Source organism: Actinomadura sp. NPDC047616 (genome assembly GCF_040642915.1).
In the GTDB taxonomy this organism is placed as follows: Bacteria; Actinomycetota; Actinomycetes; order Streptosporangiales; family Streptosporangiaceae; genus Spirillospora; species Spirillospora miaoliensis.
Genome location: NZ_JBEYTB010000015.1, coordinates 57429 through 114819, shown reverse-complemented (window position 1 = coordinate 114819; position 57391 = coordinate 57429). Strand labels below are relative to the sequence as shown.

The following is a 57391-nucleotide window of genomic DNA, read 5'->3' as shown; positions in this document are numbered from 1 at the left end:
CACCGGGGCGTACTCGCCGTCGCCGAGGTAGATCAGGGCCGGCTCCAACGGCATGTCCGCCCGGTGCAGCTTGATCAGCCGCTCCAGGGTGCGCTTGGTGATCCAGTTCCGGCCCTCGTCGTCGATGTCGTTCTTCCACCACTCCAGGACCGTCTCGGCCGTCTCACCGTAGGTCGATATCAGCCACTCGTTGGCCGGGATGTCCTCCGGCTGCACCTCGTAGCTGATGGTGAACCGGCTGGCCTGCGCCACGTTGTTGCTCGCGACCAGCATCTTGCGGCCCAGGTGGTAGGGCGGGTTCTGCAACGCCACCTGCGCCCGCAGGTTCGGCAGCGGGCGTCCGGCGAGCGTCCACTCCTGAGTGATCTCCATCAGCTTGGCGAAGGTCGCCTTGTCCTTCGGCCGGTTGTACTCGTCCCAGATCAGCACCTTCGGCTCCGGGGAGAGCAGCGACCGGGCGAGCATGGCCTCCAGCGCCCCGTCCGGAGTGGGCACCGGCACGCACAGGTCCTCCACATTGGTCACCGGCAGCGAGAAGTAGACCGGTTCGCGGCCGGTCTCCTCCCGCGCGATCTGCTTGGTGATCTCGGTTTTGCCGCACCCCGGCGGCCCCTGCAGCAGGACCGCCCAGCGGTGGGTCATCGCGGCCCGGAGGATGCGGCGGACCGGGTCGGGCACGGTGGCCGGGTTGCTCGCCCCGACCGCCGCGGCGATGCCGTCGAGCACTTCCCTGGTGCGGTCCCGCCCCGGCTCGCCGTTCGTGCCCTGCTCGGTCAGCGCCAGCCGGCTGCCGTTGTGCAACGGCAGCCCCCAGACCAGCGGAAACCCGGCGCGGGCGCAGTCGAGCACGTGCTGCAGGGTGCGCGGCGAGAGCAGCTGGCGCAGATGCGGGCTGAGGGCGGCCCACAACCGGAACACCTCACGCAGATCCCAGTCGGGATACCGCTCGGCCAACGCGAGCCGCCACGCGGTGTCGTTGGCGGTCAGCCGGATGGTGACCATCCGGTCCAGAATCGCCAGGTCGGAGCGGCGCACGCCGGTCTCGGCCAGCGACTCGTTGTCGGTGAGGAACACCCCGACGCAGCCCAGCTCGCGCAGGTCGTGCTCGCCCAGCGTCCAGTCGCAGGCGATCTGCATGAGCTGCGACTGCACCGTGTTGCCGGCCTGCAGCGAGTCGTCGATGAGCAGCACGAACGGCCGGCCCGGGACGAGCTGCCGCATGATGAGCTGGCGGAGTACCAGTTCTCCGCTGCGGTCGTCGCGTACAGGGGCGTTGATCAGCAGGTCGTCCGGGGCGAGGTTGGCCGCGGGCAGGACCACCAGGACCGTGTCGGGAAACCGCTGCGGAATGTACGACACGAACGTGGACGTCTTGCCGATGCCGTGCTCGCCGAAGATCTGCCCGGTCTGGCCTGTGGCGATCATCGCGTCGATGAACTTCTCGAGCTTGGCGGTGGGGCCGTCCTGCGGCGGATCCGGGTAGGTGGCCGTGGCCCTCCACCGCCGCGGCTTCCCGCCTTGGCCGGGCCGGGCGTTCGGCGTGGTCGTTGGATCCACTCGGGACGGTTCCGCAGCGGCCACTACTGGATTCTCCTCGGTCATCGTCCGGACGTGACGCGGTGGCAGGCCATCGGGGGATCATGCCGTTCCGGCCAGTCGTCGCCGCCGTCGGTGATCAGCCATATCCATCGGTCGGGATCGGCGGGGGTGACGTGGGGCGCGTACCCGTCGGTCACCATGATGATCGCGTCGGGTTCCGCCTCGAACCGTTTGCCGTCGACCTCCAGCCGGCCCTCGGCGTAGTCGACGACGTTCTGGAAGTCGGTGCCGCCCCCGCCTGTCACCCGCTCCCCGGGGACGAACGGCCTGACCACGCCGTCGAAGCTGAGCCAGTGGCTCTCCACCCCGTCGGTCCGCCCGACCAGCGTGGTCAGCCAGTCGACCACGGAGTCGGGCATCGACCCCGACGTGTCGAACGCGATGAGCACCACCTTCGTCCGCTCCGGTCCGCGCCGGGCCAGCATCGGGTCATGGCCCAGCGCCAGCATGATCGCGCCGTGCTTCTTCGGGTAGACCAGCCGGTCGCTCTCGGCCAGCTTCGAGGCGAGCACATCGGTCAACCACCGCTGCCACCAGTCGACCCGGCGGGTCTGCGGGGTCGTGCCGCGCAGTTTGTCCAGGCCCAGACCGCCCCACAGCCGGTTCAGCCGTTCCCCGCCGTCGGCCGTGCGGTCGGCCAGATCGAGCAGCTCCTCGCGCGCCGCCGCACCACCGCGCAGCGCGGCCTGCATCACCTCGCGCAGCACCTCGTCGCCCAGCCGCTCCACGGTCTCGGCGTCCAGCGGGACATCCCCGCGACTGGCCTGGCCGGCATCCCGCTCACGGCCGCCGCTCCCGTCACCGTCCCCGCTCGCGTGTATGCAGTACGCCGGTACGGGCTCGTCGAACGCCTTCATCCGGCGCAACTCGCCGTACACGGTGAGGTCTGTGTGGATGAACTCGTCGTACGGCAGCGCGGACAGCCCTTGCCGCCGCAGGTCTTCGCGGTACGCCTGGTAGACCAGCTCTGGATCGACCCCGACCGGCTCTCGCAGCCCCTCGCCCTTTCCGTCGCCGTCGCCGTCGCCGCCGTCGCCGGACCGCGCGCGTGCCGGAATCGTGGGCAGGGTGGACCGTCCCAACCGACGCAGGGCGACGTGGTTGATGACCACCTCGGCGGCCAGCGTGAACGCCGGATCCGTGCGCAGCTCCTCATCCACGTAGAGGTGCCGGTGCATCAGATGCCGGGCCTCGTGGAACAGCACGAACTTGACGCCGTCGAAGTCCAGCTCCACGAAGAAGCAGGGGTTGTAGAGCAGGGCGCAGCTGCCGTCGCCGGTGGCCACCACCGCGGCGGTGGGGATCGCGGTCGTGGGGATGTGGTGATGGCACTTGGCGTACAACCAGGACGCCACCACGCTCTGCCCGACACCGAAGTCCAGCAGCGCGGCCTCCTTGCGCCGCCGGGCCTCCTCCACGACTTCCGGATCGGCCGGCTCCTCCGCCAGCAGCCGACGCAGGTCCGACAGACGGGGCACGGCGGCAGGGCGACGATCGCCCGGGCGGACACGCCCGGCGCCGACCGGATGGTGATCCGCCGCACCGAGGCTCCCGGCGGTGCCATGGCTCATCAGCGCCCTCTCGACCGTGGAGACCGGCTCAGGAAGCGCCCCGGCGAAGCCCGGCGGTATCCGAAGCAAGGCCCCCATGCCTCCAGATTTCCTTTAATCAGGGCGAGTGCGTCGGTCACATCGCTTCCACGCACCTGGTGCGCTTCCGCTGCGACTCACCCCGTTCCACCCGCAGGCAACATAACGAGCCGCTACGACAAATACGCCGCCGGTCGACTCCGGTACCCGCCACGACACTTCACAGCTGCGACAGGCACCCGGCGCGGTGAGGCTACTCGCGAGATCGGCGACTGCGACATCCCGGCCGCCGACCGGCTTTCCCCCAGCCGCGGCGACACACCCGCAGGGCTTCGACGCCCGGCCCCGCTGCTTCGCGGGCGGGGCCGGGGCGGGGAGGCGGTCGGCGAAGAGCCCAGGGCGCCAGCCACCCGTTCGACCACCATCGGGCTGACCTGGTGCCGTCTGGCGCAGGTGCCGCCCCCGGCCTCACCGAAGTCGACCTGCCGCGGCCCTGACCACCGGTCGATACGACCATCGGAACCATCAAGGCGCGGCGACTCCCGAAGCCGCCGCCAGCGTCGCGTTGACGTGCGGGCCAGGTAGCGGGCGAACAAGGCGATCCGGCCAGTGACAGCACCGCCAGTACGCCCCGCTCGTCGCACGGAAGGAAGGGACGCATGCGTGTCGGGCTGGCCCTGGGCTACGGCGGAGAGGGGGTGGCCTTCGCCGTGCCGTTCGCCGCCGTCTCCTTCACCTTGCAGGGCGCGTGCGCGGGCATCGGCGCCACCCGGGTCTCCATGTACACCGCCCTGCTGGTCAACGCCGTCAACCTCCCGCTCGGCCTGCTGCTGATCTTCGGTGCGGACCTCGGCGTCGCCGGCGCCGCGGCCGCCACCCTGACCGCCACCGCCACCGGCACCGCCTACCTGCTCTGGTACGGCCGCTCCAGGCTCCCGCGCCCACCGGACGGCCCCACCCAGACCGTTCAGATCACCCGGGGACTGTGGCGGATCAGCTGGCCCGAGATGATCGCGATGGGCATCGGCTACCTCAACGAGGCCCTGCTGGCCGGATTCGCCGCCCGCATGAGCACCCACGACCTGGCCGCCTACCGCATCGTCGACAACCTCGTCCTGGTGCTGTTCACCGTCCTGACCAGCGCCTCGACCGCCATCACCATCCTGGCCGGCCAAGCGCTCGGCGCCGGCCGCCGCGACCGCGCCGAGGACTGGCGACGCGCCGGGCTACGCCTGCCGGCCGTCCTGCTCCTGGCGCCTTCCGCCGCCGTGCTGCTCACCGGCCGGCCGTTGATCTCCCTGATCACCACCGACGCCACGGTCGCCGACCACGCCTGGTCGGCCACACCCCTGGCCCCGCTCAGCATGGCACCGCTGCTGGCCGCCCTGGCCTACGGCGCCGCGCTGCGCGCCGCCGGAGACACCCGCTCCGTCATGATCGCGTCCGTGACCGGCGACTACGCCGCGCTCATCCCACTCGCCTGGATGCTCGGTGTCCACCTCGACCTCGGTCTGCCCGGCCTCTACCTCGCCTGGACGGCGTTCGGCACGCTCTACTCCGCGCTGTTGCACCGCCGCCACCGCCAGACTCTGCGCACCCAGCACCAAGCCCCCACCAAGCCACAGCGTGCCTGTGGTGGCTCGGACAAAGCCGAGTGGGCCTTCACCCTGATGCGCGACCGCGCACGGACACGTCACACCGCATCCGGAAGGCCCGGCCCGGCGGTGCTCCCAGCGCAACTGGCCCGCATGGACAGCTGACAACCACCCAGGCACCTTGACTACCCGGCATCGCGTCTAGCGGTGGGGTGGGAGGCTGCGGATCTGGATGGTTGCGGGGAGGTGGTCCGTTTCCAGGGCGCTGCGAAGTCGGGCCACTGCGTGCTGGATGCGAAGACGGGCGTCCGTCAGGTCCGTGTCGGTGCGGAGGGTGACGACGAGAGTGAGCTGGGGGGTGGTGGGAGCGCCGGTGAGTGTGGCGTGGGCCCGGTGGATTTGAGGGCTGCTGGTCAGGTCATCTTCGAGTGCGTGGGTGGCGGCTTGGGCGGGCAGGTGGGTGGCGCCGTGGCGGGGGTCGGGCTCCAGGCTCACGTGGCGCACGGTCTGGGTGCGGGTTTGGGCGGCCAACCAGCCCAGCGCCAGTAGTGCGATCACCGCGGCGGCGACCGCCAGAGCGGGCCAGAACCACCAGTGGTCGGCGGCGACGCGGCGGGTCGGTTCACCGAGGACGAGCCCGTGGCCTTCTCCGAGCAGGCGGGGGCTGAGATCCAGGGCGCGGGCGAGCGCGGTTCCGCCGACCGCGGTCAATATGAGGCCGAGCAGGGCCAGGCCGAGGCGGTTGGTGCGGCCGGTGCGGCGGGTCATCAGCCTTCCTCCGTCCCTCTCCGGCCGTGTCAGTCTTCCCGGCGGCGGACGGTGGCGCGGACGCGCAGGGGCCGCAGCGGCGCCAGTTCCTGCAGCCGGGCGGTGACGGCGTCGGTCATCTGGGCGGCGAGCCCGCTGGGGTCGCGCAGCGGGCTGGTGGCGCGGACGCGGATCCGGCGGCGGCCCACCCGTATACGAGCGCGGGCCACGCCGTCGATGCCGGTGGCAGCGGCGGTCAGCTGGCGCCGAAGCGCGGTGCGGGTGATGCCGATCACCGTCTGCCGGTCGGGGGAGTCCAGAGCGATCACGCGGGGACGGCCTGGCTTCACCGCGAGGACGATCGCCGTGACCCCGAGAACGCACAGGATGACGGCCGCGGTGACGGCGAGAGGATCGTCGAAGCGGGTGTCGCGGCCGAGGCGGGCAAGCCACCCCACCGGCAGCACGTTCGCCTGCCGGTCCAGCAGCGCCGCGACCACCTCGATGAAGGTCAGGACGGCGGCGGCGCCCAGCAGGACGGCGGCCACGGTCGCGGGCAGGACCCGGCGGCGCCGGAACGCGCGTGCCGACGCCCGCAGCTGTTCTCGCTGCCCCGCTCGGTCTGCCGCGGGCGGCGGCGGTGACCCCGTGGAATGAGGCCCCGAACCCGTGATGGTTGCATCTGGGGTGCTCACAGCACTCGCCTCGGCTGCTGTTCAGGGCCGGGAAGGCTGGCGATGTCGATGTCGACCTGGCGGACATCAAGACCGGTCAGCTCACCGACACGGGTGGTCACGTGCTCGCGTACTCGGCGGGTCACCTGCCGGATCGGCGCCGGGTAGGGCACCGACAGGGTCACCTTCACGATGGCCAGGTGCCCGTCGACGTGTGCGGTGACCCGCGCGGCGGTGTGGGCGGTGTCGCGTCCCAGCGGTATGCCGAGCAGACGTGGTGCGGCACCGCTCACCTGGGCCGTCTCGGTGACCGCGCGGGCGGCTATCCGTTCCAGAACCCGGTCGGCGATCTGGGTCTGGCCCCGGCTCTCCGGCGGCCCCAGGACCGATGGCGCCGCGGACGACACCGCGACCGTGCCGGCGCCCGGCTCCGCACGGCCACCGCCCGGTGCCGTCGCGGCCCCGTCGGCGCTGCTGCCGGTGCCGGCATGAGGGTTCATTGGCGCCTCCGGGCGCCGAGCAGATCGCCGAGGTGCAGCTCCCCGGTCAGTGCCCGGCCGGCCAGGAACCCGATCGCGCCGAGGACGAGAACGATCAGGAACGCGGTGAAGCCGCCGAATGCCCCGGCGAACCCCAGCGCGGTCCCGAACGCCAGCCCGATCGCCGGCCACCACCGCATCTCATCCATCTCGCTCACCTATCCGCCTGTGTGAGAACGCCTGTGTCAGAGCACGCGCCGGTTCGACCGGCGCCGGCGGCGCCACCACCGCGCGACCTGCCACAGCCCGCCACGGCTGCGGAACACGCCGACCTGGACCTGGTGACCGGGCGGGGACATCGGAGGCGCGATCCGGGCCCTCCAGTGGGCCAGACCCGCAATGAACACCTCCACATCCCCGCCCAGGTCGGGGTGATGGGCACGGACCCACGCGCGGTACGCCGACCGCAGATGCTCATCCCGCTCATTCCACTCATTGCGCACCGACGCGATCACTTTCCGCAGTGCCCCCACCCGAACCGCCACCGGCTGCGGTGTCGGGGGCGTGGTCGTCGTCGATCTGGATGTCGTCGATGTGCACGTCCAGCCGCAACCCGGGTACCAGTGACGCAACCGCAGCCCGCACCTGCGCGGCGACCTCGGACAACGGCGGTCCGTACCGGGCGATCACGGCGATCTGCACGTCGGTGTCGCGGATCGCCACCCCAGCCACTATGCGTCCCGGCAGGTACGTGGCCACTGGCCCGGCCGCCAAGGCGGCCACCGCCGGGCAACCGGCGACCGCGCCGGCGATCCGGTCCGCGAGGAGCCCCACCCGATCCGCATCCCGGCTGCTGAGAGGAGGGCTCATTGAACGCGCGGCTCCTGGGTCGGCTCGGCCTCATCACCGGGCAGATGGATGTCACCGACGATGATGTTCACCTCGGTGACCTCCAAGCCGCACATCTTCTCCACCGCGGCGACCACGTTGCGGCGGACACCCGCGGCCAGATCGGGGATGGAAACCCCGTACTCGGCGATCAGGTCCAGGTCGACCGCGGCCTGCCGTTCGCCCACCTCCACCACGACGCCCTGGGTGACGCCCGGGCCGCTGATTCCAGGCAGGCGCTCACGCATCGTGCCGAACGCCCGGGCCATCCCGGCACCCATGGCGTGCACTCCGGGCACATCACGGGCGGCCATCCCCACGATCTTGGCCACCACCGTGTCCGCTATGGATGTCTTGCCGTGCTCGGTCACCAACTCCGCCCCGCGCGTCGTCGCCGGCCGGGACGTCGGCGGGGTGGCGCCGGACTCCTCGGCCGCGCCCGCTGCATCGGGCCGCGCAGCCGCGACCTTCTCGATCATCTAACACTCACCCCCGTGCTTCCTCTCGACTTCTGGTCGTACCTGCCATCTCGTGCCTTACTGCCAATAGCAGGCACCGGTATTGCCAAAAGTGGACATTACGGCCGGGCAATCTCCACCTGGCCCGTCCACGAAAACCCGCGGTGGCCCACTCTCAGGTGGTCGTTCGGGTCGCGCATCCCGTCCCACTGGCCGAGCAGGACGTCGTGCCCGATCTCCACTTCTCAGCCGAGGCACGCGACGGCACGACTCCGGCGACCGGCGCGATCACAAGCGTGGCCGCCGACGGCAGGGGGCCGTGCAGGCCGAGGAAGGTCCCTGCCCCCTGCCGGCGTACGCAGCGGGGGGGCCGGCCGATACGCAGAACTGGCCGCCGTCACCGAACTCCTCCACGCCACCACACGTGGTGACCACCTCGCACTCGCAAAACCCCTACGCCAGCGCTCCAGCCGTCTGCTGGCACGGCCCATCCCGTTCCGTGTCGCCCCTAACCCTCAAAAGCGATGCGTCTGGAACGGCAGCCGCCCCAGCCGTTGGGCTACGAAGCACGCCACGTACCCGGCGAACAGGTGGTACAGCAGCGGGGAGAGCTCCTCGCGGACCTGCCCGTGCACGGGCAGCACGGCGTGGGCGTGGGCGTGGGCGGCAGCGGCGGTGTCGCCACGGCTGGTGACGGCGATGACCCGGCGACCCAGCTCGTGTGCCCGCGCGATGACTTCGGTGGCCTTGTCATGCGAGCGTCCGGGCGGGGCGATGACGAACAGGGGCATGTCATCGGGGTAGGCGAGCCGTTCGACGTGGCCCCACTCCTCCAGGTCCTGTCCGACGGCGAAGACGCCTGATCCCTCCACCATCTTGGCGGCGGCGAACAGCGCGGTGCCGTAGGAGGGGCCGCTTCCCAGCATCTCCATCACCGGGGCGTCGGCGACCAGGTCCGCCACCCGTCGGCACTCTTGTTTGATCGCCTTGGCGGTGGCGTCCACCTGGTCGGCGAGTACGACCAGTTCCTCGCGCAGAGCGTCGGCCTCCCGGGCCGCATTGCGCGTGATCTCCGGACGAGACGCCCGGCCCACCTGCAGCGCGATCAGCAGCAGGCCCAGCAAACTCGCCTGGTAGGTCCGGATTCCCGGGGACGGCTCGGTGTCGGGCAGGTCGACCAGCAGCGTGTGGTCGGCCACCCGCGTCAGCGGGCTGCCGGGCGTCCCGGTCACCGCCACCGTCAGCGCGCCGTACCGGCGAGCGGCACGCACGGCTTCGACGACACGCTCCGTCCCGCCCGAAGCGGAGATCGCGATCACCAGTACCCGTCCCGGCGCGGCCGGCCGCATCCACTCGGCCCCGTAATGCGCGAACCGCATGGCGCTCAACGGCTCGCAGGCGACCCCGCCGATCGACTCGAAGGCCATCTCGGTGGCACAGGCGGCATGGTAGGAATCCCCGTCCCCGGTCAGATACACCCGTTCGACCTGAGCCCACCCCGCCGGGTCCAGCAGGGTGCGGGCCCGCTCGTCGAACCGGCCGGTCGCCGCGCGTATGTCCCCCGCCAGGGCGTCGACCTGCCGGACCATCACCTCCGCATCCACCCGCACACCTCCCGAATCGGGGCCTTCGTTCCAGGGCTGGCGCTTCAGGACTCCAGGGAACGGACGATGTCCACGTACTCCTTGACCCGCTCGACGTCGATCCGGCCGCCCCAGCCGCCGACCTCCAGACAGGTGCCCACGAACGCCCCGTCGGCGGCCGCCAGCAGGCGCGCGGCGTTGTCGTGGTTGGTGTAACCGGCCAGGATGACCGGCAGGCCCGGTGCCGCCCTGCGGACCGAGGCGACCATCTTCAGGGTGGTGTCCTCGTCGGGGTGGCCGAGCGCCACCGCGTCCGCCCCCGCCTGCATGGCCGCGCGCGCGACCTCGCCGGTGGGTTTGGGTTCGCCGAACCACTTGAAGTGCATCGAGTCCACGTCGGCGATGATTTTGATCTGCTGGGCGTTGATCTTCCGCCGGTACTCCGCCACCGCCAGCGGGTCGGCCTGCACCAGACCGTGCGTGGTCAACGTCGCGCCCACCAGGGCGCCGGCGCGGATGTAGCCGCCGCCCGCCACCTTCGCCACCGCCAGCGACGCCTTCAGTGCGTTGCGCATCAGCTGCACCCCGACCTGGAAGTCCGGCCGCGTGGCGGCCACGATGGCCGAGGTGATCAGCCCGATCGCCGTCGTCCGCGCAGGGTCGGAGTCCTCACCGGCGCTGTAGACGCGGTCCACCGTCTGCACCAGGCACCCGTCCGCCCCGCCCTCGTCCAAGGCCCGCGCCGACTCCACCGCCACATCGAGGATCTCCGGAAGGCTGCCCTCCTCGTACAGCGGCGTTCCGGGCAGCGGCCGCAGATGAACCATCCCCAGCACGACCTTCCGGCTGCCGAGCGTGTCAAAAGCGCGCATCGATCACCCTTCACCGTCGGCGGCCCATCATGATCAACGACCAGTCGGATGGGGAGCGGCATGGGCATCGTAGGTTCGCCCACGGCGCCCGACGCAAGCTCTCACCAGACCGGATCCGGCCTCAAAACCCGCCGAAGCCGTCCCCAGGGATCTTCGTCGGCGCCATCACCGAAGGACTTGGCCCGTCAGGCCGTCGAGCATTGTGACCGCAGCCCGGCCCGCTACCGTGCCGCCGTCGACGCCCTCGCCGATGACAGCGGCCCCACCTCATCGCCGGATGGATCGCCAAGGCCCAAACCCGGCGAGCCGCCGTCGAGGCGCAACCACGCCACGCTCTGAAGAAGGCCCACATACCCCGGGACGACATCGCCGCTCTCATCGACCACGCCCAAGGCGGAGGCGGTGAGGGATCGGGCGGTGGGCTGGCCTGTGTTGTCGTTCTGCCAGATCGCCGCGGTGTGCGCCAGGATGCGAACGCTCACACGGACGATGACGCCAGTGGGGGCGCGGCCGCCGTGGCGTTCCAGGTCGAGCTGCCCATTGAAGGTCTGGTTGATCGATTGGATGGTCGGCCGCAACGGTTTGAACAGTTCGGTGCCGGCCCGTGCGGGTTCGCCCCTGCGGGCCTTGCGGAGCAGCCGCAGACCACTGTCGGTGAGGGCGTGCTCGAACGCGCGGCTAGTGCAGGACGACGCGGCCTGCCTGCAGCGCTTCGACGTGCTCCGCGCCTGTTTGATGCTCAGGCCGGTGTCCCTGCGTGCCTGGACCACCGCTTCTGTGCTCTTGCCGTCGGCGATCAGGCGCAGCACCTGCGGTGTGGGCGGCGTGATGACGGTCTGCCGATCCGCCAGGCCGGCTCGCGCCGAGCCAGCGCCGGACCTTCATTTCCCCCCACAGGAACCGGCCGCGCCAGGTGCGTAGTCTGTGGGATCGCCGTCCTCGTCGACGAACTCCTCGGGAAACTCCGTCACGATGGTGCACTCAGGCGGCTCCGGCCCCAGTCCCAGGTGCCAGCGCAGCTCGTTCACTTCGGCCGCTGAGGTCGTCGGGAAGATCGGCGTTGATGAGCAGTTCATACGCGTCGGCCATGCCGCACATCCTCACACGGCCGTTTTGGAGAAGCATCACGCCGAGCGCCGATTGGCTCGTATGCAATTGGTGCGCCGCACGTGACAGGCGAGGGCCCGCGACGGCCCGGGCAGCGCCCTGGCGCGCGAGCAGACCCTTTCCAAGGGTGGGCGGACAACTCGCGCCGAAGCGTGCCGCAGGTAATCAACGGACTGCCCCGCCCGTGTGCGGAGAAAAAATTCGCGACCTGCGGCTATGAGAAAGAATCGCATGACCGGGTGCGCCAAGCCAAAAGGGATGGCTCAGCGCGCCCGGTCTTTCGGTCGGCCTCGCTTTGCGAGGTGATTGACCGTGTTGGATCAGCGGGCGCCATCCGGGCCGGGAGGAAGGGCGATGCACTCTCCGGTGATGGGGTGCTCAAGCTGGCCGGGAGGGCACTTGGCGGCGGTCTACGCCAGGGGCAAGTGCGAATCTGGCGGCGGCGGGGGTGAATGGCCTTCCGCAGGGGCCACGGTCGGCGGCGGCGGGGGCATGGTCTCGTCAGCGGAGGCTGCGGAAGCCGACAGCCCCAGGATCCCGAGGCCGAGAACGCCGCTCATTGTCGAGACGAGCAGAAATCTTTTCATCCAGATTCCCTTCAGAAATACGGGGGCATCTCATTGCCCTCCGTTATCTGCTCCGCCATACGGCACCGTATGGCAACTTTCGGTTATGCTAGTTGATCTAGGATCTGGAGGCAAGAGTCCTGGCCGGAAAGTTCTCGCTCTGGGCACCGGCCCCGTTCGGCAACCCCAACGGCGTGATGGCGGGGACGCGATGTGCGTCGAGTCTGTGGTCGATGCGAGGCACGCTTCCGGCTGGGCGCTGCGCCGGCGGCGGTCCCGCTCCCCCGGGCCGCTGACGGCCGACTGGTGCTGGCCGTCGTCACCACTGCGCGCTACCACCGCGACGGACGCCTCATTGACTCCGCCCCCGCGCGTCATCCGAGACGCTCGTGCGGCCGGTTTCCGCTAGACCCAGCACGTCATCGCGGTCCGCGTCCCAGTAGAGGGGAACACGCTCGTCGTGCAGGCCGATCCCGGCAGTATCGCCGAGATCCGCGATGTGCGCTCCAGAGCCCTGCCCCCGGCTGCCCGAGTCCACGCCGACGTAGTGTCCGAGGGGCGTGCGGGCCGGAAACCCCAAACGCCATCACCGTGACCGAGACGCTTGCGTTCGCACCCGCCGCCTGACCACCACCGCGCGTCCGCCGACATCGTCTACGTCGCCTGACGATCAGGCGGGGATCGCGTTCACCAGGCCACCGTCGATCACCAGGTCCTGCCCGTTGATGTAGGACGACTCGGGGGAGGCGAGGAAGGCCACCGCTGCGGCGACCTCCTCGGCTCGGCCGAACCGCCCGGTCGCCACTCGACTCGTGACGGCCGCCGCCTCCGTATCGCTCAACGCCGCGGCCGGGTACATCGGCGTGTCGATGTACCCGGGGCTGATGGAGTTGACGCGGACACCGCGCGGTGCGAGTTCCGCCGCCAGTGTGCGGGCCAGGTTGTGCGCGGCGGCCTTGGCGGCCGAGTACAACGTGAGGGTGCCGTTGCCGCGGTGCAGGGTCCAGGAGGCGTTGATGACGATGCAGCCGCCCGCGGCCAGCAGCGGCAGCGCCTTCTGGATCGTGAAGAACACGCCCTTGAAGTTCACGTCCACGGTGTGGTCGAAATCGGTCTCGGTGATGTCGGCGAAAGGCACGAAGGTACCCACCCCGGCATTGGCGAAGACGACGTCCAGCCTGTCGTGCCGGGTCCTGATCGTGTCCATCAGGGCGTCGATCTCGTTCAGGTCGGCCGCGTTCGCCGCCACACCGAGGGCACGCGGGCCCAGCGCGGCGACGGCCTGGTCCACTCGCCGCCGGGTGCGGCCGGTGACGACCACGTGGGCGCCTTCGGCGATGAGGCGGTGCGCGGTGGCCTGCCGCTCGTACCACCGGTGATCAGTGCGGTCCTGCCGGTGAAGCGGGTCATGTGAGTTCTCCGTGAAGCCGGTCGGCGGTGGCCGCCAGCCAGTCGGCACGGGCGTTGCCGAGCAGGTGGTCGCCATGGGGGATGAGCAGGTACTCCCCGCGCGGTGCAAGGCGGGCCAGCGGTTCGCCGTTGGTCACGCCGGGGATGACGTCCTGGCCGCCGTCCACCACCAGCAGCGGGCAGGCGATCTGCGGAGCGAGGGCGGACAGGTCCACCTGGCGGGCGAAGCGGCGGGCCGCCTCCTGTCCGCCGGCACGCTGGACGAGAAGCTCCTGTACGGGGGGTGGCAGGGCGTCCCATTCCAGCCGGAAGGGGCCGCTGACGGTGGCGGCGGCCGCGACGCGCGTGTCGTGGGCAGCGCTCTCCGCGACGTAGTAGCCGCCGAGGCTGAGCCCGACGAGCCCCACGCTTCCGGCCCCCAGCGCGTCGATGACCTGGCCGATGACATGGTGGTAGTCGGCCCGGACGACTGAGGTGGCCGCGAGCACGCCCTGCCCGGGACCGTCCATGGCGAACACCGCCAGGCCCCGGCGTAGAAGGGCCGCGGACATGTCGTGGAACTCCTCCTTACCGGAGTCCAGCCCGGGCACCACGATGACGGTGGCCGCCGCGTCGGCCGCGCCGCGCAGCCAGCCGGCGAAACCCGGCCCCTCGATCCGGCGCGCATCCGGCTCCAGCAGTTCCAGCGCGCGGCCCATGGCGGCGTCCGCCTGGGCCGCGGCGGCCGCCTGCTCACGGTTCGGCCCCAGCGTGGCGAAGTGGAACCAGCGCGCCGCGACTCGGTGGTGCTCGCCCGCCGAGAGCGCGGTGGCCGCCTGCTCGGCGCGGGCCGAGTGCTCGCCCGCGGCACGCATGAAGGCTTGGCCCCATAGGTCCAGGTCGGTCAGTTCGCCGGTGACCCGTTGGTACTCGTGCGGGTCCAGTCCGGCTCCGGTGGCACGTGAGAAGTTGGCGGCGGCGAAGTCGGCGGCGCTCACCGTGACGCTCCGACCGTGAGGACGGCCTTGCCGCGGATGCGGCGTTCCCGCAGGTCGACCAGGATCTCCGCAGTCCGGCTCCAGTCGGCGGTACATCCGATCTCCGGGTGCAGCCGCCCATCGGCCACCAGGCGCACCAGGCAGGCCAGGTCGGGACCGTACGGGGCGCCCAGGTAGTGGAAATGCCGGATCGTGGCGTTCTGCGGACCGGCGACGAAGTCGAAGAAGTCCAGCCGCACCGGAGTACGGCTGGCCTGGCCGAACCAGACCAGTATGCCGTGCGCGGCCAGCCTGGCCAGCGCTGCCGGCAGGGCGGTGCCGCCGGTGGACTCCAGCACCACGTCGAACGGGCCATGCGCGTCGGTGACGTCATGCACGACCGCCACCGCCCCGAGCTCCCGAAGGCGGGCGCCCCGCATCGGCGTGGCGCTCACCGCGGTCACCTCGGCCCCCGCCGCCGCTGCCAGCTCGGTCACGTAGTGCCCCACCCCGCCCGACGCGCCGGTCAACAGCACCCGCCTGCCGGTCAGGGCGCCGACCGTGCGGAGCAACCGCAGCGCGGTGATCCCGGCCAGCGGCAGAGCGGCCGCCTGGACGGTGGTGATCTCGTCGGGCAGGACGGCGAGGGAGTGAGCGGGCACGGCCACGTACTCCGCCCAGCCGCCCATCGGCGGATGGCCCACCACCCGGGTGCCGGCCGGCGGCCCCGATCCGTCGGCGGCGGCCTGCACCACCAGGCCGGCGACGTCCTTGCCGGGCCGCAGGCCGGGATCCGGATCTTCCAGCAGGAACGTTTCTCCTCGGTTCGGCGCGAACGCCTCGACCCTGACCAGCGCCTCGTCCGGGGCGGGTGAGGGCTGGGAGTCCCGGGCGAACTCCACCGGACGCGCAGGATCTCCCGTGGGGATCAGTCTTCGCATGCGGTTAGAGAACCGGCATCCGGGCCGTGCGCTCCAACAACGTACGCGACAGGCCGACAACCATCGGTTGTCACCTAAGGTGACGGGCGTGGATCTCGACCTGGCACAGGTGCGCGCGTTCGTGCTGGCCGCCGAGGAACTGCACTTCGGCCATGCGGCCGAGGAACTGTCGATCTCCCAGCAGGCGCTGTCCAAACGCATCGCCCGCCTGGAGTCCGCGCTCGGCAGACGCCTGTTCGAACGCGGCGGCCAGGGAGTGCGGCTCACCGATGCCGGGCGGCGGTTCCTCGGTCCGGCCCGGCAGGCGCTGGCCGCCGCGGACCGGGCCGTCGCCGCGGTGCTGGACGTGCACCGCCCCCTGCGGATCGACGTGTGGGGTCACCTGTACGCACCCATGCGCACGCTGGTGCAGGTGGCGGCCCACGAGCCACGGCTGCAGATCGGACACGGCCGCGACCTGCCCTCGGTGGTCACCGCACTGCTGCACGGCGACATCGACGCCGCCTTCGGCCGCGTCCACCCGCCACTGCCCAGGGGGCTGACGCATCGCCTGGTACGGCTGGAACCCGTGGACGTCGTCCTCAACACGAATCATCCACTGGCACACGCGCCGGCGATCCGACCCGAGCAGCTACAGGACAGCGTGCTGTGGACCCCGGGACCGCTCCACCGGCTGGACTTCCTGCACCGCTTCACCGAACGCTTCGGCATCCGCGACCACATCGAGGACCCGAACCTGGGATTGGAGCACTGCCTGACCGACCTGGCGGCCGACCCCCGCCGTTTCTGCCTGCTACCGGCGGACGTGCCCCTGCCGCCCCACCCGGCGGTCCGTCCGGTTCCGCTGGTGGACCCGACACCCCTGTACGCCTGGTCGCTGCTTTGGCGAGGCAACGGCGACCATCCGCTGCTGGCAGCCCTGATGAACGCCTTCGACACGGAAGCGCAGCGCAACCGCTGGCTGGAATACGACCCCACCCGCGACTGGCTCCCCGGCCATCACCCCACCGACACGGCCGCACCAGCCCACCCATGACCAGGGCACGTCCACGGGAGGCGCCAAGCGGCCACGGCCCGGCCCGTCAGCCCGCACCACAACCCCGTCCCGGGCGAGAGCGCCGCAGCCGTACCTGTCCCTTCACATACGAAGAAGCAGGACAGGGCGCACCTGTCCTGCTTCTTCACGGTGTGTCCGAGGGGGGACTTGAACCCCCATGCCCCGTAAAGGGCACTAGCACCTCAAGCTAGCGCGTCTGCCTATTCCGCCACCCGGACATGCGCGCGGCGCGTCGCCGCAGCGCGTTCACGATACCAAAGGTCCCGACTCGCGGCGAAGTCGATCGCGCGGCACCATGGTCGGGTACGGGACCCCAGGTGTGAAGGTGATCATTGTGGCTGTTCAGCCGACCGCGGAGGACGAGGTCGTCCGGCTCTGCCAGGAGCTGATCCGGATCGACACGAGCAATCCCGGGGACCACTCGGGGCCCGGGGAGCGGGTGGCGGCGGAGTACGTCGCGGAGAAGCTGGCCGAGGTGGGGTTGGAGCCGCGGCTGCTGGAGTCGCATCCGAAGCGGGCCAGTGTCGTCGTGCGGGTCGAGGGGGAGGAGCCCGGGCGGGAGGCGCTGTTGCTGCACGGGCATCTTGACGTCGTGCCCGCGCAGAAGGACGACTGGACGCGCGACCCGTTCGGCGGGGAGATCGCGGACGGGTGCGTGTGGGGCCGCGGCGCCGTCGACATGAAGGACATGGACGCGATGATCCTCGCGGTCGTCCGGCAGCGGCTCAGGGAGGGGCGCCGGCCGAAGCGGGATCTGGTGCTGGCGTTCACCGCCGACGAGGAGGCGGGCGGGACGTGGGGCGCCCAGTGGCTGGTCAAGGAGCATCCCGAGCTGTTCGAGGGGTGCACCGAGGCGATCGGGGAGGTCGGCGGGTTCAGCCTGACCGTGCCGGGGGAACGGCGGATGTACCTGATCGAGACGGCCGAGAAGGGCATCGCCTGGATGCGGCTGACCGCCAAGGGGACGGCCGGGCACGGGTCGATGGTGCATCCCGACAACGCCGTCACGGCGCTGGCGGCCGCGGTCGGGCGGCTGGGGTCGCACGAGTTCCCGATCCGGCTGACCGACACCGTGCGGGCGTTCCTGGAGCGCGCGTGCCTGGCGTACGGGGTGGAGTTCGACCCGGAGCGGCCGGAGCGGAGCCTGGAGAAGATCGGCCCGCTGGCCCGGATGATCGGGGCGACGCTGCGCAACACGCTGAACCCGACGCGGCTGGACGCCGGTTACAAGACGAATGTGATTCCGCAGAAGGCGACGGCCGAGGTCGACGGTCGTTTCCTGCCCGGGTACGAGGACGAGTTCTTCGCGACCGTGGACGAATTGCTCGGACCGGACGTCGAGCGCGACTTCGTGTACCACGACTGGGCGCTGGAGACCGCCTACGAGGGCGCCCTGGTGACGGCCATGGAGAACGCCCTGACCTCGCAGGACCCCGGTGCGCTGCCCGTCCCGTACTGCCTGAGCGGCGGCACGGACGCCAAGGCGTTCGCCCGGCTGGGCATGCGCTGCTTCGGATTCGCGCCGCTGCGCCTTCCCCCGGATCTGGACTTTTCCGGAATGTTCCACGGCGTGGACGAAAGGGTTCCGGTGGACGGGCTGCGCTTCGGCGTGCGCGTCCTTGACCATTTCCTTGATCACGCCTGAGATTTCTTGGAAAGGTGCTCCGAATTCCGGCGTGAGCGCGCTGCGTGGTGCTAGTGTCACTGCCCGTGAGCTGACGTGCTCTTGACCCCGGTCTGAGGAGGACCAGTGACGTACGACCCGGTGTGGCAGCGGACGGTCGCCGTCCGGCTGCGCCGTGTCGTCCTCAGCCGGGGGATGCGCCGTCTGCTCGTCGTGACGGGGCTGATGGTCGCCGGGTGGCTGCTCGGCGGCCTGGCCTCGCACGCGGCGCACGCCGACACCACCCCGGTGCTGTCCGGCGGTGAGGCGCCGCGGCTGCGCGGCGTCGTCCGCGACGTGGCCGCGGCGGTCTCCGAGCACGCCGGGAAGGCCGGGGACGCGGTCGCCAAACCCCGGCCGCCGGTCGCCGACGAGCCGCCCGTCAGGATCCTGCCGGTCGGTGACACGACGTCCCCGGCCAGGCCCGGCAAGGCGATCGGTGAGACGTCCCGTCCGCTGCCGGAGCCGGCGGGGGCGGGCCGCGCGGAGACGACCGCGCATCCGGCCGCGCCGAAAGTGAAGTGGCAGGCGAGCGTCGTGCGCGGCATGAGAGTCGTGCCGCAGGGCGGCGCGGTGCGGCCGGGCGCCGAGATCCGGCGCTCCACGGTTCCCGTCGAGCCGGCGCCGTCGGCTCCCGTCCACGACCACGAGGTCGGGACGCTGTCCGGCACCGCCGGGCCCGTACTGCCCGGCGGCGGGGCACCCGGCGGTCACCTCGGCCGCTGGTCCTGGCCCGCGCCGCCGTCGGACTGGGCGCCGTTGCGCGCGCCCCGCTCGATCCCCGTTGCCGTCCGCACGGCCGTGGACGAGCCGTTCTTCTCACCTGACTGATCATTCTCAGGCTCCGGTCCGCGTCCGGCCGTCTCGTGCCCCCGTGAGGCAACGAGGCCCGGGCTGGACGGACGGGCCGGAAACGTGCCCCCCCGGTTCATGACGCGGTGCGCGCACAGGAGCGCGGTGCCCGCGGCCGGTAGGCGGAGGCACGTCATCCCCATCGAGATCCGACACGACGCCGGTGTCCGCGCACACGAAGGTGACGGACGTCGTCCGGCGGGCCATTCCCGGGAGGCCACGACGCCGGACGGACGTCACGCGCGACCGGTGCGGCCTCAGCGGCGCCCCAAGGAAGGCGCCCGCGGATCTCGACCCATCCATCAACCCCATGAGTCATCTCCCCGAACGGAGCATCATGCGAACGCTGTCCAAAGGCACCGCCGCCCGGGCCGTGCTGCTCACCGCGGGCTTCGTCGCGCTCGGCGCGGGGCCCGTGCTCCCCAGCGGCGCCCTCGCCGACACCACCAGCGGCGCGTCCAGCGTCCTCGGCGGCAACCAGATCAACGCGCCCGTCTCCGCGCCGATCGACGTCAGCGGCAACGCCGCCGCCGTCGCGGGCACCTCGGCCGCCTCGTCCAAGGGGGGCGCGCGCGTCGGCAACGGCACCGGCTCCGGCCAGGCGACGTCCGGCAGGGCCAGCGTCGGCGGCGGCAACCAGGTCAACGCCCCGATCTCCGCGCCGGTCAACGTCTGCGGCAACGCCGTGGCGATCGTCGGGACCGCGCAGGCGTCCTGCAAGGGCGGTTCCACCGCCGCGGGCGGCAACTCCGGCTCCCGTCAGAACACCTCCGGCAGGTCCAGCGTCCTCGGCGGCAACCAGGTCAACGCGCCCGTCTCGGCGCCGGTCAACGTCTGCGGCAACGCGGTGGCGGTCCTGGGCGTGGCCCAGGCGAGCTGCGAGGGCGGCGCCAAGGCGGCCAACGGGGGCGGCGGCGCCGGGCAGAACACCTCCGGCGTGGGCGGCGTCGGGGCCGGCAACCAGGTCAACGCCCCGATCAGCGTCCCCGTCGACGTCTGCGGCAACGCGGTCGGCAACGCGCTGGCCGGCTGCAAGGGCGGCGCGTCCGTCCGCGACGGCGGTTCCGGGTACGGCGGGCAGGGCACGTCCGGTGCGGCGGCGGTGCTGTCGGGCAACCAGGCCAACGCGCCCGTGGCCGCCCCGGTGAGCGTCTGCGGCAACGCCACGGCGATCGTCGGGCACACCGGCGCGTTCTGCGACGGCGGTGCGCACACGCGCCACGGCGGCGGCGCCGGGCAGAACACCTCCGGTGCGGGCGGCGTCGGCGCCGGAAACCAGGCCAACGCGCCGGTCAACATCCCGGCCAACGTGTGCGGCAACGCCACCGCGCTCGTGGGGGTCGCGGCCGCCGCCTGCGACGGCACCGCCGCCGTCACCGGCCCGCACGGCTCGGGCGGGAACACCTCCGGGCACGGCTCCGCCGGGGGCGGCAACCAGGTCAACACGCCCGCGGAGGTCCCCGCCCAGGTGTGCGGCAACGCGACCGCCGTCCTCGGTCACCCCGAGCCGGTCTGCCAGGACGACCCGTACGGGTACGGCTACGGCCCCCGTGGCGTCGACCGCCTGCCCGTCTCGGCGCCCGGAAACCTCCTGGACGTGCCGCCCGTCGCCGACGGGAAGAAGGTGCTGACCGGCGCCCCCGTCCACACCCTGCCGGCCCCGGCCGACACCGCCCTCCACGCGGTCAACGGCTCGGCGGTTCCGGCGGGCCCGTCCACCCTGCCCCCGATCTCTCTCCTCACGCCGGGGTACGGGACGGCCGGGTACGGGGCCACGTCGGCGCTGCCGGTGGACGCGCCCAAGCTGCCCGTCGGCAGGCTCCTGGCCGCGCAGCCGTCGAACGCGCGGGTCGCGCCGGGCGGAGGCGTCCCGGCGCCGGTGTCGCTCGGGCCGGACTCCCTGCCCGTGGTCAGCAAGGTCCCCGGCCGGCTGCCCGTCGACCCGAAGCGCGCGCCGATCATTCACCACCACGGCCCGTCCGGCGTGAAGAAGCCGTCGAAGGCGGCGCGCCTCGCCGCCCAGCCGGGGCTCCCCCTGGTGGGCTCCCTGGTGCCGGGCCAGAACCTGCCGCGGGTGAACTCCGCGTCCCTGCCCGCCACGTCGGTGGCGCCCGCGGAGTCCCGGCTGCAGCCGCGCGCTGACAAGCCCGCCGGACCGCAGCTCTCCGGAGTGGGCGCCGTCAAGCTGCCCAAGCCGCCGGCGACGGGGAAGATCGACGCCCCCAAGGTGAACGGCGTGACCCACAAGGTCGGCCGCGAGGCGACGGGCGCCAAGAACGCGGTGCTGCAGACCGCGGCGATCAAGCCGATGTCCGCCGAGACGTCCCTGTCCGACGGCTCCGCCAAGGGCTGGCCCTGGGCGGTCGGTGCGGCGGCCGCGCTCACGGCGATGTCCGGCGCGCTGTCGCTGACCCGCCGCTTCCGCACGCACCGCGGCTGACCAGGCCACCGAGCCGACCGGGCCGGGCCGACCGCCGTCCACCCCCATGGACCTGGCGGACCACCCGGCCCGGTCGCCCGCGCGGCGGGTGTGGGCTTGGTGGTGGGGGAAGTGTGGCTGAACGGCTAGGTGGGGGTGGTTTTGGAGGGCCGAAAGGTCAAGGGGGCGTCAAAAGAGTAGAGCCCTGATCATGCGGCGGGGGTGTCGCCGCAGGGGGGTGTGGACGCTTTGCCCGTCTCGGAGGCGCGGTCCAGGGCGGGCAAAGCTCTGTTCGGGGGCGCGTGGGACGGCGCTTGGCCGGATGTGGTTACCCGACGTTAGGGTGCTCGCACGTCGTGCTACCCTCCGGCGGGACAGGGGGCAGGGACGTCAGAACGTACGGGTCTGACGGATGATCTTCCGACGTAGTTGGATTCGGCGGCTTCCGTCGGGGTAGAGGCGCAAACGGTCGAGTTCCCAGCCGCCGTACTCCGCGTGCTCGGTCATGATCTGCCGGGCGACGTCACGTGTGGTGCCGCGCGGCAGCTGCAGAACGAGGTAGGTGTACTCCACCATTGCCACCATTATGACCCGGTGAACGGCGGGAGAACAGCCGTCGGCGCGGACCGCCGCGAAGGGCGTGTGTCCCGGCTCCCGCCGCGACGTGTCATCCTGTCGGAGGTTTGCCACGGCGGGGACCCACGGGCATGAACCTCGGGTCGTGCGACGTTGTAGGTACCCGGGTTAACGAGACCAGACAGCGAGGTTGGAGCGACTGTGCCAGCCAAGAACGGCACTGCGAAGCGTGGTCAGGGCGGGGGGAACGGTACCCGTCTGGTGATCGTCGAGTCGCCGGCGAAGGCGAAGACGATCGCCGGGTACCTGGGCCGTGGCTACGTCGTGGAGTCCAGTATCGGCCACATCCGGGACCTTCCCGGGAGCGCCTCCGAGGTGCCGCCGGAGTACAAGGACAAGCCGTGGGCCAAGCTCGGCGTGGACGTCGAGGGCGACTTCCGACCGCTGTACGTGGTCAACTCCGACAAGAAGCAGCAGGTCGCCAAGCTCAAGAAGCTCCTGAAGGAGGCCGACGAGCTCTTCCTCGCCACCGACGAGGACCGCGAGGGCGAGGCCATCGCCTGGCACCTGCAGGAGGTGCTCAAGCCCAAGGTGCCGGTGCACCGGATGGTCTTCAACGAGATCACCGCGGACGCCATCCGCCGCGCCGCCGCCAACCCGCGCAGCCTCGACCTGCGGCTGGTGGACGCGCAGGAGACCCGGCGCATCCTGGACCGGCTGTACGGCTACGAGGTCAGCCCGGTGCTGTGGGTGAAGGTCAAGCAGGGCCTGTCGGCCGGGCGGGTGCAGTCCGTGGCGACCCGGCTGGTGGTCGAGCGGGAGCGCGAGCGCATCGCGTTCGTCCCGGCCCACTACTGGGACATCACCGGCGAGTTCGACACCGGCAAGGACGACGAGCCGCGCAGATTCAAGGCCGGGATCGTCTCGGTGGACGGCAGGCGGGTGGCGCAGGGCCGTGACTTCGCCGCCGACGGCACCCTGAAGACCCGGGACGTGCTGCACCTGGACGAGGAGGCGGCGCGCGGCCTGGCCGAGCGGCTGGCGGGCCGTCCCTACGAGGTCAAGTCGGTCGAGCAGAAGCCGTACACGCGCAAGCCGTACCCGCCGTTCCGCACCACCACGCTGCAGCAGGAGGCCAGCCGCAAGCTGGGCTTCTCCGCCAAGTACACGATGTCGGTGGCGCAGAAGCTGTACGAGAACGGCTACATCACCTACATGCGGACCGACTCGATCACGCTGTCGGAGACCGCGATCACGGCGGCGCGGCGGCAGGCGGCCACGCTGTTCGGCAACCAGTACGTGCCCGACAAGCCGCGCGTCTACAGCAGCAAGGTCAAGAACGCGCAGGAGGCGCACGAGGCGATCCGGCCGGCGGGGGACGCGTTCCGCACCCCGGGCGAGACCGGCCTGACCGGCGACCAGTTCCGGCTGTACGAGCTGATCTGGAAGCGCACGATCGCGTCCCAGATGAAGGACGCGCAGGGCCAGTCGGTGTCGGTGCGGGTCACGGGCGTGTCCACGGCGGGCGAGACCGCCGAGTTCGGCGCGACCGGCAAGACGATCACGTTCCACGGGTTCCTGAAGGCGTACGTGGAGAGCGCCGACGACCCGACCACCGACCGCGACGACCAGGAGCGGCGGCTGCCGGCGCTGGAGCGGGGCGACGCGCTGTCGGCGCGTTCGGTCACCGCCGAGGGGCACTCGACGCGTCCGCCCGCCCGCTACACCGAGGCCAGCCTGGTCAAGGAGCTGGAGGAGCGGGAGATCGGGCGGCCGTCCACCTACGCCTCGATCCTCGGGACGATCCTGGACCGCGGCTACGTGTTCAAGAAGGGCACGGCGCTGGTGCCGTCGTTCCTGGCGTTCGCCGTGGTCAACCTGCTGGAGCGGCACTTCGGCAACCTGGTCGACTACGACTTCACCGCGCACATGGAGGACGGTCTCGACGAGATCGCCCGCGGTGAGGCCGAGCGGGTGCGCTGGCTGAGCCGCTTCTACAAGGGCGAGAACGGCGACGAGGGCCTCAAGGCGCTGGTGGAGCACATCGGCGACATCGACGCCAAGGGCATCAGCTCGTTCCCGATCAAGGGCAGCGACATCGTGGTGCGGGTCGGCCGGTACGGGCCGTACCTGGACCGCGACGGCGAGCGCGTCAACATCCCCGAGGACGTGGCGCCCGACGAGCTGACCGCCGAGAAGGCCGAGGAGCTGTTCGCCCAGCCCAGCAGCGACCGCGAGCTGGGGGTGGACCCGGAGACGGGGCACACGATCGTCGCCAAGAGCGGGCGGTACGGGCCGTACGTCACCGAGATCCTGCCGGAGGAGCCGGCCCCGGCCGAGGGCGAGAAGAAGAAGCGCACCAAGAAGTCCGACGCGCCCAAGCCGCGCACCGCGTCGCTGTTCCGGTCGATGAGCCTGGACTCGGTCACGCTGGAGGACGCGCTGCGGCTGCTGTCGCTGCCGCGCGTGGTGGGCGAGCTGGACGGTGAGACGGTCACCGCGCAGAACGGCCGGTACGGCCCGTACCTGCGCAAGGGCTCCGAGAGCCGGTCGCTCGGCTCGGAGGACGAGCTGTTCACCGTGACGCTGGAGCAGGCCAAGGAGCTGTTCGCCCAGCCCAAGCAGCGCGGCAGGGGCCGGGCCGCGGCGTCCGCCGAGCCGCTGCGCGAGCTGGGTGAGGACCCGGGCAGCGGCAAGAAGGTCGTGGTGAAGAAGGGCCGGTACGGCCCGTACGTCACCGACGGCGAGACCAACGCGAGCCTGCGGCAGGGCGACGACCCGCAGTCGATCACGATCCAGCGGGCGGCGGAGCTGCTGGCCGAGCGCCGCGAGAAGGTCGCGGCGTCCGGCGGGGCGAAGAAGAAGGCGGGCGGCGCCAAGAAGCCGGCGAAGACGACGACCAGGCGCCGCGCGTCCGCCAAGTCCGGCTCCTGAGCGTGGCGGGGCGGGCGCGCCCCGTGGTGTCCGCCGGCGTTCGGGGGAACGGTGCGGAAAGCGCCTTCGAATCGCTGCCGGGAGGTTCCCCCAACGTGATAGCGGCGCCGATACGCTGACCAACATGACCAGAACGGGCGCCCTTCCGCCGCATGCCGCCGAGCCCACCGGTGCGTGGTCGAGCAAGCCGTTCCGCCGGTTGTGGCTCGCCTTGTCGCTGTCCGGCCTCGGCCTGTGGCTGAGCGTTCCGGCGCTCGCCGCGTCGGCCGCCGCGCTGGCCGACGGCGGGCCCGCCGCCCGGGCCCGGCTGGCCGGGGCGGTCCTCGTCGTGATGGCGCTGCCCGCGGTGTTCCTCGCGCCGCTGGCGGGGACGGTCGCGGCGCGGCTGGACGCGCGGGTGCTGCTCACGGCGGCGGACGTGCTGCGGTTCGCGCTGGTGCTGTCGGTGCCGCTGGTCGGGGCCACGCCGTGGACGCTGGTCGCGGCGTTCCTGGTGGCGGTGCTGGCGCTGCCGTGGACGGCGGTGCCGGACGCGGCCGTCCCCGCGCTGGTCGACGACGAGCGGCAGGGGCAGGCGCGCCGGGCCGTGCTGCGCGCCGCCTACGGGTCGGCGCCGGTCGCGGCCGTGCTGTACGCGGTGCTGGCGCTGATCGCGCGCGCCGCCGACCTGGCCGACCTTCCGCTGTACGCGACCGCCGTGGTGTTCCTGGGCGCGGCGGCGTCCGTCGCCCTGCTGCGCGACCTGCGCGGGGGCGGGACGCCGGGCACCGCGCAGTGGCCGCCGCTGCTGCTGTTCCGCGGCGTCCCCGCGCCGCGCGGGCTGTTCCTGGCGGCCGCGGCTGCCGTGCTGACGGCCGCCGCGATCGTGGCCGTCGCCGTCGGGCACGCCCGCGAGATGGGCGGCGGCGACGCCGGGTTCGGCTCGGTCCTCATCGGCCTGACGGTCGGGCTGGCCGTCGGGATCTTCCTGGGGCCGCGCGTGCTGGGCCCGTTCAGCCGCAGCCGGCTGCTGGGCCTGGCGGTGGTGGCCGCCGCGCTGCTGCTGATCGTGGTGGCGCTGGTGCGGGACCTGGTGGTCGTGGTGTTCGTGACGTCGTTCATGAGCGTCGCCGCCGGGGTGGCGTGGTCCACCGCCACCGGCCTGGCCGAGGCGGCGGCGGACGCGTCGGCCGCCGCGCTGGCCCGGCTGCGGGCCGTGGCGCTGGTCACCGGGCTGGTGGCGGTCGCGGTGATCCCGCCGCTGGCCGGGGCGCTGGGCGACAACGCGATCGGGTCGTACGAGCTGGCCGGGACGGGCGCGGCCCTGCTGATCGCCGCCGTTCCCGCCCTGCTGGCCGGGCTGCTGGCCTACCGGCGGCTGGACGACCGGCGCGGCGTCCCGCTGCTGCCGGACCTGCTGGCCGCCCTGCGCGGCGAGGTCTACACGCCGCCGAGCCAGGTCGCCGAGCAGGCGGCCGTCCCGCGCGACCGCGGCGTGTTCGTCGCCTTCGAGGGCGGCGAGGGCGCGGGCAAGACCACCCAGGCCCGGCTGGCGGCGATCTGGCTGCGCGACCACGGCTACGACGTGGTCACCACGCACGAGCCGGGCGCCACCAAGATCGGCATGCGGCTGCGGGCGATGCTGCTGGACAAGCAGAACACCGGGCTGTCGGCGCGGGCCGAGGCGCTGCTGTACGCGGCCGACCGCGCCGACCACGTCGCCAACGTGATCCGGCCGGCGCTGGAGCGCGGCGCGATCGTGGTCAGCGACCGGTACGTCGACTCGTCCCTGGCCTACCAGGGGTACGGGCGCCGCCAGCCGGTGAACGAGATCGCCGGGGTCAACGCGTGGGCGACCGAGGGGCTGGTGCCGGACCTGACCGTCCTGCTGGAGGTGCCGCCGGACACGGGCCTGGGGCGGCTGGCGTCCCCGGCCGACCGCATGGAGTCCGAGCCGCGCGAGTTCCACGAGCGGGTGCGCGAGGGGTTCCGCGCGCTGGCCGACGCCGACCCCGACCGCTACCTGGTGGTGGACGCGAGCCTGCCGCAGAGCGAGATCAGCCGCATGGTGCAGGACCGCATCCGGGAGATCCTCCCCGACCCCGTTCCGGCGGGCACCGAGGACATCACCAGCACCTTCCCGGCGATCACCGACGTCTGACCTTCCGCGGGGCCGTAGCCTTGTCGGGCGAGGAGCAGGCGCCGCCGAGAGGGCGCCCCGGAGGCGAGCGGGGGAGCAGGGCGTGAGCGTGTGGGATGACCTGGTGGGGCAGGATCCGGTCGTCGCGCAGCTGCGGTCCGCCGTCGAGGCCACGATGGCGGGGCAGGCGGCGGGGGACGCGGGCGGCGGCGCGGGCAAGATGGCGCACGCCTGGCTGTTCACCGGGCCGCCGGGGTCGGGTCGTTCCGCCGCGGCGCGGGCGTTCGCCGCGGCTCTGCAGTGTTCGGAGACGCCGCGCGGCTGCGGGCACTGCGCGTCCTGCCACCAGGTGCTGCAGGGCACGCACGCCGACGTGGAGGTGGTGCGTCCGTCCGGGCTGTCGTACGGCGTGCGCGAGACGCGTGAGCTGGTGCTGCGCGCCTCGTCCTCGCCCAGCGGCGGACGCTGGCAGATCGTGCTGTTCGAGGACGCCGACCGGGCCACCGAGGCGGCCGCCAACGCCCTGCTGAAGGCGATCGAGGAGCCGCCGCCGCGGACGGTGTGGCTGCTGTGCTCGCCGTCCCCCGAGGACCTGGTGATGACGATCCGGTCGCGGTGCCGTCTGGTCACCCTGCGCACCCCGCCGGTCGCGGCCGTCGCCGACGTGCTGGTGCGGCGGGACGGCATCGACCCGGCGACGGCCGAGGCGGCGGCGCGGGCGGCCCAGGGGCACATCGAGCGGGCCCGGCGCCTGGCCACCGACGAGCAGGCCCGGCGGCGCCGGGAGCAGGTGCTGGCCGTGCCGCGCCGGCTGACGTCGGTGGCGCCCGCGGTGACGGCGGCCGAGGCGCTGGTCAAGGCGGCCGAGGAGGAGGCGAAGGCCACCACCGAGGAGCTGAACGAGAGCGAGACGGCGGCGCTGCGGCAGGCGCTGGGCGAGAGCGCCAAGGGGCGCATGCCGCGCGGCACCGCGGGGGCGCTCAAGGAGCTGGAGGACCGGCAGAAGTCCCGCGCCACCCGGGTCAAGCGCGACGCCCTCGACCGGGCGCTGCTGGACCTGGCGTACTACTACCGCGACGTGCTGGTCCTGCAGCTGGGCGCGGGCAGCGAGCTGGTCAACGCCGACATCGCCGCGGAGCTGCGCACGGCCGCGGCGGCGGGCACGCCCGAGGACACCGTCCGCCGCCTGGACGCGATCATGGAGTGCCGGGAGCGGCTGGACGCCAACGTCAACCCGCTGCTGGCCGTCGAGGCGCTCACCCTGGCCCTGCGTACCGGCTCCGGCTGACCGCCGTCCCCGGACGCGCCCGCGAGGGTGACCGATGGGGATTTCGGACATCAACGGGATAACAAGACATGTCCCGTTTCGTTACATATCCGTACCGGACTCTCAACAGCCGCACACGTAGCTTCTCCTGGCCATCTACTACCTACCGGGGCCAAGCACCCCATTCGCCAGGAGGTTGCCTTGCGGCGCGTCGTGATCACCGCCGCCTGTGCCGTCGTCACATCGACGGCACTCGCGCTGCCAGCGTCGGCGGTACCGGCCCAACCCGAGACCCAGGGGAATGCGTCGGAGTACGTCGTCCTCTACAAGGAGGGGGTCTCCCTCAGCAAGGCCCGCGCCGCCGTGGAGGCGGCCGGAGGCGCGATCGTCAGTGAGAACGCCGACGTCGGCGTGGCCACCGTCCGCACCACCAACGCCGGCTTCGCCGCCGCGGCCGCCCGGCAGGGCGCCCTGGACGGCACCGCCTCCAACCGCGTGATCGGCCACGCCCCGAAGGTGGGGAAGGTCACCAAGCAGTTCTCCGTGGAGAAGGAGGGCCGCGGCCAGACCACCGGCACGACCACCGTCAAGCCCAGTAAGAAGGGCGAGCCGCTGGCGGACCTGCAGTGGGACATGAAGCAGATCCGCGCCACGGCCGACGGCTCGTACAAGACCGAGCCGGGTGACCGGGGCGTGCTCGTCGGCGTCATCGACACCGGCATCGACGGGAGCCACCCCGACATCCGGGCGAACTTCAACCGGGCGCTCAGCCGCAACTTCACCGTCGACATCCCCACCGACGCCAACGGCGAGGAGGTCGACGGGCCGTGTGAGGACGAGCCGGACAAGTCCTGCAACGACCCGGCCGACGTGGACGAGAACGAGCACGGCACGCACGTGGCGTCCACCATCGCCTCGCCGCGCAACGGCCTGGGCATGGCGGGTGTCGCGCCGAACGTGCAGCTGGTCAACCTGCGCGCGGGCCAGGACTCGGGCTACTTCTTCCTGCAGCCGACGGTCGACGCGCTGACCTACGCGGGCAAGCACGGCATCGACGTGGTCAACATGAGCTACTACATCGACCCGTGGCTGTTCAACTGCGCGTCCAACCCGGCCGACTCGCCCGAGGACCAGGCCGAGCAGCGCACGATCATCAAGGCGGCCAACCGGGCGCTGAACTTCGCGCACAGGCACGGCGTCACGCTGGTCGCCGCCGCGGGCAACGAGGCGATCGACTACACCAAGACCAATGTCGACGCCACCAGCCCGGACTTTGCGTCCGAGCCCGGCGAGCAGCCCTACGAGCGGACGATCCCGGCGAGCTGCCTGTCGCTGCCGGGCGAGGGCGACCACGTCATCCCCGTCTCCTCGACCGGGATCAGCAAGCGCAAGGCGTACTACTCCAGCTACGGCGACGGCTACATCCAGGTGGCCGCGCCGGGCGGCGACAAGTACGACACCGCGGACGGCAAGCTCGACGACAAGGTGGGCATCTGGGCCGCCTACCCCGAGTCCATCGCCCGGGCGCGCGGTGAGCTCAACGCCGACGGCACGCCCAACACCCCGCGGGTTATCCGTGACTGCAAGGGCGGCACCTGCGCCTACTACCAGTCGATCCAGGGCACCTCGATGGCCTCGCCGCACGCGGCCGGCGTCGCGGCGCTGATCGTCAGCAAGTACGGCAAGCGGGACCGCGCCCACGGCGGCCTGACCATGGCGCCGGACGCCGTGCGGTCCGTCCTGACGGGCACCGCGACCAAGACCGCCTGCCCGGCGGGCGGGTCGTACACCTACACCCGGTACGTGAAGCAGGCCGACGGCTCGTTCCAGAAGGTCGTCGCCACGCACACGTGCGAGGGCACCAAGAGCCGCAACGGCTTCTACGGGTACGGCATCGTCGACGCCCAGAGCGCCGTCACGCGCTGACCCCGCCGATGTGAAGCGGCCCCCGGCGGGAAGTCCGCCGGGGGCCGCAGTGCTAGGCGCAGTGGGCCAGCCAGGGGCTGCTGTCGACGTGGCGTTTGGCGCCCTGGTAGTAGATGTCCCCGGCCGCGTGGACGCATCGTCCCGCCGCCTGCACCGTCACGGGCCCGGCGTAGGAGGCGTAGACGCCGTCCTCGGCCTTCGGAGACCCGGCGACGGGGGTGCACGTGCTGCCGCGCCGTTCACGGCACGCGGCGAGCCAGACGGCCGTGCGCAGCCGCACACCGCGGGTCGGGCCGAGGTGGTTCATGCGCGCGCAGTTGGTCTTGTTGGCGGCGTTCCAGTACAGCACCAGCTCGCCGATCGTGGTGTTGGCGTGGCGCAGCGGCCACCGGTGGACGAGGCGGCCGGTACAGCTCGCGGCGATCCGGGCGGCGGCCGGTGCCGCCACGGCGTGGGCGCGGCCGGCGGTCGCGGTCGTCGCGGTGGACGCGCCGGACGGCTGGGCGAGGCCCAGGCCCAGCGTCGCGACGATCGTCAGGCCGAGCGTCATCTTGGTCTTCTGCATGGTTACCTCCCGTGACAGACCCTGCCCGTCACTATGAGTCTCTGTCCAGCTACAAAGAGTAAGGTCTGCGAGGCGGCGGCACCGGGCTGCCGGGGCGAGCGCGTGGAATGGGAGGCCGGGACGGTCGGGCAGGATGGGGGCATGTCCTACCGCGTCACGTTCGTCTGCACGGGGAACATCTGCCGCTCGCCCATGGCCGAGTGGGTGTTCCGGCACCACGTCGAGGAGGAGGGGCTCGACGTCGAGGTCGACAGCTCGGGCACCGGCCCGTGGCATGCGGGCGACGACGCCGACCCCCGCACGGTGCGCGCGCTGCGGCGGGCCGGGTACCGGTCGGCGCACATCGCCCGGCAGTTCGAGCCCGAGTGGTTCGAGCAGTACGACCTGATCCTCGCGCTGGACCAGGGACACCTGCGGGACCTGCGGGCCATGGCCCCCGACGACGCGGCCCGCGGGCGGATCCGGTTGCTGCGCGAGTTCGATCCCGACGCCGGGGACGACCTGGACGTGCCCGACCCCTACTACGGCGGGCACGACGACTTCGAGCACGTGCTGAAGCTCGTCGAGGCCGCGATGCCCGGGCTGCTGGACCACGTGCGCGCCGAGACGTCCCTCGCCCGGGAGGCGTGACCGTGGCGGCACGCCCCGAGCACGTCGCCGGCCTGCTCGGCACGCGCGTCGAGCGCGTCACCGACCTCGGCGGCAGCCACTCGTGGACGCTGCACCGGGCGTCGCTGGCCGACGGCCGCGAGGTGTTCGTCAAGGCCGCGGCCGCCGACGGCGGGTTCTTCGCGGCCGAGGCGGCGGGGCTGCGCTGGCTGGCCGAGGCGGGCCCGCACGCGCCCGTGCCGGAGGTGCTGGCCGCCGACGAGCACACGCTCGTCCTGCCGTGGCTGCCGGCCGAGCCGCCCACGCCGCGGGCCGCCGAACGTTTCGGACGCGACCTGGCCGCCCTGCACACCGCGTCCGCGCCGGAGGCGTACGGGGCGCCCTGGGACGGCTACATCGCCGACCTGCCGCTGGACAACACCCTCGACGGCGGCGGCTGGCCGCGCTGGTACGCCGGGCGGCGCCTGGCGCCGTTCCTGCGCCGGGCCCGGCCGCATCTGTCGGCGTCCGACGTGCGGCTCGTGGAGCGGGTCATCGACCGCGTCGAGGAACTGGCCGGGCCGCCGGAGCCGCCGAGCCGCATCCACGGCGACCTGTGGTCCGGCAACGTGCTGTGGACGGGCGGCCGCGCCATGCTGATCGACCCGGCCGCGCACGGCGGCCACCGCGAGACCGACCTGGCCATGCTCGCGCTGTTCGGCGCTCCGCACCTGGAGCGCGTCCTGGCGTCCTACGACGAGGCGGCGCCGCTCGCCGACGGCTGGCGCCGGCGGATCCCACTGCACCAGCTGCACCCGCTGCTCGTCCACGTCGCCCTGTTCGGCGCCTCCTACCGGGCACGGACGATCGAAGCCGCCACCGCCGCGTTGGCCGCGGCGTCCTGACCAGCACGGCGGGTCGTGCCTCCGACGCGGGTGATCACTGTGCGCGGTGGAAAGGCTTACGCTGCTGGGCGGTGCGGGGCTGCCGCGGCGAGACGCGGGGAGGCGTGTCCCGGCGGAACGTGCTTGGCGGCATGGCCGACATGCCGGACTCGTTAGCGTCCGCCGACTAACTCCGCAATCATGGCATTCCGTGTGTGGCAGATGAGATAGAAACGACGGGTCCGTTAACCCAAGGGAACGCGGAGAGGTGGCTGGGCTTCCCCGATGGACGGCAAGCACAAGCAGGCGGGCGCCGGACCCCGGGTGCGCGGCGTCTGGCGGAGCATGGTGCCGGTCGGTGTCGCCACGACGATCGCCCTCGGAATCGCGGGCTTCGTCGACCTGGTGCACGCACACCAGAGCTCGGACGACGACCAGCACGCCGCCAAACCGGCGGCCGAGCGCCAGCGCACCGAGCCGCGTCGCTTCGTGGGGGTGCAGCGCGACGGCGCCGCCCTGGTGGTGCGGGACGTGCGCACCGGCGGCGCGGTCGGGGTGCCCGTGGCGGCGCCGGCCGGACGGCGGTTCCAGCGGGTCGCGTCGAGCGGCGACGGCAAGTACGTCGTCGCGTCGTACGCCTCCCGCAGGGTCACCTTCCAGCGGCTCGACCTGGACAAGGAAGGCCGTCCCGAGCGGCTCGCGGACATCCCGCGCGCGGCCGTGCCCGGGGTGTCGGCCGCGTGGTCGGAGATGGCGGTGCACCCGGAGGGCGACCGCATCGCCTACGTCACCTACCGGGGTATGACGCCCCAGGTGCAGGTCGTGTCCACCAAGACGGGGCAGCGCAAGATGTGGCGGACGGCGTCACCCGCGCGCGTCGCCAGCCTGTCGTGGGCGGGCGACACCCTGAACTTCCTGTGGACCCCGGTGCGCGCGGGCGCCACGAAGACCTCCACGCAGATGCGCGCGTTGGACACCCGGGGCCAAGCCGGGGACCTGCGCGCCAGCACTCCCGTGCTGAAGCTGCCCGCCGGTACGGGGGCCGCGCTGAGCAGCCGCGACGGCCGCACGGTCGTGGCGGGCCTCGCCGCCCGCGGGCAGTTGTCGCTGCAGACGTACACGGTGCAGACCAGGCAGCCCGGCAAGGTGCTGTGGAAGCAGAGCGCGACGTCCCGCCTCCTGCGGATCGTCCGCGACCACACCGGCAAGCACCTGCTGGCCTTCGGCGCCGACGGACGGCTCTACGCCGACGGCGCACGGCCCTTGCAGGCGGCCGACCTCATCGACGTCGCCTGGTGACGCGGTCGCCCGGTCACGTGGTCGGCACGTGACGCGGTCGGCACGGTGACCGCACGGTAGTCCCGCCAACCCGTCCATACCGGTGGAAGTCCGGACCACGTAGGGTTGGTGCCACGGAACCGGGCGAACGGAGCACAGACCGTGGGCATGGTGATGGCCGTCAGCTTCACCCGTTACGGACGGCTCTATTACCTCGACCCCGGCCCGCACTCCCCCAAGGTCGGCGACAAGGTGCTCGTCCCGACCGACGCGGGCCCGGAGGTCGCCGAGTGCGTGTGGGCGCCGCAGTGGGTGTCGGAGGACATCGAGGGGCTGCCGGTGTGCGCCGGCCCCGCCACCGACGAGCACCTGGCCCGCGACGAGGCCAACCGCCGCCGCCGCGCCGAGGGACGCTCGATCGCCAAGCGGCTGATCCGCAAGCACGGGCTGCCGATGAAGGTCATCGGCGTCGACTACCTGGACGCCGACAACGTCTTCAAGATCTACTTCTCGGCGCCGCACCGGGTGGACTTCCGCGCCCTGGTGCGCGACCTGGCCCGCAACATCCGCGCCCGGGTCGAGCTGCGGCAGGTCGGGCCCCGCGACGAGGCCCGCCTGCAAGGCGGCATCGGGCCGTGCGGCCGCGACCTGTGCTGCGCCACGTTCCTCAAGGACTTCGAGCCGGTGTCGGTCCGCATGGCCAAGGAGCAGGACCTGCCCGTCAACCCGCTGCGCATCGCGGGGGCGTGCGGGCGCCTGATGTGCTGCCTGAAGTACGAGCACCCGCTGTACGTGCAGGCTCACCAGCGGATGCCCCGGCTGGGCGAACGCGTCGAGACGCCCGAGGGCCCCGGCCAGGTGGTGGGACGCAACGTGCCGTCCGACACCGTGACCGTCCGCCTCAACGGCGGCGGCCGCTGCTCGTGCCCGTCCGCCTCCGTCTGCTCCCCGCGCCGCCAGCACGACGCCGCCTACGGCAACACCTCGTACGGCGACGCGTCCGCGGACTGACGACGCCGCGCCACGCGACACCGGGATCGCGCCGAGGAGATCCGCCCGGCCCGCACGGCCCTCCGCTCAGGAGAGCCGCCGCCTGACGTCTCCGTAGCGATCGATGTGGATCCCGGGGTTGCTCCAGTGGACGCGGAGCGCGCAGGGTCGTCCGTCGAGCCTGCGCAGCGTGATCCGTACCGGTCCGATGGCGGGGCTGTCGCCGCCGAACCCGGCCACGGGCGCGGAACGCGACGTCCCGTCCCTCAGGACGAAGGGTCGCAGCCGTAGATCCCCGACGGTCAACAGCACCTGAACCGAGGTCCCGGAACAGCCGTCGGCTTTGAGTATCCCGTTCAGGGCGTCGACGCGCAGGCCCGAGTACCTGTCCATGGAGGGCGCGTCGAAGACCGTGTCCATGGTCGACGCGGCTTGCAGCGTCCAGGTGTGCGTGGTGTCGCGGACCACACATCCCCCTGTCCCTTGGGGGTCGTAGGGGTCGCAGCGGATGAAGCTGGCGGGCTGGTGGCCGGAGCGATAGCTGAGCTCCTGCTGGGAGGCGACACTGTCGGCGAACAGGAACAGGAAGGCGATCACCATCATCATCAGGCCGAGCAGCACGCCCATCGTCTTGACGGGCTGGATCCACCGCCGCCACCACGGCGCCTCCTCGGCCACCGCCTGCTGCGGTTCGTCCTCCGCGACGTCGGGCGACCATGCCGTGCCGCTGAGCTGTTCGAGCAGGCGCACGTTGCGGAACTGGTACGCCGGTCCGGCCGGGCGCAGCACACCGAGCCGGTGGCCCTCCTCCAGGAAGTCCGCCAGCCGCCACGGGCGCGGCAGCCTGCGGGTCAGCCAGAACCACACATGCGACACCACGTACGACACCCAGCTCGAACCGAGCAGGACCGCCGAGCCGAAGCCCAGCCCCAGGATGACGCCGTACCGCCAGGCGACGCCCGGGGCCACCCCCACTTCGGCGTTCAGCCACAACGCCGCGAGCAGCATCGTCGAGCCGGCGCCGACGGCACTCACCAGCGCGGTCGCCAACGCCTGCCGCCGCAGCGTGGACGTCAGGTCGCCGTGGTCCTCGTCGCGCTCCTGGCGGTCGTTCATCCGCAGGAAGAACACGAGGACGGCGGACGCGATCCCGGTGACCGAAAACGTCACCAGCGCGGCCGTGACGCCGAAGAACAGGTACCAGAACCAGCCGCAGAGGGTGCCGTACACCAGGGCGAACAGCGGAACCGTGAACGGGGAGATCACCTGCCGCCACGTGAAGTCGACCGTGTTCTGGTCGCGCATCCTGCGGGCCATGAACTCCAGCCATCGCCTGACCTGACGGGGCCGGTGGCGCCGCCGGGAGGATTCGGCGTACACCGTGCTGACGTAGTTCTCCAGCAGGTGGCTCTCGATGGCCTCCTGGTTCTCGTACCGCAGCAGGTCCGCGGGGTCCTTGTCGCTCGGCCGGTAGGCCGTGCGCGCCAGGTACAGCATCAGGGGGCTGGCCAGCGCTTCGGCCAAGGGGGAGTCCGGCTCGGCCTGGAGATGGTCGAAGACCGGTTCCCAACGGTCCTGCGATGTGGCGGACTCCCGCAGGAAGGCCACCGCGGTCGTGGGTTTGACCTCTTCCAGCCGCACCACTTCCGCCCGGGTGAGGTACTGGCCGCTGGCCGCCACGGCGCGTTCGTAATCGCCGGCGCGGCACGTCACCATCAGCGGCACGGTGTCCGGGACGGCCTTGTCGATGGCCTCTATGGCAGGCGCGTGCAGGGCCCTGGGAAGTTCGTCCAAACCGTCCAGGATCGGTATGACCCGCCCCCGCTCGACCAGTCTGGCCGCGGTCTCGCGGTCGTAGTCGGTCGCCAGTTCAGGGCAGATCGCCAGGATGCGCTTGGCCATCCAGGTGTGGAGGTCGAGCCGGGGCCGCCAGGACGACAACGGCAACAACACCGGGACAGGCTCTCCCGGCTTCCGGGAGCGCGCCATGTCGCGCGCCACGAGCAGAGCCAGGACGCTCTTGCCCGCGCCCCGCCTGCCCAGCACCACGAGCTGCCGCCGCGGCAGTTCGCGGATCAACGCGGAGATCTGGGTGACGTCACCGTCGCGCAGCGTCTGCCGCCCCGCCGTTCCGCGGAGTTCCGCGCCGGGGCGTTCGGTGCGGGACCACCGTATGCCGATCGGGTGGGGACGGTTGAGCTCCTGACACCCCACCTCGTTCTCCAGATCGGCCAGGACCTTCTCCGCGAGCAGGCCGGCGGCGGAGTCCAGTTCGTTCTCCGGCCCGACCCGCACGATCTGCCGGACGTTGCCGCCCGCGCTCACACCGCGGATCGACTGGTCGATCCGGATCGGCCGCCGCCTACGCGCCATCGCCCTGCGACTGCTCCAGATCCCTGCCCACATGGGAGTCGGTCACCGACTGCTCACCCGTGCCCGGCAGCCGCTGCCGCACGTTGCCGTCGACCGTGGTCCGGTGGACGCGCTGCCTGGCCGGGGAACCGTTCAGGCGCCACATCCACACCTGCAGACAGCCCCCGGCCACCACCAGCCCGGCCGTCGCCAACCACGCGACGCCCCAGTTCCGGGTGATCAGTCCCGTGGCCAGGTTCACCCCGGCGGCCACCGCCACGCCCGCGGCCCCCACCGCCCAATGCTTGACAGCCGAACTCATAGACGCTCCTCGCGACAGGCAGGCCCGCGCTCCACAGTGCCAGAGGGCCCTGCGGTAGGCGAGTCGGCCTTTGCCGGGGCGTCAGAACGTTCTCCGGCTAGGCGGCGACGGGGGCGGCGGCCGGGGCGGGCTCGGGACGCCGCGGACGGCGGGGACCGGGGAAGGCGTACCGGACGATCTTCTTCCAGGTGCTCGCGACCTGCCGGGGCAGCGGCCCGGTGTGGTACGGCAGGCCGTAGCGCGCGCACAGGTCCCGCACCCGCGGGGCGATCTCGGCGTACCGGTTGCTGGGCAGGTCGGGGAACAGGTGGTGCTCGATCTGGTGGCTGAGGTTGCCGGTCATCAGGTGCAGCAGCCGGCCGCCGGAGATGTTGGCCGAGCCGACCAGCTGGCGCACGTACCACTCGCCTTTGGTCTCGCCGTCCAGCCGGTCCTCGGTGAACACCTCGACGTCGCCCGGGAAGTGACCGCAGAAGATCACCATGTGCGCCCAGACGTTGCGGACCGCGTTGGCGGTGAAGTTCGCGGCCAGCGTGGACAGGAACTGCGGGCCCGACAGCAGCGGGAAGGCCAGATAGTCCTTGGTCCACTGGCGGCGGATCTTGCGCTTGATCGCCGCCAGCTTGGCGCGGGTCTGCTCCGGGTCGTCGGTGCCCGTCAGCACCTTGTCGATCTCCAGGTCGTGCACCGCCACGCCGTACTCGAAGAACATCGCCAGCAGCACGTTGACCAGCGGCTGCGCCAGGTACATCGGATGCCACGGCTGCTCGGGCGCCACCCGCAGGATGCCGTAGCCGACGTCCTTGTCCCTGCCCAGGATGTTGGTGAACGTGTGGTGGACGACGTTGTGCGAGTGCTTCCACTGCTCGGCGGGGGAGACGTTGTCCCACTCCCACGTCATCGAGTGGATCTTGGGATCGCGCATCCAGTCCCACTGGCCGTGCATGACGTTGTGCCCGATCTCCATGTTCTCCAGGATCTTGGCCAGCGTGAGCGCGGCCGTCCCGGCGACCCACGCGGGCGGCAGCGAGGAGGCCAGCAGCAGCGCCCGCCCGCCGATCTCCAGCGCGCGCTGCGTGCGGATCACCCGGTGGATGTAGGCGGCGTCGCGGTCGCCCAGGTCGGCGGTGATCTCCGCGCGCAACGCGTCCAGCTCGCGGGCGATCGCCGCGTGGTCGTCCGCGGTGAGATGGGCGGTGGTGGCGGTCATGGCGTTCTCCTCCGAGCGGTTCACAGATCGATCTCCACGGGGCCCGCGGCCGCCGAGACGCACGTCTGGACCGGGTGGCCCTCCTCGTCGTGCACCTCGCCGGTGCGCAGGTCGCGCACGCTGCCCGAACGCAGCAGGCCGACGCAGCCGCGGCAGATGCCCATCCGGCAGCCGCTGGGCAGCGGCGCCCCGGCGTCCTCGCCGACGATCAGCAGTGGGGTGTCGCCGTCGGCGTCGGCCTCGACGCCGCTGACGGCGAACCGCACCCGGCCTCCGCCGCCTCCGCCGCTCGACGCGGCGAACGTCGCCTGGAAGCGTTCGACGCGCAGCCGCTCGGCGACCCCGGCCGCCCGCCAGTACGCGGCCAGGTCGTCGAGCATGCCGGACGGTCCGCACGCCCAGGCGTCGCGTTCGGCCCAGTCGGGGCACAGCGCCTTCAGGTCCGGGTCGGGGACGAGCCGGCCGTCCACGGCGGTGTGCCGCTCGTACAGCCGCAGGCCCGGGAGACGGGCGGCCAGCTCGCGCAGCTCGGCCCCGAAGATCACCTCGTCGGCGGTACGCGCCGAATGCAGCAGCACCGTGTCCGGCATGGCGTCCCGTGCGGCCAGGTCGCGCAGCATCGCCATGACGGGGGTGATCCCGCTGCCAGCGGTGACGAACAGCAGCCGGGGCGGCACCGGGTCCGGCAGCACGAAGTCGCCCTCGGTGGGCGACAGCCGGACCAGCGCGCCCACCGGAATCTCATGGACCAGGTACCGGGAGACGCGCCCGTGCGGTGCCGCCTTCACCGTGACGGCGAGGCGCCCGTCCGGGCGGGGCGGCGACGACAGCGAGAACGTCCGCCAGTGCCGGACGCCGCCGATGTCCACGCCGAGCCTGATCCACTGGCCGGGCCGGTGCGGCCGCGCGGACCGGCGGCCGGGCCGGATCACCAGCGTGGCCGCGTCCGGCGCCTCGTGCCGCACCCGCTCCACGCGGCCGCGCGGCTCGTCCGCCGACCACAGCGGATTGACCAGCGCGAGGTAGTCGTCGGGCAGCAGCGGCGTGGTCAGCGAGCGCGCGGCGTCGGCCAGGCGTCCCCGCAGCCGGGACGGCGCGGGGATCGCCGGGCGGGAACGCGGGCGACGTTGGGACGGCGCGAATGAACGGGGCATGGACCTCTCCGGCTACGGGCCTCACACCATCGCACGATCCCTTGCCGGAACGGTGTAATGCCCGGTGACAAAAAGGCGCCGTAATTCCCGTCCCCGCCTGCGAAAATGCGTCAGAACTTCGTCTTCGGCCGCTCCTGCCGGACGCCGTCGACGAACACGTCGACCTTCTCGTCGTAGAAGCAGACGAGCCCGGCGATCTTCTGGCTCTCCGGCAGCGGGTGGCGGTACGACCAGACCAGGTCCTCGTGCACCTGACCGCCGGTGCGCACCGACCAGTACTCGGCCTCCCCCTTGTACGGGCAGCCGGTGACGGTGTCGGACGGTTCGAGCAGGTCCATGCGCACGTGCGTCTTCGGCAGGTAGTAGCGGACGGGCAGCCCCGTCTCGAACAGCAGGTGCGGGCTGCCCGACTCGGCCACGGTCACCCCGTCCACCTCGATGCGCACGTGCCGCGAGCTGGCCAGCACGTCGATCCGGTGGTACGGGTCGCGCGGGTGGACGAAGACCTGCTCGTCCTCCTCGAACCAGGCGTCCATCGCGTCCCAGTCGAGCCGTACCAGGTCGCGCAGCTCCTCGATGGGCGACTGCTCGTAACGCAGCGCCGCCCCCGGGGCCTGCGCCCCGTCGGCCTTCACGGTGAACGCCGTCGCGTCCCCCCTGCTCGGCGAGCGCCTGCCGGGACCGTCGGGCACCAGCTCCGCCCGGACGTCCTCCAACGGGATGTAGTAGGTCGGGTAGTAGGGGCTCTCCCAGACGAGCGTCGGCCTCACGGTGTCGGCCACGACCTGCCCCCCGAGGTAGGCCCTGACCCGCTTGGCCGACTGCTCGACTCGGATGCGGCTTTTGCTGCTGCTCATGTATCGCGGCAACAGGCGCCGTCCTACCGCTATTTCCGAGCGGCGGGCCTTTCAGAAACATCCTTTACCTGCGGAGCGCCCGTCCTACGCGGAATGGCCGCGACCGGCACCAGCGCCACGGCCGCGATGGCCGGCGCCCACCACAGACTGTGCGTGAACGCGTCGGTGAGCAGCGCGGGCGCGTCCGGCAGACGGGACGCCTGGGCGGCGACCTCCTCCAGGTTTCCGCTCGCCCCGGGGATCTCGTCCCGCATGGACATCTGCAGGATCACCGTCAGCGCGGCCATGCCGAACGCGCTGCCGACACGGACCAGGATGTTCGCGGCCGTCGTCGCCGCCGGGACGGACGCCCGCGGCAGCCCCTGGTAGGCCGCCGCCATCAGCGCCGGCGCGACGGCGCCGTGCCCCACGCCGACCACCAGCACCGCGGCCATGATCAGCGGCTCGCCCGTGCCCGGCTCGACCATGGTCAGGCCCAGCATCCCGCCCAGCGCCACGAGCATCCCGCCCGCCGCCGGCCACCGGGCGCCGTACCGGTCGGCCAGCCGTCCCGCGACCGGCATCGTGACCATCGCGCCCAGCCCGAACGGGGCCAGCAGCAGCCCGGCCCGCACCGGCGTCTCCTGCCGCACCACCTGCGCGAACAGCGGGATCAGCACCGTCAGCCCGAACGCCGCGCCGCTGTAGAGGAACAGCGCGCCGGTGGCCGTGGTGAACGAGCGGGCGCGCAGCGGCCGCAGGTCGACCAGCGCGCCGTCGCCCTTGCGCAGGGCGTGCACGGCGAACGCGGCGACCAGCACGGCGCCGCCCCCGGCACCGGCCAGCGCCCGGGTCGGGCTCGTCCCGTCGCCGGCCTCCGACAGCCCGTACACCAGCAGCGCCAGGCCGGGCGACAGCAGGGCCAGCCCCAGCACGTCCAGCCGGGCGCCCGCGTCACGCTCGGTGTCGCGGGGCAGCATGCGCAGCGCCGCCACCAGCGCGACCGCGCAGAACGGGATGTTGACGTAGAACATCCAGCGCCACGACAGGTGGCCGACGATCAGTCCGCCCACCACCGGACCGAGCACGGGCGCGAGCATCGCGGGCACCGACACGATGGCCATCACCCGTGCCATGCGGTCCGGCCCGGCCGCCCGCGCGAGCATCATCTGCCCGACCGGCATCAGCATCCCGCCGCCGACGCCCTGCACCACCCGGAAGACGATGAGCGCGGGCACCGACCAGGCCAGCCCGCACAGCAGCGACCCGCCGATGAACAACACCAGCGACACCAGCCACATGGTGCGCTGGCCGAACCGGCGCACCGCCCATCCGGTCAGGGGGATCGCCATGGACAGCGCCAGCGTGTACCCGGTGAGCACCCACTGGACGGTCGACAGCGAGGCGTCGAAGTCGGTGCCCAGGGTGGTGACGGCGACGTTGACGATCGTGGTGTCCAGCACCGTCATGATCGCCCCGAGCAGCACGACGATCGCCAGCCGCCGCAACCGCGCGTCGATGGTGGTCATGCAGAGCAGTCCTCTCTCCGTACGGTGTATCGGTGAGAACGATACGCCGTACGGACAGAGTTGTACACCGTATCGGTCGGCCGGTACGGCGTACCGGTAGGATCGGGACGTGCCCGGAACCGCCAGAGACCGCAGCTCGCCCCCCGAACCCGTCTGGGCGCGGCAGCGCGGCGGACGCCGCCCCCGGCTGACCCGGGAGGCGATCGTGGCCGCCGCGATCGAGATCGCCGACGCCGAGGGCCTGGACGCGGTGTCCATCCGCCGCGTCGCCGCCGCGCTCGGCGTGCGCCCGATGAGCCTCTACACGCACATCGAGCGCAAGGAGGACCTGTTCGACCTCATGTTCGACGAGGTCAACCGGGAACTGATCATCGAGGGCGAGCTGCCGTCCGGCTGGCGGGAGGCGATCACCGTGATCGCCCGGCGCGAGCACGAGGTCATCCTGCGCCACACCTGGGTGATCGACCTGATGGCCCGCCGTCCCCGCGTCGGCCCCAACGGGCTGCGCCACGGCGAGCAGAACCTGAGCGCCCTGTCCGGCCTGGACGTCGACACCGCCACCGCCGCCCGCATCGTCGCGGCCGTCGACCACTACATGACCGGCTACGTCGTCCGCGAACGGATGCTGCGCGATCACCAGCCCGTCCACCTCGGCGAGCCCTACGTCCAGCAGATGATCGCCGAAGGCGACTTCCCGCACCTGCGCCGCGCCATGCGCGAGGGCGTCCCCCAGCAGGAGTCCTTCGAGGAGGGGCTGCGCTGGCTGCTGGACGGCATCGAACGCGCCCTCGGCGACGCCTGACCCCCGTGTCGTCTGGTTCGGCGCACCTCGCTCGGCTTCTGCCGTGGCCGCGCCGGGCCGGATGCCGCCCCAACCGGCGCCGCCTGGGCGAAGCTCGCCGTCCGACCACGTAGCGTGGGTGGCGCACGCCGGGCCGCGACGACGAGACGGGGGACCCAGTGAGGCTCATCGCCACCGCCATCGTGCTCACCCTGGCCATGGTGGCCGGATGCGACGCCCAACGGGGGCAGACGTCCCAGCAGAGCCCGCCCGCCGGCGCCGCCGCGGGCACGGACACCTACTACCAGCAGCGGCTCAAGTGGTCCGGCTGCGGCGACGGCTTCCAGTGCGCCACCGCCGAGGTCCCCCTCGACTACGCCAAGCCCGGCGGCGACCGGCTGCGGATCTCCCTCACCCGGCTGCCCGCCGAGGACGGCTCCCGGCGCGTCGGATCGCTGTTCACCAACCCCGGCGGCCCCGGCGGCTCGGGCGTCCAGTTCGTCCGCCAGGCCGCCCGCACCTTCGGCTCCGACGTGCGCAAGCGCTTCGACATCATCGGCTTCGACCCCCGTGGCGTCGGCTCCAGCTCCCCGCTCCGCTGCATGACGGGCCCGCAACTGGACGCCTTCTACGCCGCCGACACCTCCCCCGACGACCAGAAAGAGGTCGACGCCCTCGCGTCCGAGGGTCGCAAGTACGCCGACAACTGCCGCGCCAAGGCCGCCAAGCTCCTGCCGTACGTCGGCACCACCAACGCCGCCCGCGACATGGACGTCCTGCGCGCCGCGGTAGGCGACGACAAGCTCACCTACTACGGCGCCTCCTACGGCACGTACCTCGGCGCGTCCTACGCCGAACAGTTCCCCGGCAAGGTCCGCGCCCTCGTCCTGGACGGCGCCGTCGACCCGAAGCTCTCGTCCACCGAAACCCTCGTCGAACAGGCCAAGGGCTTCGAAACCGCCCTGCGCGCGTTCGCCGCCGACTGCGCCAAGCGCCCCGACTGCCCCCTCGGCACCGACCCCGACGCCGCCCTGGACCGGCTCACCGACCTGCAGAAGCGAGCCGACGCCCGCCCCCTGACCAACACCCGCGACTCCCGCCAGGTCACCGAGTCCTGGGCGGCCATGGGCGTGGCGACCGCCCTGTACGCCAAGGAGTACTGGCCCATCCTGCGCCGGGCCCTCACCCAGGCCATCCAGAAGAACGACGGCACCCTGCTGATCACGCTCGCCGACCAGATGGTCGAACGCGAACAGAACGGCACCTACAGCAACCAGACCGACGCCAACATGGCCGTCAACTGCGTCGACAAGCCCAACCCGCCCGACCTGTCCGCCTACCGCAAGTCGGTGGACGAGGCCGAGAAGGTCGCCCCCCGCTTCGGCCAGTTCGTCGTCTGGGGCGGCCTGCCCTGCGTCTACTGGCCCGCCCAGACCAAGCAGCAACCCCAGCCCCTCACCGCCAAGGGCGCCGCTCCCATCCTGGTCATCGGCACCCTCCGCGACCCCGCCACCCCCTACTCCTGGGCCCGGAACCTCGCCGGCGAACTCTCCTCCGGCGTCCTGCTGACCCTCGACGGCGACGGGCACACCGCCTACCTCCAGGGCAACCCGTGTATAACCGCCGCAACGGACCGCTACCTCCTCACCGGCCAACCTCCCAAGGACGGCACCGTCTGCCGCTGAAAACCGATGCACGCATCGCCCCCAGGAACCGGTAGACTCCGGTACGGCACGCCGCCTTAGCTCAGTCGGCAGAGCGGCTCACTCGTAATGAGCAGGTCGTCGGTTCGATTCCGACAGGCGGCTCGCGTGTTGACCAGGGCGTTCACCTTGATCGGGTGAACGCCCTGAGTCGTTCCGGTGGCAGTTCTCGTTGCAGTTGCCATGATCAGGACCCCCAGAGCGCCCGGCCGATGCGCTGCATCCCGTCCTCAGTCATGGGGCTGGCGACGTGGGTGTACCGCTGCGTCACACGGATGTCGGAGTGCCCGAGGATCTCCTGAACGGTGCGGACGTGTACGCCCTGTTCGATCAGCAGCGTGCCCGCCGTGTGCCGGCCGTCGTGTACGCGGGCATCCCGCACCCCGGCCGCGGCGAGAAGCGCCTTCCAGTCGTCCCAGTCGCGCCGCGGGTCGATCGGCTGCCCGTTCGGCTGGGCGAAGACGAGATCGTGGTCCTCCCAGACGTTCGCCGCGGCGAGGCGCTCGGCCTTCTGCCGGGTGCGGTGCGCCTTGAGGATCGGAACGAGCTCTGGCGGGAGCGGGATCGTCCGCTTGCTCTTGCCCTTCGGCGGCCGGAACACCAGCCCGCCGCCGACCCGCTTCGGGCACGTCGAGGCGTGCCGCTGGCAGTCCTTTGGGCACAGCCGCGGCGCGGTCGGCGGGATGCAGGTGTGTGGCCGGCCGGACTTGCGCTTGGCCTTCGGGCAGTTCTTCGGGCACGGCCGCCGGTGCTTGTCCTCGGTACACGCCGCGATGTCGCCGCACCCGTGCCGCCACGGCAACCGGCCGAGCTGCCACCACACCCGGATCACTCCGCGGTCAAGGTCAACGTACTTCCAGCGCAGGCCGAGCGCCTCGCCCTGGCGGAGGCCGAGCGCCAGGGCGACGGACCAGCGGGCGCCGTTGCGGCGGCCGTCCGCCGCGGCGAGGATGCGCCGTGCCTCTTCCTGCGTGAGCGGTTCGATCTCGGTGTCGCCGGCCGAGGGTGCGTCGAGCAACTTCGCGACGTTCCGGCTGACCTTCTCCCGGCGAACCGCGATGTCCAGCGCCCGGGACAGCACGCGGTGGACCTTGAGCACGTGACTGTCGGCCTTCCCGGCCTCGTACATCCGGGCGTACAGGCGATCGATGTGCTCGGGCTGCAGCCGGTCAAGCCGGTGCTTGCCGAGGTACGGAATGATCCAGTTCCGCGTCTCCGACCAGTAGCCGCGCAGCGTGTTGGGCTGTAGCTTGCGGGCCGCGATGTCGTCCAAGTAGGTCCGCATCCACTCTTCGACGGTCGGCGGCCGTCCGGGCCTGTCGACCTTCCCGGCGTCACGCTTGGCCTCCAGCTCGCGAACCTTGTTGGTCACGGCCGTCTCGGTCTTGCCGGTGCGGTGCCGGCGGTCGGGGGAGCCGTCTTCCTTGACGCCCATCGTGACCCAGCCATGCCACAGGCCATCGGCCTCGCTGTAGTAGATCGACGATCGCCCGTTCGGCTTGCGGCTGCCGCCCGTGCGTTCGGTCATTGACTCTCGCTCCCTGCTTCGTCCCTCTCGAAGAATCGAGAGCGAAGCTCAGCAGGATCGGTGTCCAGGTTGACGCGAAGCCGAGAGAGTCGAGCCCATGCGACCTCCATCTCGGCGACCGCCCTAGCGGCTCTCCATCGGGCGACATCCGCCTGCTTCTCCGCTTCGCGCAACTGCTCCTCTGGGGGGAGCGCTGGGCGCAGCATCTCGTCGACCGTCCGGTCGAACACCCTTGCGATGGCAACGGCCTCGTCGAGACGAATGCCGCGGGTGCCCTTCTCGAGCCGCGTTATCGACGTCGGGTCGATCTTCACGCCCTTGAGCCTCAGCGCGGTCGATAGCTGCGTCTGAGACATGCCGAGCTTCTCTCGGACTTCCCGCGCTCGCTGGGCGAAAACGATCTCTGGTCGCGCCTTCTCGTCATCCTGCACGAATCTCAGCGTACTGAGTTGACAGCAGGCGTCAACGGTGAGCATGCTCATGGTGCTGAGGATTTCTCAGCATCCTGAGGTAGATGCAGGAGTCTGTCGTGAGTGACGAGTTGGAGCGCGCCCTGATCCCGTGGTGGCCGGATGCAGGTAAGGCCCTGGGGGGTCTCGGCCGTACGAAGACCTACCAGCTGATCAAGTCCGGAGAGCTGCCCTCGGTGACGATCGGTCGTCGCCGCTTCGTGGCGGTCCATGACCTTCGGGCGTACGTCGAGCGGCTGCGCACCGAGCGCGGGGGCGCCGCGTGATGCCCCCCAACGAGATGGAGGCCCGGCCCCCGGGCGAGGGGGTGGGCCTCCCGAAAGACGCACACGGCAGCGACGTCACGACCAGCATACGGCGCTACCCCGCCGACGACTTGAGGGCGCTCGTTGCGCGGGCCGCCGCCCTCATCGCACAGATCACCGACCAGGTCGAACGCGAAACCGCGATCGACCGGCAGGCGTTCGCCGAGGGCTACCGTATCGGCTTCGCCGCCGGGCGCGAGGTCGGCTACGGCCAGGCCGAGGCCGACATGCAACGCGCCTGGTCCGCCGTGGCGGCCACGATCCGCCGCGAGGCGAACCAGCCGAAGTTCCAGGAGTTGGAGGCGCGCCGCTACCCCGACCGCACTCCCGCGCAGCTCACCGTCATGCGCGGTCGGGACCGGTACCCACTGCCGGACCGGCAGTGCCACACCTGCGGCGGTCGCGTCTGCGGTTGCGGAGGCGCCGCGTGACCGACTTCCTCGACGGTGTCATCGAAGCCCCCGACAAGTGCCCGACATGCGGCGAGGTCGCACCCACCTACTGCCAGTGCGAGACACCGCCGCCGCCGGATGAGCCGCCACCGGAGGCCAGCGGAGGCAAGGGCAAGGGACCGTCTCAGGCGGCCGTCCTGGTGAAGATCGCCCGGGACCGGTTCGACCTGTTCATGTCCGACGACGGGCGCCCGTACGCGGTCGCCAAGGACGGCCCGAACATCGCCCGGCCGCTGCGAGGCAAGGCCGGGTTGCGGGCGCTGCTGGCCAAGATCTACGCCGATGAGCAGGGCGGCGCGGTGCCTGCACAGTCCGCGCTGACCGACGCGATGACCGTGCTGGAGGGCGTCGCGCAGACGGCCGAGCCGCGCACTCCGCATCTCCGGGTCGCGCGCGACGGTGAGCGCGTCGTTGTAGACCTGGGCACCACGGACGGCCGGTGCGTCGTCGTCGGCCCGGACGGGTGGGAGCGGTGCCCGCGGTCCCCGGTGCTGTTCCGCCGGTCCGGCGCAATGAAGTCGCTTCCCGACCCCGTGCGCGACGGTGACGGGCTGGCCCGGCTTAGCGAGCTGCTCAACGTTGACACCGACAGCTTCCGGCTGCTGGTGGCGTGGCTGGCCGCGGCGTTCATTCCCGACCTGCCGCACCCCATCCTGGCGTTCCGCGGCGAGCAGGGCACCGGCAAGTCCAAGTCCGCGCAGATGGTCATCGGGATCATCGATCCGTCCGGCGCCCCCAAGCGCACCGCGCCCCGTGACGTGAAGTCGTGGGCCACGCAGGCGTTCAACTCCTGGGGCCTGTGCCTGGACAACGTGTCGTACATCCCGGACTGGCTGTCGGACGCGCTGTGCCGGGCGGTGACCGGGGACGGCATCGTAGACCGGGCCCTGTACACCGATGATGACGTCGTGGTGCTGGAGTTCCGCCGGGTGCTGGCGCTCACCACGATCGATGCCGGGGCGCTGGCCGGCGACCTGGCCGAGCGGCTGCTGACGATCGAACTGTCGCTGATCAAGGACACCGAGCGGCGGGAAGAGGCCGAACTCGACCGTGCGTTCGCCGACGCGCACGCCGCCATTCTGGCGTCCCTGTTCGACCTGCTCGCCCAGGTGCTCAAGGCGTTGCCGGACGTCACGCTGACCGAGCGTCCCCGCATGGCCGACTTCGCCCGCGTCCTGGCCGCTGTCGACCACATCACCGGTTGGGAGACGTTGAAGCACTACAAGGACGGCGCCCGCAACGCCGTCGCCGACGTCCTGGAGGGCGAGCCGTTCGCCCAGGCCGTGGTCAAGCTGGTCGACCAGGCCGGGGAGGACGGGGTGACGGCGACCGCTCAGCAGATCCTCGAACTGGTCGACACGCCTGACCGGCTGCCCAAGAAGTGGCCCAAGGACGCCACGCGCGCGGGCGGCCAGCTCAAGCGCCTCGCTCCGGCGCTGCGCACCATCGGCGTGGAGGTCACCGAGTCGCGGAACAAGCACGGCCGGTTCTGGACCCTCACCGCGACCGACGAACGCCGGAAGAGGCAGAGGGAGGGTCACGAGATAGAAGGTGCGAACGACCGTCACCAGCGTCACCCGGAGGGGTCTACAGCCGGGATGACCAGCGAAAACAGGGGTGACGCTAGCAGCGTCACCGCAGCGTCACCCCTCCCCGGACTGGGCGGCCCTGGTGACGCTGGTGACGCTACGGGTGACGCTGAGACCTCCGTAGCGTCACCCGACCGGACACCCTCTGACCAGGCACAACAGGTCCCCGGTGACGCTGGTGACGGTGGTGACGCTAAAACGCGCCCACTCTCGCAGGACGCCACACCTGCACTCGGCGCGATCGGGGAGTGCGCCGGTTGCGGCGGGCCGATGCGAATCATCACGCCCGGCCAGACCTGCCACCCCAACGACAACTGCGAACGCCAGGCGCGCGACAGGGGGGCGGCATGAGCCCAAGGGAGCACGAAGGGAGCGAAGGGAGCATGAGTCTGTACCCCTGCGCTCTTCGCTCCCTTCGTGCTCCCTTCGCGTCAGAAGAGATCCCATCAACCGACCGAGAGGACGACACACCATGACCGATCTGACCATCCCCGCGCGAGACGAGGCCCTGGCCGCCGTGCCCGGGTACCGCGACACCACTGCGGCCCTGGCGCTCGTGCGCCGCCGCCGCGCCGAACTGCCCATCCCCAACCCGGGCGAGACCCTGCGGGCGCTCGTCAACGACGTGGCCGACGCCGCGCGGGCCGGACGCCTGCCCGACGCCGACGAACTGTCCCGCCGCGCCCACGAGGCCGAACACGGAGGCGAGGCCGCCGCCGCACAACTGCGGGTGCTCGACCAGGCCGCCACGATCCTGCGCACCGAAGCCGACCAGCGGCTGCGCGCCGGCGCCGAACACGGCATCGCCGCACTCGGCCCGCGCGTCGAACACATCCTCGCCCGTGTCCGCGACATCGCCCCGACGCTCGGCGGCGTGCGCACCGCCGAGCAGGCCGTCACCGCCACCCCCGACGCGCGCGACGCGTACACCGAACTCGTACGCCTGGTCGACGCCTACACCGACACCCGGCGGGCGCACCACTGGCTGCTCAGCCTGGCGTGGCCCAGCGACGGGCCGCAGTGGGCGGGCGGCTCGTCCATGCGGTACTTCGCCGAGGTCGCCAACGTGGACGAGCTGTGGCCGTCCTGGCCCAACGGCTACCGGCCCGGCCGGGAAGTCTCCAACACCCATCTCGACCTCACCACGGGCACGCTCGCCGCGCCGCCCTGGCCGACCACCAGCGACCCGGTGACCGCTACCTATGACACCGAGTACCTGCTGTGGGCCGCCAGCACGCAGGACGCCCAGGTGTGGGTGCCCACCGCCCAGCAGGTGCGCGACGCGTACGCCCAGGCGGTCGACGCCGTGCAGAAGCGCGAGCGCCAGGCCGAGAAGCGCGCCGGCCGCACCGACACCCCGGCCGACCCGCGGCGCGAGTTCGTCTACGTTCAGCCCGAGTAGGCCCGGCACCAGACACCAGAGCCCCCGAGTCGTGGTCAGGCGCTCGGGGGCTCGGGCACGTCCTAGGGACCTGGGGGGTCCCCCTCCCCCGGGCCGTCCAGGAGACCGGGAGGATGCTGGTGTTCGGGCTGGCTACGAGTCTGGGACTTTCGGACTTCCGGTCGTTTCTGGGCCTCTCGGGGCCGCACAGAGCCCCCAGGGGCGCGCACACTCTGCGTTCCCTGGGGTGTCCATGGGTGTGGACCCCCTTCCCGCCCTCGTGGGCACGGCCCGAACTCCGACTCTCCGAGCTCGACGCGGACAGTGGGCATTCCGTCCCCCGCTCGCACGGGCCGGACCGTCACTCGCGACGACCTGCGTCTTACAGGTGGTTCCCGCACGGGGCGGACCCTGGCCGACCTGCGAAGGGTCCCCGCGTCGTGGGTACCCCTGCGACCCCCTCAAGGCGGGTGCAGGTCTGCGTCACGGTGAGCGTGATGCAGGTCAGGGCACCTGCATTGAGATGAGCTCAACCCAGACATGGCGACGCCCCCGCCGCGCGAGGCTGACGGGGGCGTCAGGTGTCAATGGATTGACACCTGCGGCGGCTACTCGGCCCGGCGGGTCCAGTCGTGGCCGACCTCGTTCAGCCGGTCGGCGGCGCGCTGCCAGTGGCCGGTCTCTTTGATCTCGGTGAGCAGCGCGAGCGCTTCGTCGTCGGTGATCTCGTCTTCGATGCCCGCCGCGAAGACGTTGACGAACACGGTTCCGGCTTCTCCGCCGTGACGGCGTTCGACCTCTTGGACGACGCGCAGGACCCGCCGGACGATGCGGTCGGCGCGCTCATCGAGCGTGGGTTCGGTGCGGCCGGTGGGGGGTGGTGAGATGATGCCCATCAGGGCCTCCTCCTGGATCGGCAGGCGGGGGGCGTAGGGCCGCACCGGAGGGGTAGTCCGGCGCGGCCCGCTTGTTGGTGGGAGCGTCTTCTCACGGGGCGTGTGCCGCGGGGTGGCCGACGCCTACCGGTACCGGCGGTTCTACTGCATGCCGGTCCCCATGCAGGGCTTGCAGGTGACCTTTTCGCACACCTTCGAGCCCGAGACGGTCGAGTACTTGTAGGTGTAGCCGCGGCCGTCGCAGTTGCGGCATTTGGGAACCTCGGTCTTCATGGCTCCTCCTGTGGGGGTGTTCGAGCGTGAGCTGTCTTGCCGGTCTGTGAGGTGGCCGGGCCCCTGGTGGTGGAGGCCCGGCCGGGTGCGGGTCAGCGGCGGTAGTCGCGCGCGTTCTGTTCCCAGATACGCGCCTCGACCTCGGCGTCCTTCAGGGCCTCCCGCAGCGCGGCGGGGTCGCTCTCGCCGTTGGCCAGCATGCGCCGGTACTTGTCGGCCTCCTTGCGGGCCTTGCGGGCCTTCTCGCCGTACTCGCGGGCCTTGCCCTCTCGGCGCTCGCGCTCGGCCTGGCGGTCGGCGTTGCGGTTGCTGAACAGTCCCATGGTGGGTTTCCTTTCGGGTTAGGTGCCGGGCGGCGGGTTAGGTTTCTCACCTCCCGCCCGGCGGGGGCTCATCTTGCGTGTGACCTGCGGAGAGTTAGGTGTGTTAGGCGGGTTAGGCCGGTGAGGCGGCGCCCGCTGAGCGGCCCTGTAGGCGCGTCTGGAGGGGATCGCGGACATGTACCTCACTCCGCGTCGTCCAGGTCGGCGGTGGAGCGCTGAGCGATGGCACGGCGGACCTCGGCGGGGTCGACCTGGGGCACGTTGCCGGGCCGCGGCACCCGCACGCCCAGTTCCTCGAGGCGCTCGCCGAGCTGCTTGCCGTTGAGCTTGCGGTACGGGCCCCAGGCCGGCGCCAGGTCCCGCAGCAGCGACGGCACGTCGGCCAGCCGCACCCGCTCGGCGCCCAGCACTTCGTCAAGGTCGTCGAGCAGGTCCCGGGTCTCGACCTTGGGCGGCTCGGTGTTGGCCTGCACGCGGGTGCGCGGGTCGACCTGGGCGACGGCGCGGGCGATGACGTCGGCGGCAGCATCGAAACCGGTGTCGTCGTCAACGGCGATGAAGTACCAGCGCAGCAGCTCGAACATCGCCTCAGACACGCCGGTGATGAGCGAGGTTCCGCGGTCCCGGCCGGGCCGCAGTTCGGTCGCGCGGATACCCGCCTGAAAGCTCCCGTCGCCGAGGAACCCATCGTTGGACCGCCAGGTCTTGACGTAGAACGCCGCGTTGACGCTGACCAGCTCGACCACCTTCGGAGGGATGGCGTCCTTGCGGGACGACTGCGTGTCGAACCCGAGCCAGATGGCCGTCTTGCGGGCCCTGCGCAGGGTCTGCGTCGCGACCTCGGCGGCCTCCTCGCCGTACTCGGCGTGCCCGAACAATTCATGGCATTCGGAGAACAGGGAGAGGATCGGGCGCAGGTCGGCGTGCTCGGTCGCCAGTTGGCGGGTGACCTTCTTCGCCCCCAGCTCGGCCAGCCGCGCCTCCCGCCGTCCGACCTCGGCGTACAGGTCGTGCAGGGACTGCAGTCCGGCGGCGGCCACGTCGTCGGTGGCGCCGCGGTGGTATCGGGCCAGGCGGGGCCGGTAGGCGTCGAAGTCGCCGTTACCTGCGAAGACGTGTACCCACAGCTCGGCCAGCGGGTCCAGCGCCGCGCCGAGCATCACCACGCGGCAGGCGTTGCTCTTGCCCTGGCCCATCTGCCCGCCCACCACGAAGTTGTTCGCCACGATGGGCACGGTGAGGACGTCACCGCGGGGCGACACCCCGGCAGGGACGCCGGTGAACACGTCGGCGGTGCCCTCGTGCAGCAGCGGGTACTCGGGGGCGGCCTTGGACAGCGCGCCGGAGTCGGCGACCCACAGGTCCAGCTCCCCGGCCCGGCCGGTGCCGGCCTTCTCCGCGTCGGCGGGCCACACCTCCACCTCGGCGCGGTGCAGGTTGCGGGCCAGCACCTCGCGCTGGTCGGCGACCATGCTCGCCGTGACACCCAGCGGGAGGGCGACAACGGCGTGGTAGCCGCGGCCGTCGCGCACCGGCGGCTGTGAGAACGCCGGGACCCAGCCGTCCTTGAACGCCTTCTTCAACTCGGGGATCTTCAAATGCTGCAGCGCGAGCACGATGCTGTCGGCGGTGACGACCATCCCTGCGGCCTCGTTGTCGGCGTCGCCCGGCGCGGCCAGCCACTGGGGCAGCGTCTCGCCCTTACCGGCGCGGTAGGCGGCCACCAGCCACGCCACCGGGCCGACGATGACGGCGCCCACCAGGACGACCTGGGCGAGCACGCCGACCGCGGCGAGCATGTCGCCCACGAACTGCCACCAGGTGCCCCACGTCCACCCGCCGTCGCGCATCGCCACCGCGACACCCACGACGACCAGCACGGCGAGCACGATCGCCAGGACCAGGCCGACGACCTGCAGCGCCGCGATGACGGTGCGGGGCGCCGATCCGATCCGGTCCCACCGGTCGGACTTGGCCTGCCGGTACTTGTCCACCCACTCGGCGAGGCGCTCGGGGTCGCCGGCGGCGCGGGCCGCGCGAATCTGCTCGCGATAGGTCGAGTAGGTGGCGGCGCCGACCAGGCGGCGGACCCACACGGCGTGCCCACGGCCGACCGTCCATCCGGCCCGCAGCGCCGTCTGCGTCACCGCCCACGCCACGTCGTCGGCGGGCCGATCCGCCCACGGCACCAGCGAGCGCGACGGACGCTCGGCCACCTCGCCGCCGGGGGCCTGGTCCTGCCCGTCGTCAACGATCTCCCCGTCAACGATCGCGGGTTCGACCTCGGCGGAGTCGGCGGGCACCATCTCCCCGCCCGGGGTGTCGGCGTCGGCCGCGGCGCGCCGGTGCTTGTCCAGCGACACCACCTCGGCCGTGCGGTCGTCGGGGAATGCCATCCTGGGATCTCCTCTGTGAGGGGCCCGGCCGGGGCGGACCGTCGCATGGGGCCCCGGCCGGGCATGGGGTTCTAGTTCTGGGTGTCGGCGCGCAGCGCGTCGCGGACGGCGCGGGCGGTGTCCATCCCGCACCGCAGCGCCTGCCGGAGCGCGTTCGCCGACGGCTCGACGGGCAGCTCCCCGGCCGCGATGAGGCGGCGGGCCCGCTCGGTCAGCTCGGCCACATCGACCCGTACGGGCGGGTTACCGGCCGTACGGTCGGCGGGCGCGTTTCCGCTGTACGTAGGGGCAGTAAGGCCGCCGGTAGGGCCGTGGTCCAGCCGCGTGAACGCGGCGAGGATGATCGGCAGCGCAGTGACGACCGCGACCGCCACAACCGGGCCGAGGATGTGCAGCACCAGATCCGACACGGTGAACGTGTCGGCCACCCCGGGCAGGTACGGCCAGGCGTTCATCCCGACCGTCAGCCCCAGGAACAGCCATTCGATCCGGTTGAGCGTGCGGGACTCGATCGGCTGCCCACGGACGCCCATGTAGGACTTGGCACCGACCACCACCAGCAGCGCCAGCGACATGAACGGCTCGACGCACCAGGCGAACAGCCACTCCGGCGACCACGGCTCGGCGTCGCCGGCGGCGAACCGCTGGACACCGGCCGTGCTCCAGGCCAGCGCCAGCGCGAGCGCCAGCATCGCCGCGGCCACCAGGACCCGCCGCATCCGCGCGGCCTGCCACGCCCGCATGGCGGGGTCCTGGCCGAGCCGGTGCAGCCGCGCGGCCTCGTGCGCCTTCTTGCGACGCTTGCGGACCTTGGGCGTGTCGAGCGTGAGCGGCGTGTCGTCGTCCTGCAGCTCGGCCAGGCGGTGCGACTCGGCGACCTCGGCACGCAGGCGCCGGACCCGCCGGGTCTCCCCGGACGGCGCGCCCTGCAGCTCGGCGTCGGCGTCGGCGTACTCCTGGGCGGTGGTGGCGTCGCCGACCTCGGCCAGGTGCCGCTCCAACGCCGCGATGCCCTGCTCGACGTCGTCGGGGTCCGGCCCGCCCGCCGCGGGGATCTGCGTGTTCACCGCGGCACCCCCGTCCCGGCCGGGCCGCCGGCCGCCGCGTGCAGCGGACGCGCCGCCACCTCGGCCAGCCAGTCCAGCACCAGCGCCGTACCGGCCAGCGGCAGCGCCACTAGCCGCAGCAGCAGCACCGCCAGCGCCAGGCCCAGCACGGCCAGCACCGCCAGCGCGCCGGCGTCGCGGATCAGGTCGGTCGTCGGCATCACCGGTCGCCCTCCTTCCGGCGGCGCCGGGCGTCGCGGACCTGCGCGGCCCGGTGCGCCTCGGTGCCCTCCGTCGTCTCGGCGCTGCACGGGCAGTCCCGCACGATCTCCCAGTCGCCGGGGTCGGCGACGGCCCCGCAGCCGAAGGCGTGCAGGCGTCCGAGCTCGCACAGCCGCGCCGCGCAGCACTCGCAGTCCGGACACGGCGTCGGCGCGAGCTTGACCCAGGTGTGGAAGTCGTCGGCGGGGGTGCCGTGGGCGTACGGGTCGGTCATGCCGCACCTCCGATGCACGAGATCAGGGCCGCGATGAACAGCCATCCGATGTGCCAGGACTGGTCGAGCGCGTAGGCGCCGGTCCCGGCCGGGGCCGCCACGCCGTCGCCGAGGTCGGCGAACTCGCCCTTGCCGACCCGCTCGGCCAGCGCCGCCAGGGTGACGCGCCGGTCCGCCCAGTAGTGCGAGGCGGCGTCAAGCGCCAGGCCGGCCGCGACCGCCCACGGCGACAGCGCCAGGTCCAGCACCACCAGGGCCAGGCCCAACGTGATGAGCTTGGTCACGGTGAGCGTGGAGACGTGCCGCAGGCAGGCCCACCGGCCCGGCCACCCGGCCGCGCCCTTACCGAGCGCCTGGCCGCTGGTCTGCACCCAGTGGTCACCGACCTCGTGCGCCACGTACAGCGCGACGAACACGACCGCGAACACCGCCGGGGACGCGCCCATCACTGGCCCCCCTCCTTGCGGTTGGGCGGGGTCCAGTCCCACGGCGGCTGGTAGTAGCCGTCGCCGTGGCACGAGGGGCAGGTCTCGCCGTCGTCGGCGCCGGTGCCGTCGCAGCGCAGGCACCGCGGCAGGCGCGGCGCCGTGGCGGTCGGGTAGGTCACCGGCAGGTCGTCGGCCGTCTGGGCGATCGCCCGCACCGCGGCGCGTGCGTGCAGCGCCACCTCCCGCGGGTCCACGTCGTCCTCCTCGGCCATCTCGGCGAGGCTGGCCAGCACGCCCCGCAGCTGCGCGGCGCGGTTGGCGATGAGCTCGCACCGCTCCGGCCAGGCCCCGGGCGCCGCCGACGGCACGTCGAGCAGGGCACGGACAGCGGCGGCCAGCGCCACCAGGTCGGGGGCGCTCACTTCTTGCCGCCCTTCTGCTGCGCGTCGTAGGCGTCCCGCACCGACTGCGGCTCACCCTGCGGCCAGGTGGACGACTTGCCGTCCGTCGCCGACTTGCCGTCGGCGTAGATCACGTGTGAGATGAGCATGGGTTCGGACCTCCGGTGTCCGGATCAAGGCCCCTGTCAGGCGGTGGAGTCGCCAGGCGGGGGCCGTTCTGTTGTCAGGCGCGTCGTTGCCTGTAGCGTCAATGTAGGCCATGCTGTAGCTACAGGCAAGCGTTCTGGAGGAGACATGGCAGCATCTACGGCAGTGCCTACGACGGGAGCGACAGTGGCGCCACAGGGAACCCCCTTCCGACGCGTCCGCATGGACGACGACATGTGGGAGCGCTTCGGCCGGGCCGTCCGGACTGCCGAACCAGAGCTCGACAGGTCGAAGGTTCTCCGGGAGTTCGTCCGCTGGTACATCGGGGACACCGACGACCTACCGCGCCGGCCTGGTCGCGACTCTCGTTGACCGGCCGTCCCTCGTTGCATTCCCTGTTGCAGTTCGCTGCGGATCACCGAGGTTTCCCGGCGTTCACAAACCCCGGATGACGTGGGGAAACGAACTCTAGAGAACGTCGCCGAACCTCGCTCAGTGGCTCTCGTAATGAGCAGGTCGTCGGTTCGATTCCGACAGGCGGCTCCGCGTGCCAGAGGCCCCTTCCGATCTCGGAAGGGGCCTCTGTGTTAACGGCCTTGCTAACAGGGCAGTCTCTGGCGGCGTCCTTGAGCGCCTTCGCGAAGACCTCCGCCGTCCGCTCCTCGATGGCCCCCACGATGTGTGCGTAGACCCGCAGCGTGATCGCCGGGTCAGCGTGCCCGAGCCGAACCGCCACCACGTGCACCGGCACGCCCGCCAGGAGCAGCGTGGTCGCGTGGATGTGCCGAAGA

General features: G+C 72.0%; 54 protein-coding genes and 2 tRNA genes (2 of these 56 only partly in view). 20 read left to right on the top strand and 36 right to left on the bottom strand.

Annotation, left to right across the window (positions count from 1 at the left end; genetic code table 11):
• Nucleotides 1–1557, bottom strand: partial view of an ATP-binding protein gene (locus ABZ801_RS30830; RefSeq protein ID WP_360704445.1) — the 5' portion only. Its footprint begins 333 nt before the window's first position; 1557 of the gene's 1890 nt are visible here — the first part of the coding sequence; it begins with the start codon at nt 1555–1557; its stop codon lies beyond the left edge, outside the window.
• A 41-nt stretch (nt 1558–1598) separates the two neighbouring features.
• Nucleotides 1599–3077, bottom strand: a complete 1479-nt coding sequence (locus ABZ801_RS30825; protein ID WP_360704442.1) for a hypothetical protein — start codon at nt 3075–3077, stop codon at nt 1599–1601.
• Between the two features lie 770 nt (nt 3078–3847).
• On the opposite strand from ABZ801_RS30825, the gene ABZ801_RS30820 reads away from it, so the two are divergent.
• On the top strand, nt 3848–4948 hold the full coding sequence (locus tag ABZ801_RS30820; RefSeq protein ID WP_360704439.1) for an MATE family efflux transporter: 1101 nt from the start codon (nt 3848–3850) through the stop codon (nt 4946–4948).
• Nucleotides 4949–4984: 36 nt separating this feature from the next.
• Here the strand turns inward: ABZ801_RS30820 and ABZ801_RS30815 are convergent, their stop codons facing one another.
• The 12 genes from ABZ801_RS30815 to ABZ801_RS30760 form a co-directional block, all read right to left on the bottom strand.
• Nucleotides 4985–5551 (bottom strand): alkaline shock response membrane anchor protein AmaP, encoded by a 567-nt coding sequence (locus ABZ801_RS30815; RefSeq protein ID WP_360704436.1) that lies wholly within the window; start codon nt 5549–5551, stop codon nt 4985–4987.
• Nucleotides 5552–5580: 29 nt separating this feature from the next.
• Entirely contained in the window at nt 5581–6078 is a 498-nt protein-coding gene (locus tag ABZ801_RS30810; protein WP_360704433.1) for a DUF6286 domain-containing protein, read from the bottom strand.
• A 143-nt stretch (nt 6079–6221) separates the two neighbouring features.
• Nucleotides 6222–6704: an Asp23/Gls24 family envelope stress response protein gene (locus ABZ801_RS30805; RefSeq protein ID WP_360704430.1), complete on the bottom strand. Its 483-nt coding sequence runs from the start codon at nt 6702–6704 to the stop codon at nt 6222–6224.
• Entirely contained in the window at nt 6701–6892 is a 192-nt protein-coding gene (locus ABZ801_RS30800) for a hypothetical protein (RefSeq protein WP_344949869.1), read from the bottom strand. Before ABZ801_RS30800 ends, ABZ801_RS30805 begins: the two co-directional genes overlap by 4 nt.
• Nucleotides 6893–7175: 283 nt before the next feature.
• Nucleotides 7176–7406, bottom strand: a complete 231-nt coding sequence (locus tag ABZ801_RS30795; RefSeq protein ID WP_360704427.1) for a hypothetical protein — start codon at nt 7404–7406, stop codon at nt 7176–7178.
• Nucleotides 7407–7549: 143 nt separating this feature from the next.
• Nucleotides 7550–8050, bottom strand: coding sequence for an Asp23/Gls24 family envelope stress response protein (locus tag ABZ801_RS30790; RefSeq protein WP_344949330.1), 501 nt, complete (start codon nt 8048–8050; stop codon nt 7550–7552).
• A 494-nt stretch (nt 8051–8544) separates the two neighbouring features.
• Complete coding sequence (locus ABZ801_RS30785; protein WP_360704424.1) at nt 8545–9633, bottom strand: SIS domain-containing protein; 1089 nt, start codon at nt 9631–9633, stop codon at nt 8545–8547.
• 44 nt (nt 9634–9677) lie between these two features.
• Nucleotides 9678–10484 carry a BtpA/SgcQ family protein gene (locus ABZ801_RS30780; RefSeq protein WP_360704421.1) on the bottom strand — a complete coding sequence of 269 codons (807 nt, stop codon included), beginning with the start codon at nt 10482–10484 and terminating at the stop codon, nt 9678–9680.
• 221 nt (nt 10485–10705) lie between these two features.
• Complete coding sequence (locus tag ABZ801_RS30775; protein WP_360704418.1) at nt 10706–11293, bottom strand: hypothetical protein; 588 nt, start codon at nt 11291–11293, stop codon at nt 10706–10708.
• Nucleotides 11294–12827: 1534 nt separating this feature from the next.
• Nucleotides 12828–13478, bottom strand: a complete 651-nt coding sequence (locus tag ABZ801_RS30770) for an SDR family oxidoreductase (protein ID WP_360704415.1) — start codon at nt 13476–13478, stop codon at nt 12828–12830.
• A gap of 85 nt (nt 13479–13563) precedes the next feature.
• Nucleotides 13564–14544, bottom strand: coding sequence for an alpha/beta fold hydrolase (locus ABZ801_RS30765; RefSeq protein ID WP_360704412.1), 981 nt, complete (start codon nt 14542–14544; stop codon nt 13564–13566).
• Nucleotides 14541–15464, bottom strand: a complete 924-nt coding sequence (locus ABZ801_RS30760) for a zinc-binding dehydrogenase (protein ID WP_360704409.1) — start codon at nt 15462–15464, stop codon at nt 14541–14543. Before ABZ801_RS30760 ends, ABZ801_RS30765 begins: the two co-directional genes overlap by 4 nt.
• An 88-nt stretch (nt 15465–15552) precedes the next feature.
• On the opposite strand from ABZ801_RS30760, the gene ABZ801_RS30755 reads away from it, so the two are divergent.
• Nucleotides 15553–16500, top strand: a complete 948-nt coding sequence (locus tag ABZ801_RS30755; RefSeq protein ID WP_360704406.1) for a LysR family transcriptional regulator — start codon at nt 15553–15555, stop codon at nt 16498–16500.
• Nucleotides 16501–16653: 153 nt separating this feature from the next.
• Here the strand turns inward: ABZ801_RS30755 and ABZ801_RS30750 are convergent.
• A tRNA-Leu gene (locus tag ABZ801_RS30750) sits at nt 16654–16739 on the bottom strand.
• 116 nt (nt 16740–16855) lie between these two features.
• Between ABZ801_RS30750 and ABZ801_RS30745 the strand changes: the two genes are divergently transcribed.
• From ABZ801_RS30745 to ABZ801_RS30735, 3 genes are all read left to right on the top strand, one after another.
• On the top strand, nt 16856–18166 hold the full coding sequence (locus tag ABZ801_RS30745) for a M20/M25/M40 family metallo-hydrolase (protein ID WP_360704403.1): 1311 nt from the start codon (nt 16856–16858) through the stop codon (nt 18164–18166).
• A 105-nt stretch (nt 18167–18271) separates the two neighbouring features.
• Nucleotides 18272–19015: a hypothetical protein gene (locus ABZ801_RS30740; RefSeq protein WP_360704400.1), complete on the top strand. Its 744-nt coding sequence runs from the start codon at nt 18272–18274 to the stop codon at nt 19013–19015.
• 358 nt (nt 19016–19373) lie between these two features.
• Nucleotides 19374–21476, top strand: coding sequence for a chaplin family protein (locus ABZ801_RS30735; protein WP_360704397.1), 2103 nt, complete (start codon nt 19374–19376; stop codon nt 21474–21476).
• A gap of 369 nt (nt 21477–21845) precedes the next feature.
• Here ABZ801_RS30735 and ABZ801_RS30730 read toward each other — a convergent pair whose 3' ends face one another.
• The gene (locus tag ABZ801_RS30730; RefSeq protein ID WP_285497280.1) at nt 21846–22031 is read right to left on the bottom strand and encodes a DUF5703 family protein; all 186 of its coding nucleotides are present in this window, start codon (nt 22029–22031) and stop codon (nt 21846–21848) included.
• A gap of 261 nt (nt 22032–22292) precedes the next feature.
• Here ABZ801_RS30730 and topA point away from each other — a divergent pair, with 261 nt between their 5' ends.
• The 4 genes from topA (at nt 22293) to ABZ801_RS30710 (ending at nt 30277) form a co-directional block, all read left to right on the top strand.
• Complete coding sequence (gene topA / locus ABZ801_RS30725) at nt 22293–24965, top strand: type I DNA topoisomerase (protein ID WP_360704394.1); 2673 nt, start codon at nt 22293–22295, stop codon at nt 24963–24965.
• A gap of 124 nt (nt 24966–25089) precedes the next feature.
• Nucleotides 25090–27105, top strand: a complete 2016-nt coding sequence (tmk, locus tag ABZ801_RS30720) for a dTMP kinase (RefSeq protein ID WP_360704391.1) — start codon at nt 25090–25092, stop codon at nt 27103–27105.
• 82 nt (nt 27106–27187) lie between these two features.
• Complete coding sequence (locus ABZ801_RS30715; RefSeq protein ID WP_360704388.1) at nt 27188–28372, top strand: DNA polymerase III subunit delta'; 1185 nt, start codon at nt 27188–27190, stop codon at nt 28370–28372.
• A 180-nt stretch (nt 28373–28552) separates the two neighbouring features.
• Complete coding sequence (locus tag ABZ801_RS30710; RefSeq protein ID WP_360704385.1) at nt 28553–30277, top strand: S8 family serine peptidase; 1725 nt, start codon at nt 28553–28555, stop codon at nt 30275–30277.
• 52 nt (nt 30278–30329) lie between these two features.
• Here ABZ801_RS30710 and ABZ801_RS30705 read toward each other — a convergent pair whose 3' ends face one another.
• Complete coding sequence (locus tag ABZ801_RS30705) at nt 30330–30842, bottom strand: hypothetical protein (RefSeq protein WP_360704382.1); 513 nt, start codon at nt 30840–30842, stop codon at nt 30330–30332.
• Nucleotides 30843–30983: 141 nt separating this feature from the next.
• Here ABZ801_RS30705 and ABZ801_RS30700 point away from each other — a divergent pair, with 141 nt between their 5' ends.
• The 4 genes from ABZ801_RS30700 to ricT all read left to right on the top strand — a co-directional run bounded on the left by ABZ801_RS30700 (nt 30984) and on the right by ricT (nt 34603).
• Nucleotides 30984–31472, top strand: a complete 489-nt coding sequence (locus ABZ801_RS30700; RefSeq protein WP_360704379.1) for a low molecular weight protein-tyrosine-phosphatase — start codon at nt 30984–30986, stop codon at nt 31470–31472.
• On the top strand, nt 31469–32335 hold the full coding sequence (locus tag ABZ801_RS30695) for a fructosamine kinase family protein (RefSeq protein WP_360704376.1): 867 nt from the start codon (nt 31469–31471) through the stop codon (nt 32333–32335). Before ABZ801_RS30700 ends, ABZ801_RS30695 begins: the two co-directional genes overlap by 4 nt.
• Before the next feature lie 264 nt (nt 32336–32599).
• On the top strand, nt 32600–33613 hold the full coding sequence (locus ABZ801_RS30690; RefSeq protein WP_360704373.1) for a hypothetical protein: 1014 nt from the start codon (nt 32600–32602) through the stop codon (nt 33611–33613).
• Nucleotides 33614–33760: 147 nt separating this feature from the next.
• Complete coding sequence (gene ricT, locus ABZ801_RS30685) at nt 33761–34603, top strand: regulatory iron-sulfur-containing complex subunit RicT (protein ID WP_360704725.1); 843 nt, start codon at nt 33761–33763, stop codon at nt 34601–34603.
• Between the two features lie 66 nt (nt 34604–34669).
• Here ricT and ABZ801_RS30680 read toward each other — a convergent pair whose 3' ends face one another.
• The 6 genes from ABZ801_RS30680 to ABZ801_RS30655 all read right to left on the bottom strand — a co-directional run bounded on the left by ABZ801_RS30680 (nt 34670) and on the right by ABZ801_RS30655 (nt 41985).
• Entirely contained in the window at nt 34670–36955 is a 2286-nt protein-coding gene (locus tag ABZ801_RS30680; RefSeq protein WP_360704370.1) for an NACHT domain-containing protein, read from the bottom strand.
• Nucleotides 36945–37256, bottom strand: coding sequence for a hypothetical protein (locus ABZ801_RS30675; RefSeq protein ID WP_360704367.1), 312 nt, complete (start codon nt 37254–37256; stop codon nt 36945–36947). Before ABZ801_RS30675 ends, ABZ801_RS30680 begins: the two co-directional genes overlap by 11 nt.
• Nucleotides 37257–37353: 97 nt before the next feature.
• Entirely contained in the window at nt 37354–38466 is a 1113-nt protein-coding gene (locus ABZ801_RS30670) for an acyl-CoA desaturase (RefSeq protein WP_360704364.1), read from the bottom strand.
• Nucleotides 38467–38486: 20 nt separating this feature from the next.
• The gene (locus tag ABZ801_RS30665) at nt 38487–39620 is read right to left on the bottom strand and encodes a ferredoxin reductase (RefSeq protein WP_360704361.1); all 1134 of its coding nucleotides are present in this window, start codon (nt 39618–39620) and stop codon (nt 38487–38489) included.
• 110 nt (nt 39621–39730) lie between these two features.
• Nucleotides 39731–40477 carry a DUF427 domain-containing protein gene (locus ABZ801_RS30660; protein WP_360704358.1) on the bottom strand — a complete coding sequence of 249 codons (747 nt, stop codon included), beginning with the start codon at nt 40475–40477 and terminating at the stop codon, nt 39731–39733.
• 29 nt (nt 40478–40506) lie between these two features.
• The gene (locus ABZ801_RS30655; RefSeq protein WP_344949274.1) at nt 40507–41985 is read right to left on the bottom strand and encodes a DHA2 family efflux MFS transporter permease subunit; all 1479 of its coding nucleotides are present in this window, start codon (nt 41983–41985) and stop codon (nt 40507–40509) included.
• A 109-nt stretch (nt 41986–42094) separates the two neighbouring features.
• Here ABZ801_RS30655 and ABZ801_RS30650 point away from each other — a divergent pair, with 109 nt between their 5' ends.
• The 3 genes from ABZ801_RS30650 to ABZ801_RS30640 all read left to right on the top strand — a co-directional run bounded on the left by ABZ801_RS30650 (nt 42095) and on the right by ABZ801_RS30640 (nt 44574).
• A complete protein-coding gene (locus ABZ801_RS30650; RefSeq protein WP_360704354.1) occupies nt 42095–42787 on the top strand; it encodes a TetR/AcrR family transcriptional regulator C-terminal domain-containing protein in 693 nt (230 codons plus the stop codon).
• 158 nt (nt 42788–42945) lie between these two features.
• Nucleotides 42946–44451, top strand: coding sequence for an alpha/beta hydrolase (locus ABZ801_RS30645; protein WP_360704351.1), 1506 nt, complete (start codon nt 42946–42948; stop codon nt 44449–44451).
• 50 nt (nt 44452–44501) lie between these two features.
• Nucleotides 44502–44574 (top strand) — tRNA-Thr (locus ABZ801_RS30640).
• Nucleotides 44575–44656: 82 nt separating this feature from the next.
• On the opposite strand, the gene ABZ801_RS30635 is transcribed toward ABZ801_RS30640, so the two are convergent.
• Both ABZ801_RS30635 and ABZ801_RS30630 read right to left on the bottom strand, forming a co-directional pair.
• Nucleotides 44657–45997 carry a tyrosine-type recombinase/integrase gene (locus ABZ801_RS30635; RefSeq protein ID WP_360704349.1) on the bottom strand — a complete coding sequence of 447 codons (1341 nt, stop codon included), beginning with the start codon at nt 45995–45997 and terminating at the stop codon, nt 44657–44659.
• Nucleotides 45994–46479, bottom strand: a complete 486-nt coding sequence (locus tag ABZ801_RS30630; RefSeq protein WP_360704347.1) for a helix-turn-helix transcriptional regulator — start codon at nt 46477–46479, stop codon at nt 45994–45996. Before ABZ801_RS30630 ends, ABZ801_RS30635 begins: the two co-directional genes overlap by 4 nt.
• Before the next feature lie 47 nt (nt 46480–46526).
• Here ABZ801_RS30630 and ABZ801_RS30625 point away from each other — a divergent pair, with 47 nt between their 5' ends.
• The 4 genes from ABZ801_RS30625 (at nt 46527) to ABZ801_RS30610 (ending at nt 50215) form a co-directional block, all read left to right on the top strand.
• Nucleotides 46527–46733, top strand: a complete 207-nt coding sequence (locus ABZ801_RS30625; RefSeq protein WP_360704344.1) for a helix-turn-helix domain-containing protein — start codon at nt 46527–46529, stop codon at nt 46731–46733.
• 110 nt (nt 46734–46843) lie between these two features.
• Nucleotides 46844–47203: a hypothetical protein gene (locus tag ABZ801_RS30620; protein WP_360704342.1), complete on the top strand. Its 360-nt coding sequence runs from the start codon at nt 46844–46846 to the stop codon at nt 47201–47203.
• On the top strand, nt 47200–49164 hold the full coding sequence (locus ABZ801_RS30615) for an ATP-binding protein (RefSeq protein WP_360704339.1): 1965 nt from the start codon (nt 47200–47202) through the stop codon (nt 49162–49164). Before ABZ801_RS30620 ends, ABZ801_RS30615 begins: the two co-directional genes overlap by 4 nt.
• Nucleotides 49165–49285: 121 nt before the next feature.
• Nucleotides 49286–50215 (top strand): hypothetical protein, encoded by a 930-nt coding sequence (locus ABZ801_RS30610; protein ID WP_360704336.1) that lies wholly within the window; start codon nt 49286–49288, stop codon nt 50213–50215.
• A 587-nt stretch (nt 50216–50802) separates the two neighbouring features.
• Here the strand turns inward: ABZ801_RS30610 and ABZ801_RS30605 are convergent.
• The 11 genes from ABZ801_RS30605 to ABZ801_RS30555 form a co-directional block, all read right to left on the bottom strand.
• Nucleotides 50803–51135 carry a hypothetical protein gene (locus tag ABZ801_RS30605; RefSeq protein ID WP_360704333.1) on the bottom strand — a complete coding sequence of 111 codons (333 nt, stop codon included), beginning with the start codon at nt 51133–51135 and terminating at the stop codon, nt 50803–50805.
• Nucleotides 51136–51231: 96 nt separating this feature from the next.
• Nucleotides 51232–51363, bottom strand: coding sequence for a hypothetical protein (locus ABZ801_RS30600; protein WP_360704330.1), 132 nt, complete (start codon nt 51361–51363; stop codon nt 51232–51234).
• A gap of 92 nt (nt 51364–51455) precedes the next feature.
• Entirely contained in the window at nt 51456–51686 is a 231-nt protein-coding gene (locus ABZ801_RS30595) for a hypothetical protein (protein ID WP_344956937.1), read from the bottom strand.
• 182 nt (nt 51687–51868) lie between these two features.
• Nucleotides 51869–54082: a hypothetical protein gene (locus ABZ801_RS30590; RefSeq protein WP_360704327.1), complete on the bottom strand. Its 2214-nt coding sequence runs from the start codon at nt 54080–54082 to the stop codon at nt 51869–51871.
• 71 nt (nt 54083–54153) lie between these two features.
• The gene (locus ABZ801_RS30585; RefSeq protein ID WP_360704324.1) at nt 54154–55149 is read right to left on the bottom strand and encodes a hypothetical protein; all 996 of its coding nucleotides are present in this window, start codon (nt 55147–55149) and stop codon (nt 54154–54156) included.
• The gene (locus ABZ801_RS30580) at nt 55146–55349 is read right to left on the bottom strand and encodes a hypothetical protein (protein ID WP_360704321.1); all 204 of its coding nucleotides are present in this window, start codon (nt 55347–55349) and stop codon (nt 55146–55148) included. The genes ABZ801_RS30585 and ABZ801_RS30580 overlap by 4 nt, the downstream gene beginning before the upstream one ends.
• Nucleotides 55349–55624, bottom strand: a complete 276-nt coding sequence (locus tag ABZ801_RS30575; RefSeq protein WP_360704318.1) for a hypothetical protein — start codon at nt 55622–55624, stop codon at nt 55349–55351. Before ABZ801_RS30575 ends, ABZ801_RS30580 begins: the two co-directional genes overlap by 1 nt.
• Nucleotides 55621–56070, bottom strand: coding sequence for a transcriptional regulator (locus tag ABZ801_RS30570; protein WP_360704315.1), 450 nt, complete (start codon nt 56068–56070; stop codon nt 55621–55623). Before ABZ801_RS30570 ends, ABZ801_RS30575 begins: the two co-directional genes overlap by 4 nt.
• A complete protein-coding gene (locus ABZ801_RS30565; RefSeq protein WP_360704312.1) occupies nt 56070–56474 on the bottom strand; it encodes a hypothetical protein in 405 nt (134 codons plus the stop codon). Before ABZ801_RS30565 ends, ABZ801_RS30570 begins: the two co-directional genes overlap by 1 nt.
• Nucleotides 56471–56602 carry a hypothetical protein gene (locus ABZ801_RS30560; RefSeq protein WP_360704309.1) on the bottom strand — a complete coding sequence of 44 codons (132 nt, stop codon included), beginning with the start codon at nt 56600–56602 and terminating at the stop codon, nt 56471–56473. Before ABZ801_RS30560 ends, ABZ801_RS30565 begins: the two co-directional genes overlap by 4 nt.
• A 413-nt stretch (nt 56603–57015) precedes the next feature.
• Nucleotides 57016–57391 carry the 3' portion of a tyrosine-type recombinase/integrase gene (locus ABZ801_RS30555; RefSeq protein ID WP_360704306.1) on the bottom strand. It continues 122 nt past the right edge of the window, so the window shows 376 of its 498 coding nt (coding positions 123–498); the start codon falls outside the window, past its right edge — the gene reads right to left on this strand; the stop codon is at nt 57016–57018.

Coding starts and splice junctions, on each gene's coding strand:
- ABZ801_RS30600 (WP_360704330.1), bottom strand. CDS start 51,363: ATGAAGACCGAGGTTCCCAAATGCCGCAACTGCGACGGCCGCGGCTAC.
- ABZ801_RS30575 (WP_360704318.1), bottom strand. CDS start 55,624: ATGACCGACCCGTACGCCCACGGCACCCCCGCCGACGACTTCCACACC.
- ABZ801_RS30700 (WP_360704379.1), top strand. CDS start 30,984: ATGTCCTACCGCGTCACGTTCGTCTGCACGGGGAACATCTGCCGCTCG.
- ABZ801_RS30800 (WP_344949869.1), bottom strand. CDS start 6,892: ATGGATGAGATGCGGTGGTGGCCGGCGATCGGGCTGGCGTTCGGGACC.
- ABZ801_RS30635 (WP_360704349.1), bottom strand. CDS start 45,997: ATGACCGAACGCACGGGCGGCAGCCGCAAGCCGAACGGGCGATCGTCG.
- ABZ801_RS30660 (WP_360704358.1), bottom strand. CDS start 40,477: ATGAGCAGCAGCAAAAGCCGCATCCGAGTCGAGCAGTCGGCCAAGCGG.
- ABZ801_RS30730 (WP_285497280.1), bottom strand. CDS start 22,031: ATGGTGGAGTACACCTACCTCGTTCTGCAGCTGCCGCGCGGCACCACA.
- ABZ801_RS30760 (WP_360704409.1), bottom strand. CDS start 15,464: ATGCGAAGACTGATCCCCACGGGAGATCCTGCGCGTCCGGTGGAGTTC.
- ABZ801_RS30815 (WP_360704436.1), bottom strand. CDS start 5,551: ATGACCCGCCGCACCGGCCGCACCAACCGCCTCGGCCTGGCCCTGCTC.
- ABZ801_RS30655 (WP_344949274.1), bottom strand. CDS start 41,985: ATGACCACCATCGACGCGCGGTTGCGGCGGCTGGCGATCGTCGTGCTG.
- ABZ801_RS30780 (WP_360704421.1), bottom strand. CDS start 10,484: ATGCGCGCTTTTGACACGCTCGGCAGCCGGAAGGTCGTGCTGGGGATG.
- ABZ801_RS30805 (WP_360704430.1), bottom strand. CDS start 6,704: ATGAACCCTCATGCCGGCACCGGCAGCAGCGCCGACGGGGCCGCGACG.
- ABZ801_RS30735 (WP_360704397.1), top strand. CDS start 19,374: ATGCGAACGCTGTCCAAAGGCACCGCCGCCCGGGCCGTGCTGCTCACC.
- ABZ801_RS30590 (WP_360704327.1), bottom strand. CDS start 54,082: ATGGCATTCCCCGACGACCGCACGGCCGAGGTGGTGTCGCTGGACAAG.
- ABZ801_RS30820 (WP_360704439.1), top strand. CDS start 3,848: ATGCGTGTCGGGCTGGCCCTGGGCTACGGCGGAGAGGGGGTGGCCTTC.
- ricT (WP_360704725.1), top strand. CDS start 33,761: ATGGTGATGGCCGTCAGCTTCACCCGTTACGGACGGCTCTATTACCTC.
- ABZ801_RS30705 (WP_360704382.1), bottom strand. CDS start 30,842: ATGCAGAAGACCAAGATGACGCTCGGCCTGACGATCGTCGCGACGCTG.
- ABZ801_RS30665 (WP_360704361.1), bottom strand. CDS start 39,620: ATGCCCCGTTCATTCGCGCCGTCCCAACGTCGCCCGCGTTCCCGCCCG.
- ABZ801_RS30690 (WP_360704373.1), top strand. CDS start 32,600: ATGGACGGCAAGCACAAGCAGGCGGGCGCCGGACCCCGGGTGCGCGGC.
- ABZ801_RS30630 (WP_360704347.1), bottom strand. CDS start 46,479: ATGAGCATGCTCACCGTTGACGCCTGCTGTCAACTCAGTACGCTGAGA.
- tmk (WP_360704391.1), top strand. CDS start 25,090: ATGACCAGAACGGGCGCCCTTCCGCCGCATGCCGCCGAGCCCACCGGT.
- ABZ801_RS30560 (WP_360704309.1), bottom strand. CDS start 56,602: ATGCTCATCTCACACGTGATCTACGCCGACGGCAAGTCGGCGACGGAC.
- ABZ801_RS30680 (WP_360704370.1), bottom strand. CDS start 36,955: ATGGCGCGTAGGCGGCGGCCGATCCGGATCGACCAGTCGATCCGCGGT.
- ABZ801_RS30580 (WP_360704321.1), bottom strand. CDS start 55,349: ATGCCGACGACCGACCTGATCCGCGACGCCGGCGCGCTGGCGGTGCTG.
- ABZ801_RS30570 (WP_360704315.1), bottom strand. CDS start 56,070: ATGGGCGCGTCCCCGGCGGTGTTCGCGGTCGTGTTCGTCGCGCTGTAC.
- ABZ801_RS30610 (WP_360704336.1), top strand. CDS start 49,286: ATGACCGATCTGACCATCCCCGCGCGAGACGAGGCCCTGGCCGCCGTG.
- ABZ801_RS30595 (WP_344956937.1), bottom strand. CDS start 51,686: ATGGGACTGTTCAGCAACCGCAACGCCGACCGCCAGGCCGAGCGCGAG.
- ABZ801_RS30675 (WP_360704367.1), bottom strand. CDS start 37,256: ATGAGTTCGGCTGTCAAGCATTGGGCGGTGGGGGCCGCGGGCGTGGCG.
- ABZ801_RS30790 (WP_344949330.1), bottom strand. CDS start 8,050: ATGATCGAGAAGGTCGCGGCTGCGCGGCCCGATGCAGCGGGCGCGGCC.
- ABZ801_RS30670 (WP_360704364.1), bottom strand. CDS start 38,466: ATGACCGCCACCACCGCCCATCTCACCGCGGACGACCACGCGGCGATC.